The sequence below is a fragment of the Pseudomonas sp. JZ114 genome, assembly GCF_051027705.1.
GTDB classification, from domain to species: domain Bacteria; phylum Pseudomonadota; class Gammaproteobacteria; order Pseudomonadales; family Pseudomonadaceae; genus Chryseomonas; species Chryseomonas luteola.
In genome coordinates this window covers 113,775-170,853 of the sequence record NZ_CP069260.1, presented here as the reverse complement: position 1 = coordinate 170,853, position 57,079 = coordinate 113,775, and the positions used below count along the sequence as shown (strand labels likewise).

At 51.8% G+C, this 57,079-nt stretch carries 58 protein-coding genes and 3 pseudogenes (1 of these 61 running past the window's edge); 28 read left to right on the top strand and 33 right to left on the bottom strand.

The genetic code is table 11. The features are described 5' to 3' along the window. From JQR90_RS24835 to JQR90_RS24820, 4 genes and pseudogenes are all read left to right on the top strand, one after another. Window positions 1-884: the 3' portion of an alkene reductase gene (locus JQR90_RS24835; RefSeq protein ID WP_434136991.1), read on the top strand. Its footprint begins 214 nt before the window's first position; only the last 884 of its 1,098 coding nucleotides appear in the window; its start codon lies off the left edge, out of view; the stop codon is at window positions 882-884. A gap of 48 nt (window positions 885-932) precedes the next feature. Then, on the top strand, window positions 933-1,148 hold the full coding sequence (locus tag JQR90_RS24830) for a tautomerase family protein (RefSeq protein ID WP_434136992.1): 216 nt from the start codon (window positions 933-935) through the stop codon (window positions 1,146-1,148). 252 nt (window positions 1,149-1,400) lie between these two features. Continuing rightward, a pseudogene (locus JQR90_RS24825) lies at window positions 1,401-2,092 on the top strand (class II aldolase/adducin family protein); the annotation flags it as partial. 86 nt (window positions 2,093-2,178) lie between these two features. Continuing rightward, window positions 2,179-2,460, top strand: coding sequence for a hypothetical protein (locus JQR90_RS24820; RefSeq protein WP_434141304.1), 282 nt, complete (start codon window positions 2,179-2,181; stop codon window positions 2,458-2,460). Between the two features lie 28 nt (window positions 2,461-2,488). Here JQR90_RS24820 and JQR90_RS24815 read toward each other — a convergent pair whose 3' ends face one another. Continuing rightward, window positions 2,489-3,376: a LysR family transcriptional regulator gene (locus JQR90_RS24815; RefSeq protein ID WP_434136994.1), complete on the bottom strand. Its 888-nt coding sequence runs from the start codon at window positions 3,374-3,376 to the stop codon at window positions 2,489-2,491. A gap of 103 nt (window positions 3,377-3,479) precedes the next feature. Here JQR90_RS24815 and JQR90_RS24810 point away from each other — a divergent pair, with 103 nt between their 5' ends. Then, complete coding sequence (locus JQR90_RS24810; protein WP_434136995.1) at window positions 3,480-4,430, top strand: AEC family transporter; 951 nt, start codon at window positions 3,480-3,482, stop codon at window positions 4,428-4,430. 162 nt (window positions 4,431-4,592) lie between these two features. On the opposite strand, the gene JQR90_RS24805 is transcribed toward JQR90_RS24810, so the two are convergent. Beyond that, window positions 4,593-4,925: a hypothetical protein gene (locus tag JQR90_RS24805; RefSeq protein ID WP_434136996.1), complete on the bottom strand. Its 333-nt coding sequence runs from the start codon at window positions 4,923-4,925 to the stop codon at window positions 4,593-4,595. A gap of 92 nt (window positions 4,926-5,017) precedes the next feature. Here JQR90_RS24805 and JQR90_RS24800 point away from each other — a divergent pair, with 92 nt between their 5' ends. Continuing rightward, window positions 5,018-5,233, top strand: a complete 216-nt coding sequence (locus JQR90_RS24800) for a hypothetical protein (protein WP_434136997.1) — start codon at window positions 5,018-5,020, stop codon at window positions 5,231-5,233. 17 nt (window positions 5,234-5,250) lie between these two features. Here JQR90_RS24800 and JQR90_RS24795 read toward each other — a convergent pair. The 7 genes and pseudogenes from JQR90_RS24795 to JQR90_RS24765 all read right to left on the bottom strand — a co-directional run. Next, window positions 5,251-6,081 (bottom strand): annotated as a pseudogene (locus JQR90_RS24795) (IS630 family transposase); the annotation flags it as partial. 291 nt (window positions 6,082-6,372) lie between these two features. Continuing rightward, window positions 6,373-7,284 (bottom strand): DMT family transporter, encoded by a 912-nt coding sequence (locus JQR90_RS24790; protein WP_434141305.1) that lies wholly within the window; start codon window positions 7,282-7,284, stop codon window positions 6,373-6,375. Window positions 7,285-7,512: 228 nt separating this feature from the next. Further along, window positions 7,513-9,003: an aldehyde dehydrogenase gene (locus JQR90_RS24785; protein ID WP_434141307.1), complete on the bottom strand. Its 1,491-nt coding sequence runs from the start codon at window positions 9,001-9,003 to the stop codon at window positions 7,513-7,515. Between the two features lies 1 nt (window position 9,004). Beyond that, on the bottom strand, window positions 9,005-9,907 hold the full coding sequence (locus tag JQR90_RS24780) for a dihydrodipicolinate synthase family protein (RefSeq protein WP_434141308.1): 903 nt from the start codon (window positions 9,905-9,907) through the stop codon (window positions 9,005-9,007). 58 nt (window positions 9,908-9,965) lie between these two features. Continuing rightward, on the bottom strand, window positions 9,966-11,294 hold the full coding sequence (locus JQR90_RS24775; protein WP_434141310.1) for an MFS transporter: 1,329 nt from the start codon (window positions 11,292-11,294) through the stop codon (window positions 9,966-9,968). 181 nt (window positions 11,295-11,475) lie between these two features. Further along, on the bottom strand, window positions 11,476-12,795 hold the full coding sequence (locus JQR90_RS24770) for an NAD(P)/FAD-dependent oxidoreductase (RefSeq protein ID WP_434136981.1): 1,320 nt from the start codon (window positions 12,793-12,795) through the stop codon (window positions 11,476-11,478). 97 nt (window positions 12,796-12,892) lie between these two features. Continuing rightward, window positions 12,893-13,615, bottom strand: coding sequence for a GntR family transcriptional regulator (locus JQR90_RS24765; protein ID WP_434136980.1), 723 nt, complete (start codon window positions 13,613-13,615; stop codon window positions 12,893-12,895). Between the two features lie 233 nt (window positions 13,616-13,848). Here JQR90_RS24765 and JQR90_RS24760 point away from each other — a divergent pair, with 233 nt between their 5' ends. The 7 genes from JQR90_RS24760 (at window position 13,849) to JQR90_RS24730 (ending at window position 17,841) form a co-directional block, all read left to right on the top strand. Continuing rightward, window positions 13,849-14,883 (top strand): GlxA family transcriptional regulator, encoded by a 1,035-nt coding sequence (locus tag JQR90_RS24760; protein ID WP_434141312.1) that lies wholly within the window; start codon window positions 13,849-13,851, stop codon window positions 14,881-14,883. 168 nt (window positions 14,884-15,051) lie between these two features. Further along, window positions 15,052-15,432 (top strand): hypothetical protein, encoded by a 381-nt coding sequence (locus tag JQR90_RS24755; RefSeq protein ID WP_434141314.1) that lies wholly within the window; start codon window positions 15,052-15,054, stop codon window positions 15,430-15,432. Next, a complete protein-coding gene (locus tag JQR90_RS24750) occupies window positions 15,350-16,054 on the top strand; it encodes a PRTRC system protein B (RefSeq protein WP_434141316.1) in 705 nt (234 codons plus the stop codon). The genes JQR90_RS24755 and JQR90_RS24750 overlap by 83 nt, the downstream gene beginning before the upstream one ends. Continuing rightward, entirely contained in the window at window positions 16,051-16,806 is a 756-nt protein-coding gene (locus JQR90_RS24745; RefSeq protein WP_434141318.1) for a PRTRC system ThiF family protein, read from the top strand. The genes JQR90_RS24750 and JQR90_RS24745 overlap by 4 nt, the downstream gene beginning before the upstream one ends. A gap of 19 nt (window positions 16,807-16,825) precedes the next feature. Further along, a complete protein-coding gene (locus JQR90_RS24740) occupies window positions 16,826-17,152 on the top strand; it encodes a hypothetical protein (protein ID WP_073450571.1) in 327 nt (108 codons plus the stop codon). 211 nt (window positions 17,153-17,363) lie between these two features. Beyond that, the gene (locus JQR90_RS24735) at window positions 17,364-17,564 is read left to right on the top strand and encodes a hypothetical protein (RefSeq protein WP_434141320.1); all 201 of its coding nucleotides are present in this window, start codon (window positions 17,364-17,366) and stop codon (window positions 17,562-17,564) included. 13 nt (window positions 17,565-17,577) lie between these two features. Continuing rightward, window positions 17,578-17,841 carry a hypothetical protein gene (locus tag JQR90_RS24730; protein ID WP_434141322.1) on the top strand — a complete coding sequence of 88 codons (264 nt, stop codon included), beginning with the start codon at window positions 17,578-17,580 and terminating at the stop codon, window positions 17,839-17,841. A 234-nt stretch (window positions 17,842-18,075) separates the two neighbouring features. On the opposite strand, the gene tnpA is transcribed toward JQR90_RS24730, so the two are convergent. Beyond that, window positions 18,076-18,492, bottom strand: a complete 417-nt coding sequence (tnpA, locus tag JQR90_RS24725) for an IS200/IS605 family transposase (protein ID WP_122044397.1) — start codon at window positions 18,490-18,492, stop codon at window positions 18,076-18,078. A gap of 21 nt (window positions 18,493-18,513) precedes the next feature. Here tnpA and JQR90_RS24720 point away from each other — a divergent pair, with 21 nt between their 5' ends. Beyond that, the gene (locus JQR90_RS24720) at window positions 18,514-19,569 is read left to right on the top strand and encodes an RNA-guided endonuclease InsQ/TnpB family protein (RefSeq protein ID WP_434141432.1); all 1,056 of its coding nucleotides are present in this window, start codon (window positions 18,514-18,516) and stop codon (window positions 19,567-19,569) included. Between the two features lie 84 nt (window positions 19,570-19,653). Further along, on the top strand, window positions 19,654-19,977 hold the full coding sequence (locus JQR90_RS24715) for a hypothetical protein (protein WP_434141325.1): 324 nt from the start codon (window positions 19,654-19,656) through the stop codon (window positions 19,975-19,977). 144 nt (window positions 19,978-20,121) lie between these two features. Here the strand turns inward: JQR90_RS24715 and JQR90_RS24710 are convergent, their stop codons facing one another. Next, window positions 20,122-20,616, bottom strand: coding sequence for a hypothetical protein (locus JQR90_RS24710; RefSeq protein WP_434141327.1), 495 nt, complete (start codon window positions 20,614-20,616; stop codon window positions 20,122-20,124). Window positions 20,617-20,900: 284 nt separating this feature from the next. Between JQR90_RS24710 and JQR90_RS24705 the strand changes: the two genes are divergently transcribed. Together JQR90_RS24705 and umuC are read left to right on the top strand one after the other, a co-directional pair. Further along, complete coding sequence (locus tag JQR90_RS24705; RefSeq protein WP_125889996.1) at window positions 20,901-21,344, top strand: LexA family protein; 444 nt, start codon at window positions 20,901-20,903, stop codon at window positions 21,342-21,344. After that, window positions 21,337-22,611 (top strand): translesion error-prone DNA polymerase V subunit UmuC, encoded by a 1,275-nt coding sequence (gene umuC, locus JQR90_RS24700; protein ID WP_434141329.1) that lies wholly within the window; start codon window positions 21,337-21,339, stop codon window positions 22,609-22,611. Before JQR90_RS24705 ends, umuC begins: the two co-directional genes overlap by 8 nt. A 37-nt stretch (window positions 22,612-22,648) precedes the next feature. Here umuC and JQR90_RS24695 read toward each other — a convergent pair whose 3' ends face one another. From JQR90_RS24695 to JQR90_RS24655, 9 genes are all read right to left on the bottom strand, one after another. Further along, window positions 22,649-22,900 (bottom strand): DUF1654 domain-containing protein, encoded by a 252-nt coding sequence (locus tag JQR90_RS24695; RefSeq protein ID WP_434141331.1) that lies wholly within the window; start codon window positions 22,898-22,900, stop codon window positions 22,649-22,651. A gap of 323 nt (window positions 22,901-23,223) precedes the next feature. Next, complete coding sequence (locus JQR90_RS24690; protein WP_434141333.1) at window positions 23,224-23,763, bottom strand: hypothetical protein; 540 nt, start codon at window positions 23,761-23,763, stop codon at window positions 23,224-23,226. A 207-nt stretch (window positions 23,764-23,970) separates the two neighbouring features. Continuing rightward, complete coding sequence (locus JQR90_RS24685) at window positions 23,971-24,666, bottom strand: hypothetical protein (protein ID WP_434141335.1); 696 nt, start codon at window positions 24,664-24,666, stop codon at window positions 23,971-23,973. Continuing rightward, on the bottom strand, window positions 24,650-25,054 hold the full coding sequence (locus JQR90_RS24680; protein ID WP_434141337.1) for a hypothetical protein: 405 nt from the start codon (window positions 25,052-25,054) through the stop codon (window positions 24,650-24,652). The genes JQR90_RS24685 and JQR90_RS24680 overlap by 17 nt, the downstream gene beginning before the upstream one ends. Window positions 25,055-25,105: 51 nt before the next feature. Then, window positions 25,106-25,408 carry a hypothetical protein gene (locus tag JQR90_RS24675; RefSeq protein ID WP_434141339.1) on the bottom strand — a complete coding sequence of 101 codons (303 nt, stop codon included), beginning with the start codon at window positions 25,406-25,408 and terminating at the stop codon, window positions 25,106-25,108. 162 nt (window positions 25,409-25,570) lie between these two features. Next, entirely contained in the window at window positions 25,571-25,753 is a 183-nt protein-coding gene (locus JQR90_RS24670) for a hypothetical protein (RefSeq protein ID WP_125890207.1), read from the bottom strand. Window positions 25,754-25,800: 47 nt separating this feature from the next. Next, window positions 25,801-26,157: a hypothetical protein gene (locus JQR90_RS24665; protein ID WP_434141341.1), complete on the bottom strand. Its 357-nt coding sequence runs from the start codon at window positions 26,155-26,157 to the stop codon at window positions 25,801-25,803. A 135-nt stretch (window positions 26,158-26,292) separates the two neighbouring features. Next, window positions 26,293-26,574, bottom strand: a complete 282-nt coding sequence (locus tag JQR90_RS24660) for a DUF4326 domain-containing protein (protein ID WP_434141343.1) — start codon at window positions 26,572-26,574, stop codon at window positions 26,293-26,295. A gap of 64 nt (window positions 26,575-26,638) precedes the next feature. Further along, window positions 26,639-27,556: a LysR family transcriptional regulator gene (locus JQR90_RS24655; protein WP_434141345.1), complete on the bottom strand. Its 918-nt coding sequence runs from the start codon at window positions 27,554-27,556 to the stop codon at window positions 26,639-26,641. Window positions 27,557-27,645: 89 nt separating this feature from the next. Between JQR90_RS24655 and JQR90_RS24650 the strand changes: the two genes are divergently transcribed. Beyond that, the gene (locus JQR90_RS24650; RefSeq protein WP_434141347.1) at window positions 27,646-28,425 is read left to right on the top strand and encodes an NAD(P)H-dependent oxidoreductase; all 780 of its coding nucleotides are present in this window, start codon (window positions 27,646-27,648) and stop codon (window positions 28,423-28,425) included. A 251-nt stretch (window positions 28,426-28,676) separates the two neighbouring features. Here JQR90_RS24650 and JQR90_RS24645 read toward each other — a convergent pair whose 3' ends face one another. Continuing rightward, window positions 28,677-29,117, bottom strand: a complete 441-nt coding sequence (locus JQR90_RS24645; RefSeq protein ID WP_434141349.1) for a GNAT family N-acetyltransferase — start codon at window positions 29,115-29,117, stop codon at window positions 28,677-28,679. Between the two features lie 487 nt (window positions 29,118-29,604). Between JQR90_RS24645 and JQR90_RS24640 the strand changes: the two genes are divergently transcribed. The 4 genes from JQR90_RS24640 to JQR90_RS24625 all read left to right on the top strand — a co-directional run bounded on the left by JQR90_RS24640 (window position 29,605) and on the right by JQR90_RS24625 (window position 32,618). Beyond that, window positions 29,605-29,841: a hypothetical protein gene (locus tag JQR90_RS24640; RefSeq protein ID WP_434141351.1), complete on the top strand. Its 237-nt coding sequence runs from the start codon at window positions 29,605-29,607 to the stop codon at window positions 29,839-29,841. A gap of 138 nt (window positions 29,842-29,979) precedes the next feature. Beyond that, window positions 29,980-31,791, top strand: a complete 1,812-nt coding sequence (locus JQR90_RS24635) for a phosphoadenosine phosphosulfate reductase family protein (protein WP_434141353.1) — start codon at window positions 29,980-29,982, stop codon at window positions 31,789-31,791. Window positions 31,792-31,993: 202 nt separating this feature from the next. Then, window positions 31,994-32,293, top strand: coding sequence for a hypothetical protein (locus JQR90_RS24630; RefSeq protein WP_073450601.1), 300 nt, complete (start codon window positions 31,994-31,996; stop codon window positions 32,291-32,293). A 28-nt stretch (window positions 32,294-32,321) separates the two neighbouring features. Continuing rightward, a complete protein-coding gene (locus JQR90_RS24625) occupies window positions 32,322-32,618 on the top strand; it encodes a hypothetical protein (RefSeq protein WP_150345756.1) in 297 nt (98 codons plus the stop codon). Window positions 32,619-32,707: 89 nt separating this feature from the next. On the opposite strand, the gene JQR90_RS24620 is transcribed toward JQR90_RS24625, so the two are convergent. The 12 genes from JQR90_RS24620 to JQR90_RS24565 form a co-directional block, all read right to left on the bottom strand. After that, the gene (locus JQR90_RS24620; protein WP_434141356.1) at window positions 32,708-33,562 is read right to left on the bottom strand and encodes a DsbA family protein; all 855 of its coding nucleotides are present in this window, start codon (window positions 33,560-33,562) and stop codon (window positions 32,708-32,710) included. 458 nt (window positions 33,563-34,020) lie between these two features. Continuing rightward, window positions 34,021-34,497: a hypothetical protein gene (locus tag JQR90_RS24615; protein WP_434141358.1), complete on the bottom strand. Its 477-nt coding sequence runs from the start codon at window positions 34,495-34,497 to the stop codon at window positions 34,021-34,023. A 139-nt stretch (window positions 34,498-34,636) separates the two neighbouring features. Beyond that, window positions 34,637-35,068, bottom strand: a complete 432-nt coding sequence (locus JQR90_RS24610; protein WP_434141360.1) for a hypothetical protein — start codon at window positions 35,066-35,068, stop codon at window positions 34,637-34,639. Window positions 35,069-35,088: 20 nt separating this feature from the next. Continuing rightward, window positions 35,089-35,631, bottom strand: coding sequence for a conjugative transfer protein MobI(A/C) (mobI, locus tag JQR90_RS24605; RefSeq protein ID WP_073450636.1), 543 nt, complete (start codon window positions 35,629-35,631; stop codon window positions 35,089-35,091). Between the two features lie 680 nt (window positions 35,632-36,311). Then, the gene (locus JQR90_RS24600) at window positions 36,312-36,950 is read right to left on the bottom strand and encodes a FlhC family transcriptional regulator (protein WP_196122482.1); all 639 of its coding nucleotides are present in this window, start codon (window positions 36,948-36,950) and stop codon (window positions 36,312-36,314) included. Between the two features lie 582 nt (window positions 36,951-37,532). Next, a complete protein-coding gene (locus JQR90_RS24595; RefSeq protein WP_196122484.1) occupies window positions 37,533-38,078 on the bottom strand; it encodes a transglycosylase SLT domain-containing protein in 546 nt (181 codons plus the stop codon). A 1,145-nt stretch (window positions 38,079-39,223) separates the two neighbouring features. After that, window positions 39,224-42,922 (bottom strand): conjugal transfer protein TraG N-terminal domain-containing protein, encoded by a 3,699-nt coding sequence (locus JQR90_RS24590; RefSeq protein ID WP_434141363.1) that lies wholly within the window; start codon window positions 42,920-42,922, stop codon window positions 39,224-39,226. Continuing rightward, entirely contained in the window at window positions 42,922-44,367 is a 1,446-nt protein-coding gene (locus tag JQR90_RS24585) for a conjugal transfer protein TraH (RefSeq protein WP_073450610.1), read from the bottom strand. Before JQR90_RS24585 ends, JQR90_RS24590 begins: the two co-directional genes overlap by 1 nt. Then, complete coding sequence (traF, locus tag JQR90_RS24580; RefSeq protein ID WP_125890035.1) at window positions 44,364-45,365, bottom strand: conjugal transfer protein TraF; 1,002 nt, start codon at window positions 45,363-45,365, stop codon at window positions 44,364-44,366. Before traF ends, JQR90_RS24585 begins: the two co-directional genes overlap by 4 nt. A 343-nt stretch (window positions 45,366-45,708) precedes the next feature. Then, the gene (locus tag JQR90_RS24575) at window positions 45,709-46,023 is read right to left on the bottom strand and encodes a hypothetical protein (protein WP_434141366.1); all 315 of its coding nucleotides are present in this window, start codon (window positions 46,021-46,023) and stop codon (window positions 45,709-45,711) included. A 10-nt stretch (window positions 46,024-46,033) separates the two neighbouring features. Further along, a complete protein-coding gene (locus JQR90_RS24570) occupies window positions 46,034-47,536 on the bottom strand; it encodes a 3'-5' exonuclease (protein WP_434141368.1) in 1,503 nt (500 codons plus the stop codon). 89 nt (window positions 47,537-47,625) lie between these two features. Beyond that, entirely contained in the window at window positions 47,626-47,934 is a 309-nt protein-coding gene (locus JQR90_RS24565; protein ID WP_434141370.1) for a DUF5440 family protein, read from the bottom strand. A gap of 1,033 nt (window positions 47,935-48,967) precedes the next feature. Here JQR90_RS24565 and JQR90_RS24560 point away from each other — a divergent pair. From JQR90_RS24560 to JQR90_RS24535, 6 genes and pseudogenes are all read left to right on the top strand, one after another. After that, on the top strand, window positions 48,968-50,386 hold the full coding sequence (locus tag JQR90_RS24560) for a hypothetical protein (RefSeq protein WP_434141372.1): 1,419 nt from the start codon (window positions 48,968-48,970) through the stop codon (window positions 50,384-50,386). 9 nt (window positions 50,387-50,395) lie between these two features. Then, window positions 50,396-51,349, top strand: coding sequence for a phosphoribosyltransferase-like protein (locus JQR90_RS24555; protein WP_434141374.1), 954 nt, complete (start codon window positions 50,396-50,398; stop codon window positions 51,347-51,349). Window positions 51,350-51,364: 15 nt separating this feature from the next. Further along, window positions 51,365-53,386: an ORC-CDC6 family AAA ATPase gene (locus JQR90_RS24550; protein WP_434141376.1), complete on the top strand. Its 2,022-nt coding sequence runs from the start codon at window positions 51,365-51,367 to the stop codon at window positions 53,384-53,386. Continuing rightward, window positions 53,386-54,333 carry a hypothetical protein gene (locus JQR90_RS24545; protein ID WP_434141378.1) on the top strand — a complete coding sequence of 316 codons (948 nt, stop codon included), beginning with the start codon at window positions 53,386-53,388 and terminating at the stop codon, window positions 54,331-54,333. The genes JQR90_RS24550 and JQR90_RS24545 overlap by 1 nt, the downstream gene beginning before the upstream one ends. A 548-nt stretch (window positions 54,334-54,881) precedes the next feature. Then, window positions 54,882-56,223 (top strand): annotated as a pseudogene (locus JQR90_RS24540) (transposase). A gap of 488 nt (window positions 56,224-56,711) precedes the next feature. Then, window positions 56,712-57,038 (top strand): hypothetical protein, encoded by a 327-nt coding sequence (locus JQR90_RS24535; RefSeq protein WP_434141380.1) that lies wholly within the window; start codon window positions 56,712-56,714, stop codon window positions 57,036-57,038. Window positions 57,039-57,079 lie beyond the last annotated feature (41 nt).

The window sequence follows — 57,079 nt, the reverse complement described above, 5'->3', positions numbered from 1 at the left end:
ACACCGACGAGCAGACCCGCGCTTGGCGCGGAGTGACTGATGCTGTTCATGCCAAAGACGGCAAGATTTTCGCTCAGCTGTGGCATGTAGGTCGGATGTCACATGAATCGCTGCAGCCCGGCAACGCAGCACCTGTTTCGGCAAGTGCCGAGCCAGCTGTGGGTACCACCGTTTACGCCTGGACTGCACCCGGTGTGGCTGGCCCGGTCGCACCGAGTGTCCCGCGTGCTTTAACGGTGGATGAGATCCATCGCGTGACTGAAGACTTCGTTGCCGCTGCACTGCGGGCGGTGGATGCGGGCTTCGATGGCGTGGAGCTCATGGCGGCTAACGCATTCCTGTTCGACCAGTTCCTGAGCAGCCAAATCAACACGCGTACCGATGAGTATGGGGGCTCGATTCAAAACCGGCAGCGCTTCTTGCTGGAAACGGTCGATGCAATTGCTGATGCCATTGGCAGCTTCCGTGTCGGTGTTCGTATCTCGCCATTTGGGCGCCTGTATGACCTGCGCCCGTACCCGGAAGAGGAAGCAACCTGGAACAGTGTCGCTGCCGAATTGAACGAGCGCGAATTGGCCTTCGTCCATCTGAACTACCAGCCAACCCTGGACGCGGTTCCATTCCCGGATGGCTTCTACAAGCAGTTCCGCTCGCTCTACAAAGGCACGGTCATTGGCGCAGGTGGCTTCACCGCTGAGCTGGCAGAAGCGGAGCTGCAGAACGGCAATCACGATCTGATCGCCTTCGGCACCTCGTACATCGCCAACCCCGATCTGGTGGAGCGGATGCAAAACGGTTGGCCTCTGGCCCCCAGCGATCATTCCACGTTCTATGGTGTGATCGGGGCCAAAGGCTACACGGACTACGCGCCTTACCAGGCTTAATCAGGCGTGTTGTTCTTCGCAATATCCAATAATTGAAGGAGTGTGGTTATGCCATTAGTAATTGTGAAAGGCATCGAAGGTGTTTTCTCTGCCGAGCAGAAGGCAGAGATCATCGGGAAGATCACCGACGCTATGGTCTCGGTTGAAGGCGAGAAAATGCGTGGTGTGACCTGGGTCATCTTCGAAGAGGTTAAGAGCGGTGACTGGGGCATCGGTGGTGAGCTTATTACCACTGACAAAGTCAGAGCTATGCAAAACGCCTGACAGCCGTCCAACGCTGCATCGCAGCATCAGTGTAATATGCCCTGGCGTTTACTCGTTCCAGGGCATTTTGCATTTCAAAGGCTGAATTACGATCAGGCCCATCGAGAGTTTTTGTAACGCTGCCTTCATGGCGAAGATGCAAAGTAACTAAGGCTGAATTTTATTGAGCCTTGCTTGAAAAGGGATCGTTTGTCCCCCCGCGCCAGATCGAGACCATGACGTCATCTCAAACAATAATCAGAGGTGGTAATCGTGGAATCGGTACTTAAACTTGACCCAACCGCAGGCGGTAAGAAGCGCATTTCTATTTATCAGCCTGAACAGGAAGGGCTCATCTTCCCCGAGATCCCTGAGTTCAAGAGCTTCGAAGAAGAGCGTTAGTACCGCAAGAAGCACCTGATGGCTGCGTGCCGCGCATTCGCCGAGCACAGCCTCGATTACGGCTTTGCCGGTCACCTGACCGTCCGTGATCCAGAGTTTCCTGAGCTGTACAGGACGAACCCGATGGCCGTTCACTTCTCGCAGGTCAGATGTCCAACCTGATCCTGGCCAGCCACAAGGGCAAAGTGGTTCAGGGTGACTACGCCATCAACCGTGCCTGTTTCGTGTTGCACGCTGCCGTCCACGAAGCCCACCCGGACATCGTTGCGATGTGCCACGCTCACACCATCTACGGCGGCGCATGGGCTTCTACCGGGCGCCCGCTGCTGCCGATCACTCAGGATGCTGCCGTGTTCTTTGAAGACCATGTCGTTATAACTGCCGAGGCCGGTGCCGTTGCAGTGGAAACCAAGGCCGGTAATACCGTCTGCGATTATTTTAAAGACGTGCGCGCTGCTATTCACCAGAACCATGGCCTGCTGACCGCGAGCCGTCACAGCATCGACGAAGCCGCATTCTGGTTCATCGCCCTGGAGCGTTGCTGCCAGCAGCAGTTGCTGATGTACTAGAGCGTCGCTGGCATGCGGCGGTGCCTGCGGTGATCGGAGCCTTGGGGTTGGTGCTCGCCACTACTACGGAACAAAACCCCATGTTGACAGTGGCATTTCTCTCGGTGGGTGACATGGGCGTGATGACTGCTATGAGCCAGTTCTGGTGCTATCCGCCTGAATTCCTAGGCGGTGTGGCGGCGGCAGGGATCGCGATGATCAACTCCATCGGCAACTTGGCTGGGTTCATCAGCCCCTACTTGATCGGCTGGGTGAAAGAGACCACTGGCTCTACCAGCGTCGCGCTCTACTGCATCGCGGCTGCGCTGGTGTCTGCTGCGGTGGTTTGCCTAGCGATGCCCAAATCGGTGGTGAACCGTTAGCAATCCAGTATCGATGCTCGCCGAGCGATCATGGCTGATCGAGGCGGGCGCCGACCGATTGAATGAAGGCGGTGAGGCATGGGTTGGAGTTCTCCATATTCCAGACCATCCCCAGGGTGATCTCGGGTGCGTTGGCAATTGGAATGAACCGAACCGAGTCTGGATTTGATTTGGACATGGACGTCGGAATGATCGAGACGCCGAGACCTTCACCTACCAAATTGACTATCGTCCCTTGCAGCTGGGTGTACATCCGCACGCGAGGTTCGAATCCGCTGTCTCGGCATAGTTTGAAGATTATGTCGTGCAGGGCGGAGGCGGTGTCGCGAGGGCTTAAGATGAAGGGCTCATCAAGGAGGTCTTGGACTGTTACCGACTTTTTGCGTGCTAGCGGATGATCAGCCGGTACCGCGATACTGAGGGACTCACGTTGCAGTTCTCGATATTGATACGGTGACTGAACCGTGGCTTTGAAGGTAAGCCCAATGTCGCACTCTCCCGTCTCTACAGCTTTCATCAGTGCACTCGGTACCAGCTCGCTCAACTCCAGGTTCACACCAGGCGCGCTAGCGGCGTAGTCCTTGATTAACTTGGGGAGTCCTGACCAGGCAATCATGGAGGTGAATGCAATGCGTAGCTCACCTTTCTCACCTCGGGCGACAGCTTGGGTTGAGCGAATCGCCGAGTCCATCGCCTGCATGACCAGTTGAGCGGCCCGGTGAAGCTCTTGCCCAGCAGCGGTCAGTTTGACCGAGCGTGACGAGCGTACAAACAATTTACAGCCGAGCTGAGACTCAAGATCGGCGATTTGCCTACTCAACGAGGGTTGGGCAACGTTTACTCGGGCTGAGGCATTGCCGTAGTGCAAGAGGTCGGCCAGGGCGAGAAAGTAGCGGAGGTGGCGGTGCTCGATCATCTATGCTCCACAGGTATCAATCTTCTACTTAATAGTCATTGGACTGCATTGGTTAGCGATTTTAATCTATTCAAGCCTAAAATCCCTTCCAAACGTGGTAGTCATGTACACCGTCCTCGCAATCGTTTTGCCGATCTTTGCTCTTATCCTCGCAGGCTTCATCTGCCAAAAAACCAATCGACTAGGTGGCCAAGCCGCCTCCGAGATCAACAAAATGGTGGTATGGCTTTGCTTACCCGCCTTACTGTTCAAGGTGACCGCGACAGCGTCGTGGGCTGAGATCTGGCAGCCGGGCTTTATTATTTCCTTTGGCGGCGGCACGCTGGCTATATTTGTCGCCACACTGGTATGGCGACTGTGTACTGGATACAGCCTTGTCACCTCCAGTATCGATGGTCTGAGCGCCGGCTATGCCAACACTGGCTACATCGGTATTCCACTCTGTACGATTGTCTTCGGTCAACCTGGTTTACAACCGGCGCTCATCTCGACCATCATCATAGTCTGTATGTTGTTCGCCATTGCAGTGATCTGCATCGAAATCGGGCTTCAGGAAGAGCGGCAGGTTGGCAGAGCGATCGCAGTCGTTGTGAAGGCGCTCTCGAAAAATCCTTTGGTTATCGCGCCTATAGCAGGCGCGGCCTGGGCAACTACCGGTATTCCATTGGCCCATCCTGTCATGAGCTTCCTAGACATGTTGGCGATAGCAACCACGCCATGCGCACTCGTCTCGTTGGGCTTGTTCTTGGGCCAGAAGACTGTCAAATCGGTAGCAGGCAAGAGTCCTTGGCCTCTGGTAACTATCAAATTAGTGGGACAGCCGCTACTGACTTGGTTCCTTGCGTTCAAGGTGTTCGCGCTGCAGTCGATGTGGGCCAACTCTGCACTGTTGCTAAGCGCCTTGCCCACTGGTACTGGGCCGTTCATGTTGGCTGAATTCTATCGTCGGGAAGCAGGGCTGATTTCTCGCACCATCTTGATCTCTACCTTGGGTTCCTTGGCGACCCTGACCGGGCTGATGATATGGATGAGCGCAAGCATTGCGGATGCTTAAGGGTTAAACGCTATTGATGAAGATTGGACGAAAAAGGATAAGGCCTCGAGTATCTGGTTCCTAAGCCATTCCTTGAACTGCTCAATTTTTAAGTTCCTCTCATCGGGCTACGATAGCAGAAGAAATGCATCTCCCAGTGCAGGGAACTGATGTCCATTTAGCTCAACGAAAGAGCTTTGACGCAGCTGCTAGGCGGGTAGCTTCCAGGGCTATATCCAATCCATTTGCTGCGGCTGGCGGGGAGAGGAGCGGTGGCTGACGGCGGTGGTACTGGACGCTGTCGAGTGGTTTGCCAACACTGACGACAAGCGCACCCGCCGCGCTTACCGGAACGACCTGCAGAACTTCTCTTCTTTTATCAGGGCTACCAGCGCCGATGACTTTCGCCTTGCCACACGAGCGTACGTTCTTGCCTAGGGGGGCGATTTGGAACGGCGCAGTGTAGCTGGCGCCACCATTCACTGCAAATTGGCCACGCTGGCCTGCCGCTTCCATCTTCTACTGGAAAACAGTGCGGTCGCTGGTTGTAACGAGTGCACGGCATCACATGACCCAGGACTGAAACCAACGAAAGCAAGGTCCTGGCCTTGGGAGATCATCAGGTCAATGCACTGCTGGCAGCACCTGACCTCAACACGCTCAATTTGCCGCTACACGCCGTAGCGGCCGAGCGCATCCATGCTTATCTGGAGCGCTCAGCACGTCACTTAGCGAACCCTAAGGTGCCGCTGTTCATGCCTATGCGCGTTCGGCAGACCGGCGCCGGTGTGACAGCTAATATCATCTATACCCTAGTGTGGTGAATCACAAGTACGTTTAATTATTTTCTACGAAAAGCTCGTGCTGCTCTACCTACCGAAGCCAGGATTTCATCAGCGCTCCTACTCCAGCGGAAGGGCCTCGGGTTCTGGTTGTAAGTAGCCAGGTAATGGTTAATAGACTTCTCAAGATCGCTTACGCTGGTATGTGATTGCCGCTTGATCCATCTCTGGATAAGGGTCGAGAAGAAACGTTCTACCAGGTTTAGCCAGGAAGCCGAGGTTGGGGTGAAATGCACCTGATAACGAGGGTGTGCAGCCAGCCAGGCCTTTACCTGATCGGTTTTATGCACCGCATAGTTGTCCATGATCAAGTGAACCGGTAGGTCCGTACAGATCTCCTCATCAATAGCCTTCAAAAACTCCAAAAACTCAGCGCTACGATGACGACGCTTGAGACGCCCGATCACTTCGCCTGTGGCAACATCCAGCGCAGCAAACAATGACGTTGTGCCAAAGCGCTGATAATCATGTGTTCGAGTGACCGGATGGCCTGGTGCCAAAGGCAGACCTGGCTGGGTTCGATCCAGGGCCTGGATCTGGCTTTTCTCATCAATACACAGCACTAGGGCCTTATCCGGTGGGTTCAGGTATAGCCCAACGATGTCATGAACTTTATCGACGAAGGCCGGATCGGTTGAGAGTTTGAACGTCTGCTCAAGGTGAGGCTTAAGGCCAAAGGCTCACCAGATACGTTGCACACTGGCCATGGAAATATCGGTAGCCTTGCTCATGCGGCGCGAACTCCAGTGGCTGGCATCCTCAGGCTTGGTTTGCCGGACCCGATCAACAACCTCCTGAACCTTCTCGTCACTGATACTGCGGGGTCGCCTGGCAAGCTCTGAAGCTCCTAATCCTTTTTAAACCGTCCGTGGAAATGGGGTAGAACCCAAACGACCTTGCCCATCATGTTTTCTAGCTAAAACAAATGCATGATCAGGAGAGGATCAATCATGGGCCAATTTTTGATGCGATCATGGTGCTGGCGCTGGGAGTCGAAATCCACAGATCGAATAAAACGGCGGCAGATCTGGCAAATCGCGTTTTCAGGCACTGTCCCGATGTCACGGTTGGTCATTACTGAAACTGTCAAAAATAAAGCTGGCGCCTCAGCCCAGAGCTGATTATTGCGCTTCGTTTGCGGCCGATTTATTCCAGGTAGAAACGATGGTTGCGGCTACGATCAGCGCAGCTCCAAGCCCCATCCTCCACGTAGGCTGTTCACCAAACAACCACCACGCAAATGCGATGGCATATACCGGCTCGAGAGCGATGATCATACCGGCGCTATGAGCCTCCAGTCCTTCCAGGCTTTTAACAAACAGGTACTGAGAAAGCCCGGTACAAAATACGCCCAACAGTACCAGAAAAACCCAATCATCTGCAGCAAGGGCCTGTATCTCCATGTGCCGTAGGGCTATGGGAGCTAAAAGAACTGTAACAACTGCGTTCTGCCAGAAAGCTACCTGGAGTGCATCCATGCCACGAGTATGACGTCCATTTACAATTGTCAGAAGTGCAAACGACAGGCCTGAAGCAAGCCCCCACAGCAGTCCAACCGTGCTCTGATCCAGAGAATCATAGGCGGGCACCACCAACACCAGTCCCACCGTCACCAGCAGCAACAGAAGTGCATCGCCGGACCCTACGCGTTCGCGAAACAAGACCAGCTCAAGTAAGGCGATAAAGGCGGGAAAGCTGGCAAACCCCAATGTGGCCACTGCCACTCCGCCAACCTTGATAGCGATAAAGAAGCTGATCCAATGTGCTGCCAGCAGTGCTCCGGTAATCGCCATGATCAAAAACTTGCGAAGGGTAAGTTGGTGCAAGAGCTTTCGCCGCTGCAACTGAGCCACCAAGACGAGTGAGAGAAGTGCAAGTGCTGCGCGGCCAAAGGTTATGATGTCTGCCTCTGCATGGATAAGGGCACCAAAAATACCCGTCAAACCAAACAACACAGCAGCGATATGAGCAATGATCAGCGAACAACGATGGGTACTGGCATACCCCATCTCTGTATGGTCTTTAAAAAACATGGCAGTCTCAAAATGGCATGCAAGCACGCGTTGTCTTTCCGATAGTGACATGCACACGGGTTAATAAATTAGATTTGAAATATTGGCGCTGAACGGGCAGACACCACGAGCGCCGCAGCGTTGTTTTGCTTTTTGAGCTGTGCTGCTTATTTGCTGATGTTTTAGTTATAGTTGCAAATCAGGCGCCGTTATGGACGGCACCTGTTGGCTCTCAGAGCATACAACGTATTACGAGGCGTCAATCCAGATGGTCTTGAGTTCCGTATACTGATCGTGCGCCCAGATGGATTTGTCCCGTCCACCAAAACCGGACTCCTTGTATCCGCCAAACGGTGTAGAGGCGTCGCCCTCCCCAAAGCAGTTGATTGTCACAATACCGGCTCGGATTTCCCGTGACAATCTCAGGGCATTACGCAGATTACTGGTATAAGCAGAGGCAGCCAGTCCATACACCGTATCGTTAGCCAGGCGAATTGCTTCATCAATACTCTTGAAGGACGTTAGAGTAAGCACAGGACCAAAGATTTCTTCTTGAAAGAGTCGGTTGTCACGGCTGACGTCATCAACCACTGTGGGCTCAACAAAGATGCCCTTGTCAGTCTCACCCCCAAAAACCACGTTCATATTCTGGCTCACCGCATGCTCGATGTAAGAGCGCACCTTTTCGAAATGCGCCTTGCTTATCATGGCGCCAAGACGATTTTCAGGATCAAGCGGATCGCCCAGCTTCCAGCGCCGGATATGAATACCGATTCGCTTGAGCAAATCATCCTTGATATCGGCATGAACGATCAGGCGTGATGACGCCGAGCAGTTTTCACCCATATTCCAGAATGCACCGTTGACCACGTGCTCAGCAACCTGATCAAGGTCTTCCACATCGTCCATGACCACGGCCGGATTCTTGCCACCACATTCAAGTACGATGCGTTTCAGGTTCGACTCGGCGGCATATTTCAGAAACAAACGCCCCGTGTCGGTTGAGCCAGTAAAACTTACCATGGCCACGTCCGGATGACGACCAATAGGTTCACCCGTCTCCCGGCCGCCGCCTGGAACAATATTGAGCACCCCAGCTGGAATACCGGCCTGTTGGGCCAGTTCGGCAACACGCAATGCGCTGAGCGTAGTTTCTCTGGCGGGTTTGACTACGACTGAGCAGCCAGCAGCCAGCGAAGGACCCAGCTTCCAGGCAAGCATAAGCAGAGGGAAATTCCATGGCAGCACCAGACCAACAACACCAATAGCCTCGCGGACCACCATAGTCATTGCCGACGAGCCTACCGGAGCAGTGCTGTCATAAATCTTGTCGATGAGTTCAGCATGCCAGCGCAGCGTATGAATTGTTTCGGGTACATCGGTGTTCTGACATTCCCGGATTGGTTTGCCACTGTCCAGGCTTTCCAGCACAGCCAGCTCATGGGTATGCTCTTCGAGCAGCTGAGCAAAACGCAGCAGTACAGACTTGCGAGCACCCGGCGACAACAGGTGCCAGCGCCCGTCATCAAAGGCTGCCTTCGCGGCGGCAACAGCTTCGTTGACATCCTGCTCGTTACACGCTGCAATTTCCGCCAGCACTTTACCTGTAGCCGGATTTACCGTAGTAAAGGTCTTTCCAGATTGGGCATTTTGAAATTTGCCATCAATAAAGGCTTGAGTGCGAAACTCCAGTTTAGCCGCAATGGCCGCGTATTCATCTTTGGACAACAGCTCCGCCATCTCAGATCTCCCCGGTGATTTTGGCAATGTTTTGCTTGAGCGTAGCGACGATGTTCTCTAGCATCTGCTTTTCCTCGTCGGTCATGCCTCCTAACGGTGCCCGCACGCCACCACTGCGCAGCCCCGCTATCTCGCACCCGTATTTGATGGATTGGACAAACTTGCCACTCTCAAGGAAATCCATCAGCGGCATCATTTCTGCCATGATGCGTCGGCCCTTGAAAAAGTCTTTTTCCACTACACAGGCTTCGTATAGAGCAACATGCTCACGCGGTATGAAATTGGAACCTGCGCATACCCAGCTGCGGGCGCCCCAGGCAAAAAATTCCAGAGCCTGGTCGTCCCAGCCACACGAAAGCGCAACGTGCGGATAATGGCAGGCCAGTCGATGTACCCGAGCCATGTCGCCAGAGCTTTCCTTGATGGCTACGATATTTCTGCAATCAGCCACCGCATCAAAAAACTCATCCTCCATCGCAACGCCCATTCGCCCCGGGTAGTTGTAGAGCATGATAGGTAACCCAGCCGCCTTGTCTATGGCTCGGGTATGGGCCGCATTTTCCTGCTGTGTGGGCAAGGCATAAGGTGGAGAGCCAACCAAGATGGCATCGGCCTTGATGGCTTTTGCAGTCTGCGCATACAGGATTGAGTCCTCTGTTCGGATAGCTCCTGTGCCAATTACCAGTGGCAGTTTTCCCTGAATGACATCCTGAGCCCGGGCAGCCAGATCGATACGCTCCTCGGCAGTATGCGCGTAGTACTCACCAGTCGATCCGCCAATAATAATGCCATGCACCTTTTGCTCGATGAGGTACTCCAGCACCTGATCAAATGCAGGCAGATCGATCTTTCCATCTGCTGTCAGCGGCGTTATGGCTGGGGTATAGATACCTTCGAATATCATCTTGATTCTCCGTTGAGCAAATCGGTTAAACCGCTCCAGTGCAGAGCGGCTTTAGGCGTTAGTTAAGTGAGGCAGCCTGCTGCAGGTTGAGTGAGCGTGTTTCCGGAGCGAGCGCCCAGGCGCAGATCAAACCGATAAAGGTCACCAGTGCGGCGGCCAGCATGGTGTAGCCAATACCCATTGACTGAAGCGCCATGGGCACAAGATAGGTTCCAATGGCAGCGCCTACTCGTGAGAGCGATGTTCCAATCCCTACCGCAACTGCACGAATCTCGGTTGGAAACAGCTCGTTGGGGTAGACCAGCTGAAGGACCTGGGCACCGCCAATAAACAAGGCATAAGCACCAAACAAGACCAAGATGACAATCGATGAGCTGTCATGAAGCGAGCCCAAGGCCAGCAGCGCAAGTCCTGAAAACAGGAAACTATAGATAAGCATGCTGCGGCGGCCCATGGTATTGATCAGGCGAGTGGCGAGGATGCAACCCACTACAAACAGAAACGTGATCGCGACCGAGCCAAGCGATGCCCACTCGTCGTTAAGGTGTAATGCCTGCAATACCTTGGGGGCAAAAGCATAAACGGCGAAAACAGGAATGATGGAGCATGTCCAGAACACCGATACGAATAGCATCCGTTTGCCATAACCGGAGTGCAGCAGATTCCAGACCGAGAGTTTCAGAGTATCAGGCTGCTCGGGCAGGTTGGCCAGTGAAAAAGCTGGACCATACACCTGCTTGATCACCGTTTCAGCTTCCTTATGGCGACCCTTGCTAAGGAGCCAGCGTGGCGACTCGGGTGTACCGATACGCAAAACAAACAATATGGCACCGATTACGGCTGCACTGGCCAGAACCAGGCGCCAGGCATCCTCGCCACCTATGCCAAGAATGAAGTTGCCAGCCAGGTAGGCAAATGCAGCGCCTGCAAACCACATGATGGTGAGCATCGCCAGACGTGGCCCGCGATATTGCTTGGGTAGGAACTCCACCAGCAGTGACGTTGCAACGGGATACTCAATCCCTACGGCAATCCCTATGAGAAATCGTAAGAGGAACAGAAGCTCAGCAGAGTCCACCCAGTATTGAGCTACTGAGGAAAGAATAAACAAGGTAGGACCCACAAAAAAAACGCGTTTGCGGCCTAACCAGTCCGTTAGATAGCCTCCGAAAAACCCTCCAATAAAAATACCAATCAATGCTGAGGCGGCAATCATACCTTCCCAGAATTCATTCAAACTAAGCGCGCTGGACATATGGATCATCGCGACCCCGATGATACTCAGCACATATCCATCTACAAACGAGCCCCCAGCGGAACGCAAGGTAAGAAGTTTATGAAAACCATTAAGTGGAACATCTTCGACTGAGCGATTGTTAGTTGCCATGGTATCTCCAAGACTTCATTGAGCTGGTTCCAGGCCGAACGAGTCCACAGGACCGACAAGCAGGTCCTGGCAGGCTGACGATTGATTCGGTTCAGAACCAGTGATCGGTAGCAGCCGCAACCTTTGGGTAGCGGTTCAGGGCAGCGATCAAATGTTTTTGTTATTTACGTTCTTGTTTTGACTAGCATTCTTTACCTGCTCGATATTGCCCCCACGCTATGTTGAGGTTTACACCCATTGAAAGAAAGGGTTGCGGAGGATTGGCCAGCGGGGCTGGCGCATCGAGTAGAAAGTCGATCAACTCGCTGCGTTCGCCCGCCAGCCAATCAGCCAAAAGCTTGCCGGTCGAGGTCCCGCGGGTTATGCCCAGGCCGTTGCAGCACAACGCACCATAAACATTGGGTGCCAGCTGGCCGAAATGCCCTGAATGGTTACGTGAAATAGCAAGGGAACCGCCCCAGGTATATTCGAACCCTACATCAGGTAGCATGGGAAACCGCTGGGCAAACGATGCTTGATGGCGGCTAACAAAGCGTTTCACGTGTTTGGCGTTGCTGCCGCCATCAGGGTTGAAACTAAAGCTGTTGCGAATAAGCAACCGGTTGTCGGGCGTGCGGCGTACAGTGGTACCGAATGGGTCTGCAGGAATAACGCCCCAATAAGGCTTGCCACCCAACAGTTGCTGTTCAGCTTCGTTTAGTGGACGCGTGATACTGGCATAGGTAAAGATCGGCAGCATACGGCCCTTAAGAAAACCAAAGCTCATGCCGAACGCATTATTAGTCAGTACCAGCTTGTCAGTAATAAGGGTGCCGCCTGCGTGCCTAAGCGTTACCCTGTCGCCAAAATCCACTTCGGTTATAGGAGTGTTCTCATAAAGGGTAACATTCTTAGGAAGCGTATCGGCCAGTCCTTTGACCAGTGCCGAGGGCTGAATAAGCGCCGTTCCAGGCGTAAACAAGGCCTTACGGTAATAGTGAGTGCCAATGTGGTCTGGCAGATCGGGTGCCTCGATCATTTTATAAGGCTGCCCTAGCTTATCCAGGCCTCTACGGTACGCATTAAGTACCGCGATACCTCTCTCCTCAACAGCTGCCTGATACTTACCGCAGCATTTGAGTTGGCAGTCAATATCGAAGCGGCTGACCAGCTCCTTGAGATACAGCTGCCCAGTCAGATTGAGCTTGAGAACGGTCCGAGCGATATCGATATCGCCGATATAGTCCTCAGCGCCAATATCGTGAGGCAGATCAATGGCGAACCCGGCATTGCGGCCGGAAGTCCCAAAGCCTACCTCCTGTGCATCCACAAGCACGATTTCTTCATCTGGAAAGTGCATGGCCAGCTCACGAGCTGCGGCAAGGCCGGTAAATCCTGCGCCTACCACGGTCCAGCGAGCCTGGGTGCTGCCGGTATGACTGGGCCGTGGCTGCCGATGCCTGCTAAGGTGGTACCAGCCACAGGTAAGATCATTTACAGGCAAAGACGTAATTTTTGTCATTCTTGTAAGCCTTACTTCCGAACAAGTCTAAAAACGCCCCTGCCTGCAAGACACCGGCTGCGCCAGCCCTCGAACCAGAGGAATTACCTATCGCCATTTAGCAAGCGATATCTCCTTCAATACCTTGCGGTGCCGCGTATTCGGCCATACGCCGACGGGACAGCTCAAAGTGCTCTCGAATTAATCGTCCGGCCTGGTCAGGGTCTCGACGCTCAATGGCTTGAATAATTTCATCATGCTGTCTGCAAGCCTCTTCCAGATCCTGCTGCATGTCTGCCGTTGCCGGATGCTGGAAAAACATCTTTCCAAGCCGCGCGTGATCGATGAGCAGTCTCCGCAGGCTGGCCATCAGGTAGCTGTTGTGCGCCATTCTGCCGATTTCCAGATGAAACTCATCGTTATGAAGAACCCGACCTTCGACATCACCGCTTTCGATGGCCTGTCGGAAGGCACTCTGGATCTGCTTGAGTTTTAATATCTCGGCAGGCACGGCGCGACCTGCGGCCAGCTGGGTTGTCGCAACATAGATCAAGGGTGCGGCCAGAAAGAAGCTACGCAGTGACTCAAAATCCATCGCTGCGACACGTGGAGCACGGTTGGTTTCTAATTCGAGATAGCCTTCAGCAGCGATCTGCCTGAGCAGCTCCCGAACGGGTGGGCGTGACAACCCAAACTCCTCACATAGGGCCAGCTCATCCACAGGCGCACCGGGTGGCAGCTCCATACTTACGATACGCCGTCGGAGTGTCTCGGCCATATGCACCTTTCTATCGATAGGTATTTCAATCCTTGTTTGATTGGCTTTGGCGTTAGCCTTCATATCAGCCTTCTATATATCTAGGATTTATGTATACAGTCTGTATACTGATTGGCGGAAAAGCGACGTCTAATAACGACTCAATCTCGCCTCAATGCGACGTGCCGGGCTGCTAGCAGATCTCGATGTAACAGCAAGTTCCTATTTAAAATAATGTGTAGTTTGTCCAGACGTAGTCATGCTCACGTCTTTTACCTGCCTAGAAGTCAAAACAACAGCTTAAAACGAGGCATACCATGGTAAAAAAAAGAGAATTCAGCGAAGCCATGCAGGGAAGAAACCTTCGTTACATAGGCAGCGCAAGCCAAGCCTCCTTGACCTCTCGTGTCGGCTTTGTACTCCTTGAGCACTTTTCCCTTCCTGCCTTTACCCAGGCACTTGATACACTTGTGACGGGAAACCTGATCCTGGCAGATACCTTTTCCACCATAACCCTTAGCCTCGATGGCGAGTCGGTCATGAGTGACCTTGGGCTTGCAATCTGCCCTAACGCGGCGCTTTCTTCAGCGCAATGCAATAGTCTGGATCTGCTCGTCGTGTGTGGAGGGCTGCGTACAGTCCTGTATCCGATCCCCACGCTTAGCCGCAAGCTCAAGGTTGCTGCCGAAAAGGGAGTCGCCGTGGCAGGTCTGTGGAATGGCGCTTGGTTCCTCGCTCAGGCAGGTTTACTTGAAGGATACAAGTGTGCTGTCCATCCCGAGCACCGCGTGACCGTCGCTGAACTGGCGAAGGACAGCCAGGTGACCAGTGAGAGCTTTATTGTTGACCGTGACCGCCTAACCGCGGCCAGTCCTGCAGGTGCGCTTAATATGGTGCTTGGCTGGATTAGTAGACGTCATGGACATCAGCTGTCGGATGCCATCGTGGATATACTGGCCTTTGAGGAGTCGCGTTACCGTCGGGTACGCCCTACCATGCATGAGAAGATGAGCGAGCCCTTGCGCGAGGCTATCAATCTCATGAGCGCAAACATTGAGGAGCCACTGAGCCAGGAGCAAATATCCCAGTGTGTAGGCCGCTCCAAACGGCAGATCGAGCGACTCTTCCAACTGCAACTGGGAACCTCTCCGGTTCGCTATTACCTGGAGCTGCGGATTACGGAAAGCCGTAGGCTGATTCAGCATTCTGACCTTTCCCTGCTTGATGTCGCCATGGCTTGCGGATTTGTCTCTCCGAGCCACTTCAGTAAGTGCTACAAGTCGTTCTATGGATATGGACCATCCAGGGAAACGCGTTATGGCTGCGTTAAGGGTAAGCAGCGGGTCATGTAGTTACCTTGTGGCACAGTGGACATAGTGCCAAAACCTGATCCTTTATTGCCGACGATGTTTGTACGTTGCGGTAAGCAGTATGCCTCTTCAAATCATAAAGGTCTTTAATCGCTAGATTCATCGCTAGCGCCGGTACTGAATGTCCTTTCGGAAGCGCTGGAAGTCTGCATGGCTGGCGCAGACAGTCACCTCCCCATTCATGAGCATTTCTACAACGGGTCCGCCGAGGAAAGCGTGAGTTTTTTCGAAACCCTTTACGCCTCGGTAGCCGGTGTCCGGTTCTCCCTGCTGGAGGACGATGCCCGCGATCACTTCGACGGCTATGCCCAGAACTCCTGTGGGCTGTTTGTTGCATTCCCGCTTTCTCATGAGAGTCTGGAAATGCAGGTATTGCCCGTCCTGCGACGAACCCAGCAATGCCTCTCCCTGCTGGACAAACTCGACACCGTACTAGAGGAATTCAAGCATGTTTCACGAGCAGATCAGCTCCAAGGCGCTACTGGTTCACCATCACAAGGAAACCGGCAGACTCGACCTGACCACCCATGACGTGCTGGCGCTGGAAGGCGGCAAACAGTTCACGCTGGGGGCAGGCAGAGCATTCAGCGCATCGGACAAGGAGGCATTGCTGAATCTGTTGCAGGAGGAATCCAGCGAGGCCGAGTTCATAGACCCGAGCATCCTCATGCGTGGGCGCAACCTGATCGTCTGGTATACCCCACGGCAGGTGGTGGACATTCCCTTTCCCAACGAGATGATTCGCGCGCCCCTCCCCGGCCTGATCTATGTGGCACAGGCGGGAGTCGAGCTGCGCTGCTTTGCGTTCAAGGGCAGCAACCGCCCTACGCCGGATACTGAGCTGTTTTACCCGCCGCTGGGCAATGTGTATTCCGGTGGCACATTCTGTACCGGCAACGTCCATCTGCCGCGAGAGATTGAGCTTTCCAACATACCGCAGTGGCAGCGCTTTGTACTGGAAAGCACCAATACTCATCAGGGCGGTCTCTGTCCGATCAAGGGGCTTGATAGCTTTGCCAAGCTGATCCAGTTCTATCGTGACCTCTCATGCAAGAAGACCTTTCCTGCCGCCAAGCTGGTGCCGGTACTGCGCCGTCAGAACATGCAGGTGCTCACCTTGCGTGAGGCCATTGCTCAGGAGGCTACCCTATGAGCGCCGCCACGCCCCTGTATCCTGAACCTGCCGTGTTCAAGACACCCGATCACTGGCGCTCGAAGGCACCGCGCATCGTGGTCATCGGCGCGGGCGGCAATGGCAGTGAGGTCGTGGATACCCTTGCTGCATTCCATCACGCGCTGGTCTCGCTGGGTCATCCCGCAGGACTGCACGTCACGATCATTGATGACTCTATCGTGCGCGAACCAAATCTGGTGCGCCAGCGCTTCTGGCCCTGTGATCTAGGGCAAAACAAGGCCATAAGCCTTGCCAACCGCTACAACCTGATGCTGGGCCTGTCATGGAGCGGCCTTCCCTACCGTTTCCCCTGCAAACAGACCTATTCCGCCATTGAAGGGGCTGACCTCATCATCTCGGCGGTAGACCTGCCCTCGGCTCGCCGTGATATATCACGCATTCAGTACGGCAAGCGGCTATGCATGTGGCTGGACCTTGGCAATGGCCACCGACACGGACAGGCCGTATTTGGAGCGCTGCATGAGCAGAGTCGCCGCCGTTATCCGTGTGTGGTGGACGTATTTCCCGAGATCGCTACGCTTGAAGACGACTTGCGTAAATCCTGTTCAGCCGCTGAGTCGATTGCCACGCAGGACTGCCTGATTAACCGCGCCGTCACCACGGCAGGCATGAGTATTGTGTGGGAGCTGCTGCGCTACGGCCAGACCAGCAAGCACTGCGTGTCGGTTAATCTGGAAACGGGTGAGCACATGACAGCAGGGTTTCCTTAAACTCACATGGTGTTGAGCTATGAAAATTGAGCATACCTTACGGGGCTTTGATCTGGTCACGTTTGAAGACCGATACGGCGTCAAGTGCAGCCTGCAAAAGAGCAGCCTTGCCGAAGAAGATGCTATCTGGCTGGGTTGTGACGATAGCGACCCGAAGATCATGGCTTCACGGGCAATGGAGTACGGCATACACACACACCAAACAACTGGATGGGTTCCTTTCCCGTTACCGGATGATGTTGTCATTAACACGCGAATGCACTTAACACGTGAGCAGGTCGCTGAGTTACTACCCTATTTGCATCATTTTGTGGAAACCGGCGAGATCGTGAAGAATGCGCCTTAGCAGGTTAAAAAGACTCTTGTGTCCAACCAGCACCTAATTGGAGCCAGAAATGGCATTAGCATTTTTCTTGGCTGGAATGGGTATTTCCTCAGCTATGGCGTTTGGTTTCCTGTGCTATCTGGGCGTCCCTGAATGACGCCCTGAGCGAGAAAAAGCACAATACACATTGTTTGAAACATGAGCGGGATTAGAGGTGTTGCAAAGGAAGGTTTTGAAAGTCGAAGGTTCGAACTTTGTGGCCAGCGCAATCTGGGAGCAGGGGCCGGACGGCTGGACCTGCATCGAGGCAGACACAACACTGGCATGGCTTAAAGGCCGCAGTGATGTAGGTGTAGGCTGGTTCATGCAGCGCAAGGGCTGGCAGTACTCGTGGGTTATTGTCGATTCAAACCAAACTATCCTAGCTACATAGCAAGGAGAGAAACATGAGCGATCAGACTGAACTGGAGTTGAGCTTTGGCTCACCGGATCGGGAAACCGTCTGGAAGGCAAGATCGCTGCGTTTCAAGGTCCAGCATCGCTGGAATGTGCTGAGTGCCTTCATCACCGGCGACATCAGCGCCAGGTCACTCCTGTTCGGACTGAGATATCCGGCAGCGGTTGTTCACCTTGCATCGAAGCGGCCACAGCAAGGGATGATCTGCGTGTGTCCTGCAACCAGGGCTGATATTGAGCACCTATTAGGCTAATTTACTTACCAGGATGGTGCACCGCGTGAGCATCTACAGGCCCAGTCGATGAAAGCTATAAGGGGTATCAAGTAAGGCTACTGTTACAGCTGTTACAGCTAAATGTGCATTCAGCTATTCACGTATAACCTCCCCACCTAGTCAACAGAAACCAGTGTCTCAATATTATCAGTTATGCGCGAAAAACCCCGTACTTCTAGTGCGGGGATGAATAGCGCGGAAGGCGTAGCCTTCCTATAAGGGTCTCGTCTGCTGCTCAATGTATGCCTTTACTACCGAGAGCGGCGCACCTCCAACACTGCCTGCAAAATAGCTAGGACTCCACAAGGCATTGTGCTGATAGGCAGGGGCCGCCAGCTCAGGGTACATCTGCTTCATGCGCCTACTAGAAGCCCCCTTCAAGCTATTAACCAGCCTGGAAAGCGCGATCTTAGGTGGGTACGTTACTAGCAAGTGAACATGGTCAGCCTCTCCATTGAATTCTACAAGGTCTGCTTCAAAGTCATGACACACCTTGCAAAGTACCCTTTCTAGTGTCTTCAGGTGTGCATCTGAAAAAACACGCCCTCTATACTTAGTCACAAAGACCAAGTGTGCATGAATCTCGAAGACGCAGTGTCTACCGGCTCTAATGTCTGTATTTTTGCTCATAGACCAAATATATTTCTTTTCATGAAACAGACCAAGACTCTCAAAGTTCGAGTTCGAGACAAGCACGCTCCTTTGCTTCGGCAGATGGCGCGTAGCGTTAATTTTGTCTGGAACTACCTAAACGAGCTTAGCGCTCGCTCTATCCGTGAGCGCGGGGGATTCTTATCGGCCTATGACTTTCACCCTTACACAAAAGGGGCTGCAAAAGAACTAGGTTTGCATAGCCAGACCTTGCAGTGCATTGCCGCTGAATACGTCACGCGCCGCAAACAGTTTAAAAAGGTCCGTCTCAACTGGCGCAAGTCGGCTGGCGTCCGGCGCTCGCTTGGCTGGATTCCTGTAAATACCGGCGCTGCAAGCTGGAAAAATGGGCAGGTCTACCATAACGGCCACTATTTCAAAGTATGGGATAGCTACGGCCTGGCAGGGCATAAATTCCGCTCAGGCAGCTTTAGTGAAGACTCACGTGGGCGTTGGTACTTTAATATCGTGGTTGATGTTGAAGGGTCGGTATCAATGGGCCAGGGCGCGGTGGGTATTGACCTCGGCCTGAAAGACCTGGCGACATGCAGTGACGGCAGAACGCTGGAAAATGGCAGGTTCTATCGTGATCTGGAGCCAAAGCTTGCCATCGCTCAGCGCAGTCGAAACAAGGCCAGAACACGTGCTATTCATGCCAGGATCGCCAACCGGCGAAAGGATGCGCTGCACAAGTTTAGCCGCCAGCTGGTGAACGGCTACGGCACGATCATCGTGGGCAATATAAGCTCTTCAAAACTCGTTAAAACCAAAATGGCTAAGTCCGTCTATGACGCTGGCTGGTCCATGCTGAAAACAATGCTGGAATACAAGTGCGATCACGCAGGCATTGTTTTTAAGGAAGTAAACGAGGCGTACACCACCCGCGCCTGTTCGGCTTGCGGCTCCTTAACGGGGCCAAAAGGCGTCAATGGGCTGCGTATAAGAGAATGGGTCTGCTGTGAGTGCGGTGTCGCTCACGACCGCGATATCAACGCGGCCAGAAACATTCTCGCGCTCGGGCATGAGCGTCCATCAGTGGGAATCCCCGTCCTTTAGGGCGGGGAGGATGTCAACTATGCTGTTGCTCAGATCTATCGACACGTTGATTAACTTCAAAATAGATAATAGGGAGCAAACACATTGACCAAGCTAGATGGGACATATCTAAGCAAGAAAATGGCAGGCATTTTGGTTCTGGCAGTTGCTTTAACGGGCTGCTGGAAAGCGTCAGACAAATCTGTTTCTGAAGTTGATCAGAGCAAGATATGTATTGCTAACAGCGATACCGAGGCAAAGAAGTGTACGCCTGGACAGCTATTTTACTTACAGCCTCAAAGCTGGGGCAACGAGCAGCTACCACTAAATATCACTGCTGCGTATTGTGATTTCAATCATCCTGTCGTCTATAACAATGCTGGAGTTATCTGCGTCTTTACGGATAAGCGCCTACATCTTATGAATTAGACTTCAGCTAGAGGGCCTCCTTTGTTTTCTCAAGGGGGCTTTCTATTTAAATTCGTCTTAAGTTTGAGAAACGTTAGGACTTATCGCTCTAGAACGGCAGCACCTCCCACTGTCTGCTTCTAATTAAGGCTCGCGCTGGCATGATCATTTGGACGCCTGTTTCTCGGTAAGCCGATAAAACAGTACCAGTTGTGATCGATTTCTTAGGACACGGTTGCTAACGCCTACAAACTCAACGGTGCTCTTTCCATAAACTGTATCCAGATAGTCCTGCGGCGATAGCCCAGAACTGATTGGCTGATACTCGTAGTGAACGCCCCGCACACTAAAAAAGCCGTCGTTTACGCGCGTTTTGATCGCACAACCCTTCCTGTAGGCCACTATACGCTTCTCTTCCAAGCGCTCAGGGCAGATACGAAACTCGGGGCCTTCCTTGTAGAACTCGCTCACCTCAACAAATGCATCATTGCGCTGGGGTGGTAGAGGAATCTCACTTTGACGCTCCTCTCGATCTCGTTGCTGCCGTTGCATGGCTACAGTGGCGACAATAGTGCCCCCACTAGCCATGGCAGGCATTGATATCAGGCTGCAAAGGAGCAATGGTGAAAAAAGCTTGAGACAGAGGCTGCTTGTACTCATTAGGTTGTCCTTAATCTATTGTTGACACTTCAAATGTCTCACGGCTTTTGTAACATGCAAGGCAGCTAACTTGCAGCTCACTCACGATTTTGCAGCAAGCTTAAATGATGCCATTTGGATGGCATTTGTCTGGATACTTGCGTGTACCTCGTCTAAGTACACGCTTTCTCGCTTAACGAGGCATGCTCGCTGTGCTCTTTTGCATGGGTTGAAACATTGACGGGAACTGTATGCATGGCCATGCTGTATAAAAATACACACAACCATGTCGCTCGGATGTCGTCATGCAACCCAACCACATCACCCTTTTAGGCCCGCTTTCGGCCACGGATTTAACCCTCCCGCTTTACGGGTATCGCGTTCCGGCAGGCTTTCCCAGTCCTGCCCAGGACCACATCGAGGAACGCATATCGCTGGACCATCTGCTTGAGATCCAGGCACCCCATACCTACCTGGTGCGTGCCCATGGCGACAGCATGATTGGGAGTGGTATCCACGACGGTGACCTGCTGGTCGTTGATCGATCCGCTGATGCAGTACAGGGTGACGTGATCATTGCCGCCATCAATGGCGAGCCTGTAGTCAAGCGACTTGGAAAGGTTGGCGAAACGCTGGCGCTTCTTTCCGATAATCCTCTCTACCAGCCCCGGCTGATCCTTGAAGGCGACGACCTTGAGGTGTGGGGCGTTGTGCGGTGCAGTCTGCGGACTCATCGCGGTCATGTTTGATAAAATCTATTGTCTGGCAGATTGCAATAGCTTTTACGCATCGTGCGAGAGAGTATTCAGGCCTGATTTAAAACACACTCCGATTGTCGTCTTAAGCAACAACGATGGCTGCGTTATTGCCCGCTGCGCCTTGGCCAAGAAATTAGGGATCAAGATGGGTGCGCCCTATTTCCAGATCAGGGACGAGCTAAAACGCCTTGGAGTTCAAGTGTTTAGCTCAAATTATGCGCTTTATGCCGACCTTAGTGCTCGGGTCATGTCATGTATAGAATCTATTAGCCCTGCCTGTGAGATATATTCTATAGATGAAATATTCCTAGATCTATCAGGAATACAGGAATGTCCTGAAAAGCTTGGCAGGGAAATCAAGGCGCGGGTGTACAAATGTACCGGCATCCCTATAGGTGTTGGGATCAGTACTACCAAAACACTGGCCAAGCTGGCAAACCATGCAGCCAAACGCTGGTACAACTCCACCGGTGGGGTACTGGATTTGAGAGACCCCGACCGCCGCAACCGGGCGCTGCAGCACATCGATGCGGGTGACGTCTGGGGCGTTGGGCGACGGCTTGAGGAAAAGCTCAAGCTGTTGGGCATCGAGAAGGCATGGGACCTCGCCCAGTATGACGCCTGGTCGATCCGCAAGATGTTCAACGTGACACTTGAAAAAACGGTACGCGAGCTGCGCGGCATCTCCTGCATCGATCTGGAGGAAGTGGCACCCCCCAAGCAGATGATCTGCACGTCCCGAATGTTTGGTCAGCGCCAGTACACCTTTTCAGCGCTGGCCGAGTCAGTGGCCAGCTACACGGCTCGGGCGGCAGAAAAGCTCAGGGCGCAGCAGTCGCTCTGCCAGGTGATGCGTGTGGGCATCCAGACGGGTATGCACGGCCCGCCAGAGGAGCGCTACTCCAATGGGGTCATCCTGAACCTGCCCTACCCCACCGATGACACCCGTGTACTGGTCCAGTACGCCCTGCACGGCCTCAAACACATCTACCGCGAAGGCTATGGCTACGCCAAATCAGAGATCCTCCTGATGGACCTCAAGCAGCGCGGCGAGTATTCCATGGACCTGTTTCAGCCCGAGCAGTCAGCTGGGGCCGACCGGCTCATGAGCACCATGGACAGCATCAACCGCAAGTTCGGCAAAGGTATGCTCCGCCCTGCGCGTATTACGGCTCAACCCGGCTGGGCCATGCGGCGCGAGCTGATGAGCCAGAGCTACACCACCCGGCTGGATCAGCTTTGGACGGTACGTAGTTAAGAGAGTAGCTTCGACCAAAGATCGAGAGAATGTACGGTCAGCCTTCCTGCGGAACCGTCCAGAAGATCTGAACATTGCCATCATCGCGAAAGGCCAGGGTCACGTTATCCGTCTCACCCAATTCCTCCATGACCCGATCCCATGCGTCATCCGGATCGCTTTCCAGTCGCTCAAGCAGCGCTGTTTTAGAACGTTGAGCAGCTGGACTGTTAATCACGCGCTGAAGACGCATCGCCAGGACTTCATAGGGTTTGGGAGCAGGTGGAGCCGACGCAGTTTTCTTTGCCATATGTACAACCTAATACTGTATACATTTACAGTATTACATGCCTCGCCTCTAGATCAAGCTATTTCACGGGCAGCTCCTGAGTGCCAGGAGCCAAGCAACCAATGTTCACTCTGTACGCGGTTTTCCGCTCACCAACCGGTTCAACTCTGTACGAACCATATTGCGATATTGCTGGGGCCACAACGCTTGGATTTAATAAATAATACTATGGGTTAAGTTCTCTACTTATATACTTTTATTTATTTAAAAGTCACTCTATGTTTAATAGGTATATAACCTGTCATACAGCAGATTATATACCTAATGAAAGACCAGTTTATACTCTAGAAAGCTAGCTTATCCCCCCCGGCAGGAATAACTGCTTGTTCGAGTGACGTTCCCATACTTAATGGCTTTTTCACTAAACCAAGTGTTGACTTCTCAACTATTTTGTTTAGTTCGCCTTGCAAATGATTAACGGCAGCCTCCGTATTTGATATTTCTTGATAGTCAATGTATGCCCTGACCTGTGCTTGAGCAATTGGTACCGGAATAGTTATAGTCTTAACCTCGCCAGATCTACTTTTTCTAGCTCCATCGAGGCCGCCTTTAACATGGCATGATACTTGATTTGAAACTTGCTGCAAAATATTGGATTTATCAATATAAAAAGCTACAACAGAGGCAGCTCCAGTAACCTCTCCACCCCAGTTTTTAACACATTTTAGAGAAAAGCGAACGGCGCTGTTTGACCCCATTTCAAGGCCTTCATATTCAAGCGTTACTCCTCTATTGTCCCTTCCTTTAGAAAGTGTCCCTGCTAAAGTATTTCCTATAATAGACAGCGCGAACAAGCCAGATATAGCAATCATGGAATTTTTCACGTGGCTCTCCTTTGCTCTAGGTTGAAGACTGAGCACGTATTTGACAAATAATTAAAGAAAATTTTGGCTCTGAAATATTTCGATACATTAAATATTGAACTAGATTAAAGTTTATTCCTTGCTTGAAGGTTGGCTGCTAGCACCAGCGCCTTAACCGTTTTACTTATCTATACAATCTTTACCAATCAGATTTTTGCCATCATGAGCCTACACAGCATCAAGCGCACCACGTCGTCGATATTCACGCATCCGATCCAGATAGGCCCGATGTCGCTCGGGATCACGACGTATCTGGTCGCGGTAGCGCCTAGCATAGAGCCGCTGATAGGCACGGATACGAACCCGCCAATGGGCCAGTTGCTCAGGTGTCATCGCGTCCAGCCGGGCTCGCCGTCGCGCTTGAATCTCTACACGATTAGCAGCGTAATGCGCCGCCATGTACTGCCTGATGCTCTCTTTATTGGCGGGATCGTTGCGCCAGCGTTTACCGGATGCACGCTGTATCTGGCGAACCCGGTCGGCCAGCTCTGTGTCGCGTGCCATCCGATCAGCCAATCGCTGATAGCGTCTGCGGTTAAATTCGGGATCAGCAGCCCGTCGGTGATAGTGCTCCAGATTGGTCCTGCGACGTTGGGTAGAAGCACAGGCGTCAGAACACGCATTGCTGCGTGGTCTATCCGAGGGGACCTTGTTGCCACAGATCACGCATTCCGGGCGCTGACACCAGGAGCACTCGCGCCAGCCGCGCTGGGTGAGTAGGCTTTGGGCCAGCGTCTCCTGCCGACCACAATTACACACCACGAGCCACGCAGTCTGCTCACGTCCGAATTTCACTCGTCCATTCGCAGCCAGTACACGAAGACGACCAAAGCGCCTACCCGTTAGATCAAGCGGTGCCGGCATTGTCTTGATTCCGCCACCAGCGCTCAACCGCTTCGATTACACACACTTCCTGCAGATAGTTAAGCTCGGCAAGCTTGCGACTCAACCCTACAGGATCAACGTCCCATTTATCCGCCAGGCCATCCTCAATCGCGTCTTCCCATCCCATAGACAGGCTGCCACGGATCAGCGCAGCCGGTTCGCTGCAAACACCCCCCAGCAAATCCCTTAGAGCATTCCACTCAGCATCGTTAAATAGCTTCTCGATACGTTCACGGCGCAGGATTTCTGCATAGCGGTCGCCAATCACGTTGACGCGCCTGCTCGTCGTGATGCCCGCCTTGTCGCCTGTGACGCCAATAACGGCGTCCAGCTGGGGACCTATGTGAATTCCAGCTTTCTTGGACATGGTGCTGCCTTCTTACGAAAGAATTCTCGGCACTGTGGCCGGTGAAGGTGATTACAGTGCGGTGTTGGATTCGCAGAACTCTATCCAGGCAGATTCTCGGGTATTGCGCACGATGTCCTGGAGCTGCTCCTCAGCTTCAAGCTGATCAGCCCATACAGAATCAGTTGAATAGCCCGCAAGGCTGGAGTGGTAGGTTACAGAGATGTCGTCGGTAGCGAATCCTGCCTCGCCTGCCGACTGCTGCAATCTGGATTCGAGGAGGGAAGCATAGGCCTCGCCTGCGGCATCGATATCACTCCACTCAGAGCCGATTGAATCAGATAGAACGTTAAGACGAACAGTTGCTGCTTTCATGGTGTTGTCCTCTGTGCATGCCGTGCATGGGATGCCGGCTTCTTCAGGGCAGTACAGGTTATGCAGATCTTCGAAATGGATCTTAGGTGCACCAAGGTGCACCGTCAAATCACCTAGCTGTAATCGAGCGGGCCGCGCACGTCCAGCTCGATTCCTTAATCCCTACGCAGCGCTAGACTCCACGACGATTCTCGCCGCCTGCTCTGCATCCATGCCCATGCTCCATGCCTGCTGCAACCTGAACAGCTGAGCCTCTACGATGGCCGACGCATCAGAATGGCTTGCATCCAGTGCAGTTGCGACCTGCTCAACGACAGCTTCTTCCCACTCAAAATATTCACTCACCTTAATGTCCTCGCTGCGCATGAAAGGATTGGCAGAACTCGCTCGGATCATTCACCGCCGCCACCACCGCCACTGTCACCACAGGAACTACCTGAATCACTAACGCCTACGGTACAGGTAGGTCCCGTGTCGGTATTGCTCAGTATCGCCAGCGTAGCGAGGGTCGTGAGATCTGCTCCGCGGCTGTTTGAGGAGCTACCTGATTGAGAGGCATAGCTGCGAGAGGGATAACTGCTGGCGCGGTAGGCGCTCCTGTGCTGACCCGTTGCAGGGCGAGCTGAGACCTTTTGAGCCGCAGGCTCCTTTTCCTTGATCAGCTGCGTGACGAGACAACCCAGCGCCAGCAACAGGCTGACCATGAGGAGAACAACCACTGGACTGATAGATGCGTAGATACCCAGCATGTGGCCCAGGCACTAGGTCACGCTTAACGCGGCAATGTAGATAATCACGAGCTGCTTCGTATTCATGGGAAAGTCCTGAAAGTGGAAGACACTTTCACTCTCTCATGGGAATTGCGGGATGCAAGGGCTTGAGTGTCAGATATTGGCGTGTTTGATCAGGACATTTGCATAGCAGGGTTCGTCCAGGCGACACCAACAGGCCAGAGCCTTGCCACGCAGCTCCGTTATATCAAGGGCACCCGCCGCCAGCTGCTGATCAAGATACGCTGAAAACAGCGCTATGGCCCTTTCGCGGCCATGCTCGGCAACACTGAAGGGGGTTCCCCACTTGCCCGGCTTGGCAACACGTACAGAACCCTCCGGTAAGCGCCAGCCCTTGGTGCGGCGTAGCTGAATGCGCGCAGGCAAGTTAGTCATGATCACTCTCCAACAGCTATAAGCCAAAGCGCAGCCTGCAAGGCTATTTACCATTACGAAGCACCTATCGCCGTCCTGGCAGCTCCCCTGCACATGATGCAACAAATTGCTCACGTAACCACCGATGTGCCGGATCATGATGCAAACGCTCATGCCAAAGCATGCTTATCTCGTAGCCTGGAATATTCAGTGGCGGCTCTATAAACGAGAGCGCTGGATTATTATGAGCCAGCCTTAAAGGCACAACGGCGACCATATCAGTTGTTGCCAGTACAGAAAGAACGAACAGGAAGTGCGGGACGGAAAGCGCAACGCGACGAGTCATACCCTGTGTCGCAAGAGCCTGATCGGTAACCCCAGAGAACCCACCGCCGTCCGGAGAGACAACAACGTGCTCAAGCGTGCAGAACTGTTTCAAGGTAAGCTCTTGCGCCAGTGCTGGGTGATGAGCACGGCCAGCTAGTACGTAACGCTCCTTGAACAACGGATGACAGCGTAGCGTTGGTGGACTGTCATGAAGTGTATGGAAAGCCAGATCCATATCATCCTGTTCAAGTTGCTTAGCAATGCGTTTGGGGACCATTTCCAGCACTGCCAGCCGCGTCTTGGGCGCTTGTGTCGTCAATGTATTCAAGGTTGGCAGGATGATGGTTGATTCAGCGTAGTCCGTTGCTGCTACTCGCCAGGTATTTTGCGCGAGGGCGGGTTCAAAAACCCTGGTGCCCTGGATGGCTTCAGCAAGTGCTTCCAATGCCTGGTGCAAGGGCTCACGTAGTTCGTTAGCCCTGGTTGTTGGACGCATGCCACGTGGGCCAGGCAGCAGAAGCGGATCATCAAAGTAATCGCGTAGCTTCGCTAATTGCACGCTTACTGATGATTGCGCAAGGTTGAGGCGCTCGGCTGCTCGCGTGACGTTGTGTTCAACGAGCAATGTATCAAGTGTAACCAATAGATTCAGGTCAAGCTTACTGAAATCGTCCACCGCAATACCTGGTATTAGCGTTATATGTTTCAATAATACTATATTGCGCGGCATCCTCTGTTGACCGAAACGAGCCGAGGATACCGGACATGAATGTGTTATTGATCTACGCTCATCCAGAGCCCCATTCCCTTAACGGTGCTTTAAAGAATTTTTCCATACAGCACCTCCTGGAAGCGGGCCACAAGGTCAAGATCTCAGACCTTTATGCCATGCAGTGGAAAGCAACTCTCGACGCTGCTGACAGTCTCGATTTTTCATCTGAAAAGCCTTTCAACCCGTCGCTCGATTCCATGCAGGCCTATCAGAGTGGGCGACAGAGCCCTGATATTGCTGGCGAGCAGGCCAAGCTGCTATGGGCTGACGCGGTAATTCTTCAGTTCCCGCTCTGGTGGTTTAGCATGCCGGCGATTCTCAAGGGCTGGGTAGACCGTGTCTATGCTTACGGCTTTGCCTATGGCGTTGGCGAGCATTCGGATAGCCGGTGGGGAGATCGCTACGGTGAAGGTACTCTTGCCGGTAAGCGGGCAATGCTGATAGTAACGGCTGGCGGCTGGGTTTCTCATTACAGCGCGCGTGGTATCAATGGACCGATTGAGGATGTGCTTTTTCCAATTCAGCATGGCGTGCTGTATTACCCTGGCTTCGATGTATTACCACCCTTTGTAGTCTACCGGACCAGCCGAGTGGACGATGACCGATATGCCGCGATTTGCACTGGTCTTGGTGAGCGTCTTGATAACCTGTTCCATACAGCACCTATCCAGTTCCGCTCACAGAATGGCGGTGACTATGACATTCCTGCATTAACGCTCCGCACCGACATTGCGCCAGGTGTAACAGGCTTTAGGGCACACATAGCGGAATGACTTAAGGCTGTGTCCAGTCCTGTTAGGCCGGAAATACTTGACGAAAACTAATTCGAACCCTAAAGGCAGGCGCATCACATGGATGTTGGCGCCAAATATTAACCATCTTGAATTTGATACAGTTAGATGCGTACAGGAAGAGCATCATGGCTCATACCTATAGAGCCTCAAGCTGTCTAGCCACCTCGATCGCCGTGATGATGTGGCCTCGCTTGATGTGGTTTGCTCAAAAGGCATATGCACGATCAGCATTAGCTTTCCAAGGACTCTTGAAACACTTTAACGAAACGTAGGCGCTTCTCTTGATAGCCGTTTCGCTCATAGAACAAATGTGCTCGATTGCGAGCACTGTTGCTAGATAACTCAAGTTGCGAGCACCCCTGCTGCACTGCAAACTCCTCTGCAGCGGTCAGCAAGCGTGCTCCAAGACCCGAACTCCTGTGTTTGTCGTCTACAACCAGAGCAGAAAGTAGAGCCCACGAGGCTTTTACATGTAACGGGTTCATTATGTGTACTATCGCAACACCAACAATGTCACTATGGTGCTCCGCTACAAACGCCTGTCCAGTGGCTCTTTGACGTAGCTCATGCAGCTGCTGCGCTACTTGCTTAGGCTCAGTTGAATACCCGAGCTGTTCAAACAAGCAAACGATACGTTCCAGGTCCTCGGCTACAGCCTCGCGGATATTCATCTTGATTAGGGCTCAGACAGTATTCATCGATAAATGACTTCCGCATTTGGCCAACAGCGGACACCCAGCAAGTCTCAGTGTAGGGAGCTTGTCGCCCTCAAAGCAAACAAGGAATTTTCCAGAATAGGTTTTATCGAGGCGGGCCGTCATTGTAATCGTAACAGGATTGAAGCGTGCATCATCTCCTCTGCGTCGCTTCTCCTCGATCAGCTGGTAGGCCTGGGTATCAAGACCGTCACATAGATCGATCAGAAGGCCCTCGTCGCGGCAGAAACCGCATTCGCCTGTTTGACCCATTTCAGGTCAACTCCAAAGCACTCACTTGATTGTTCGATAGGCATGGGATAGCTCACAATTCGTTGATTCCTATCGACGCTAGCATCGAAAACCTCTGATGCAAGTGACTACCAGGCGGCAGCAGCATTAACGTTTAGGAGTCTATCCTGCACACAGACATAGCCGCATCTCTACGTCGTAAGGAAACATCATGCACAAGGACAGGGAAACGTTAATCGCCATGCTTGACGCCCAGGTACAGCACGAAACCCGCTGGCTCAGACGTATTACTCTCTTGATTGGAATACTGGCCGCTGTTGTTGCCTATTATGGCTACTTAATGTCGCATTGGACAGTCATGGTTGTGGCGCTTTTCATCCTTACCATTGGCGTCAGCGCACAGGCTGTACTCTGGTTTGGACTGTGGGATTTGAAGAAGCGTCAATAAATCTGGATGTACACCTTATACATTCTCAATCCGCGAAAATAGCTGCTTTTTCGTAGCCATATTTCTTGGCCTGAGTGGACTTGCATCAGCGGATTTGTAGGGCAAGGTGGAGTTATCGGACACGGCCAGGAGCCCGCGATGACTGCCTTCCAACCTACACAAGACGCCTTTGACTTCCCTCAAAGTGAGGTAGCAATCCAGCTGCCCGAGCGCTCGCTGGAGCAGAAGATCGAGGGGGCTGTGCAGGCCATCACCGTGCTGATCGAGCAGGGCTGGCATCCAGTCGTGGCATGGAGTGGCGGCAAGGACTCAAGCGTCACGCTGAACCTTACGCTGACCGCGTTGATCCGGCTCAAGGAGGCTGGCGCCACCCTCCCGACCTTGCATGTCTGCCACAGCGACACGCTGGTCGAGAACCCCGTGATCAAGACCTTCAACCGCTCACAGGTCTCGCAGATCCGCGCCTACGCCAAGGCCCAGCGCATCGCCGTCAAGGTATGGCTGGCCACGCCCAGCCTAAGCAATGACTATCTGGTCTCCGTAATTGGCGGTCGCACCATCCTGTCCGTCGGCAACAACACCAAGTGCCAGCAGATGATGAAAAGCAGCGTGCTGACCCGCGCCAAGGCGCACATCAAGCGCCAGATCCGGCAGGAAGGCATGGCTAGTCAGGGAATGCTGTCCATCATCGGAACCCGCCGTGAGGAAAGCGCCGAGCGCGCACGTAGAATGGCCGAGCGAAACGAAGACGCCATTGCTCCGGTAAACCTTGCGGCCAGCGAGGGCGGTGAAAACTGGGTGCTGTCCCCTATCGCCGACTTCACTACCGACGACATCTTTGCCTATCTGGGCCAGGTGCGCTCAGGGCAGATCCGCTGCTACGACAATTTTGATGCGCTGGTCGAGGTGTATAGGGATTTGAACGGCGGTGATTGCATGGTTCTTTCGTACTTGAGCGGAGCCGATGCACGCCGCCGTCCCGGTTGTGGCGCCAGAACGGGCTGCTGGACGTGCCTGCGTGTTACCAGCGATGCCTCAGCCGAAAACATGATTGCCAAGCAAGGCGGCCAGTACAGCTGGCTCAAGCCGCTCCATGACCTGCGCTCGTACATGAAGGCCCGCCACTTTGATCCCTCTGCCCGTTGCTGGCTGAGCCGGCAGGTAGACGAGCGTACCGGCCGCATCAAGATCAGTCCCAATGCCTACAGCCCTGCGTATACGCTTGAGCTCCTGCGCCTGATCCTAACCATCCAAATTCAGGAAGAGGAAAGCGCGCGCCAGCTGGGTATCAAACCACGCTTCACAGTTCTTTCCATGCGCCAGATCGTGGCTATCGACATGTTGTGGGGCCGCTATGGCTATCACGAGCCGTTTATGGCGTTGCGGACCTATCTGGAGATCTACGAGCAGGACGCGCGCTATCCGCTACCCGATATCTCGAACCTGCCCACATGGACCGAGAAGGATGTCGCCTTTCGCGCCGAGGCCGTCCTGTGCGACGAGTTCTACGGGTCTTGGTACGATGGGCTACGCAACCTTGACCATGCGGTGGCTGGCGCTGAATCGCTCACCGTGACGCGCCAGGGTAAGCCTGTGACTGATGTCGTGACTACCGACGAGTTCGCCATCGACGAGGAAGGCCTTGAGCTGTTCCTGTCCCTTGAGCTTGACCACGCCCTGAACCGCGTCTCGCTCGACGCTGCGCCCTCGTCAGCCGTTCACTATCTGTTAGGACTCGGCACCGTATCGTTAAGCAAGGGCGGGCATGCCGAATGGTCGCGCATGCTCAGGCTCAGCAACCAGATCTGGCGATTTGATCTGATAGCGGTCCTGCACGACCCGCTGGCGCTGATCGAGCGGCTTAATCTGTTGAGCCAGAAAAAAGGGGACGTACCGATGGCGGCTAAATGCGCTGACAAACATGGCCAGCTGGATCTGTTTACGTGTTGAGGGCATGAGGAAGGTGTGTGGGCCGTGGCGAAATTGCGACAGGAGGCAGACACAAAGCCCGCAAATGATGGCCTATTACCATTATTTCGTTGCGGGTACTTGCATAATGGAAAAGTCGTGGGAAAAAAGAAGGTGCGCCAATCAGAGATGCGCATCCTATACATCCTCGACATCAAGGATGTTAAGACCTAAAGGAGTCCACATGAGCGCCTCGAAATATCCGTTTGACGTCATATCGATCCCCGTTATCGACATACATCATCTCGACGAAGCTACCGCTGTCCGTTTGGAAAGCGAAGGCGACGACAATCCATGGTGCCGTTGTGCACTGTGCAAGGACGGAATTATTCTGGAGCTGGGTGACATGGAGCTGGATGACGAGAGCATCCCGCAATGTCTGCTGGATCTCAGGCGCTGGAGCCAGGACAAGCAGATCTCCATGTGGGTGATGCTTGAAGCATTGGGCGAACCACTGGACGATCTGCCCGTGTACAGTTGGTAAATCCATTAACTTGGGAGCGAGTACCCACATGGCCAGCCGTGAATTGCAGGAGCTTCGCGCCAAGTGGGCGGCTGATGCTGCTACAGCTGAAGAGGTGGCTCGCTGCCTTGAGCTTGAACGTCGGGCCGAGGTTGCAGGCAATATCCGTTTCATACTTGGCTTTGCGGCTGTGCTTGCTACAGCACTCGGCCTTATCGGCCTGGTGGTCTCCAATGTCTATCCTGTCGAAGGCTCTTTGGTGACCTGGCAGAACGCCGGGTTTACTGGCGGCCTGCTGGGTCTGATTGCAGGGACATATGTCGTGATCAGGGGCGCGCAGTCGTAACGGCGCTTCCCTCACCTTCCAAGCGTGCGGATACAAAAAAGCCGACTGCGTTGGATGCGGTCGGCTCGACGTCAGCTAATAGGGGCTTACTAGCTGGCGCCATTGGCTAGAGGTTGTGCGATTGCGCCGGTAGCCTTTGGATCCTTGCCCCCCTCCTCGTCCTGCATCTGCAGACGACGCATCACCGACAGGAAGGCTTCCATGGGCTGTGCGCCGCCCAACAGGATGCGCTGCCCAGTCTTGTTATCCACGACAAAGGTGGCTGGCGTGCCATTGGCGCCGTTGCTCTTGGCCAGTGCCACCGACTGCTGGAGCTTGTCCATGTGCCGGCGCTCGGTCATGCACTGCTTGAAGGCACCTGAATTAGCGCCCAGACGAGTCGCCAGGCCATTGAGGTCCACCTCCTGCCCGGGCTGCTTGTACAGCTGATCCAGCATCACCCAGAACGCCTGATTGCCCTTTACCTCGGAGACACACTCCAGGGCATGGGCCTGCACCTGTGAGGTGGATGAGAGGATGGGCATGTTCTTGTATTCCCAGTTCACCGTACCACCCGAGGCGTCCACGATCTGCTTGGGCGTTTCATGAAAGCGCTTGCAGTAGCCACACTGGGTATCGGCGAACTCTACCAGCGTAAAGCGAGCCTTGGTGCTGCCATAGATGTGCTGGCCTGCCTTGCGCCCTTCCAGGCTGTCAGACGCCGCCTGATAGCCTTCAAACATCTGCTGGCGCGCCTGATCGGCTTCACGGGTACGGATATCCGCCAGGGTGGTCTCGATCGACGCCTGCAAGCGCTCGGGCGAGGTGGCTGACTGTACGGTTTGCGCCAGTTCATCCATTCTCTTTTGCGTCTGATGAGACTGATAAAATATACCGCCCGCAACTGTTGCGCACGTTACAGCAAGCGCAATGACTACAAGTTTGTTCGAATTCTTGTCACTCATTTTAAAACTCCCGTTTTAATATATAGTGGCGCCTTGATGTAACTTTGCTACATATTAATAATTATAGTGGCACTTTGAGCTTTAATTGCCTTTAAGATCTAGCCTAACCATATTCTTACAATATGTAACAAAACGTGTCCGTTAATTAATGTTTGAGAAACGTATCGCAAATAGTGGGCAGTATGTCAGCGAGCAGAATTAAATAAAGTGCCATTACATAACCGGCCACTCCCGTCCCTAAAGCGCCTGTTATGGAAGTTGCAACGGCTTTTGTACAGCAGACCGGTAATGGCTCTCCAAATAACCTTCCCTGAAAGAAACCCCATCCTCCCATAACAAATGCGTTACTCAATAAACAGACAATGAATAATTTGCCCAGTGACTGATTAACGCCAAGACAATAAACCGTACCACAGGCAAATGCCGTTGAGGTAAACATTAGCAAGGTCATGGATAATCTATTGGGATATCGCATGGCTATCTCCCTTGAAAGAACAGCCAGAAGAGTCTGGAAAAGAAACAATATTGGTTTTGAATCCCTTGCGGACAGGAATAGCAACCAACCAGCCATTTGGCATGAGTTCGATCAGAGATTGGAAAACTGCTCCGTCCAGGTAGTCCACAGGATGGCCGGTCATGTCGGATAGAGGACGAGTCAATACATGCCTTGGCTTGAGTTCGATGATATCAGGGCAACGGCTGGCTAGATGGGATTGAACAAATGAGAACGGGGGAAACTTGCTTGAAAGATGTCCTGAGTAGACACACAGAAGTGCAATCCGGGCAGTATCATCTGCACCATACTTGTCATGACCGTTAAAGTAGGAAACCAACTCTCTTAACTCATCAATCGACATTGAAAGCAATAGCTGGTTTATGACCGATCTTTTACGAGTAGGTAATGCTTCAAGTAACTGAATGGCTGACATGTGCATACGAAATCCCCTATGAAAGAAAACCTACTTTCATAGTACAGGGAAATTTCAGGATGCAAGTCCAGCGAGCAGGCTGGAAAAATAATTGGCGTAAAACTGGACTAATCCGATGTTTGTCCTATTTCAGAAAAGAACGGTTTCAGATATTGATCTGCATTCTAGCCAGCCGACCATTTGTCATACTGTCCAAATCCCAAAAGTCGAGCCCAAAATCCGTATCTATTGCTTCGCCAATATAACGAAAGTCTGACTCGCGGTTTTTGGCAAAAACGCCATGCGGAACCTCTTCATCCTCAAATAACCACTTGCGTAGATTAAAGTCGATAACCAGTTGATCATTGGGGTGCTGAAGATAAGCACAGACGCCAGGCGAGAGTTCTATCCAGTAATGCGGAACAATAATATGACCTGCGCTAACTCTGATGCACTGCCCGCGCATAAGTCTATAAGACACACTGGCACGCTTAAGTAAATAAGCTGTGCAGGCAGAAAAGCCATCGCAGTCAAGATCTTTGATGTACTCAAGGTCGCACAGTTGTAATTCCAGTAGTTGAGCCTGATTGCTGTACATAGTATTCACCGAAAACAAAGCTACTCGTTATTTGAATAGGCATCCGTAATATTCTTGAATCGTGAGAGCCTGCTCCTTATTTCAGTAATGAGCGACTGTCTCTGTCTGAACTTTGCATAATCATTCTCGGTATCTTCCACATTTTCCTTCTCCCAGGGGTAGGCATTAGAAAGCGCAGCATTGCTGTATCGAAATTTATGCCGTGGCTTGGAAATATGTTTGGCGGTAAATACTCGCTTTCCTCCCGCCTTGGGTTTGAGCAGATAAGTACTGTGGTACCAGACAATTGCAAGCGTGTTCTTGATAAGCCGAACTCTACTACCAAGGCGCGGATACTGTTTGTTCTCTTCCTGCCCTTCTCTTGCTTTCTCCCAGAAATACTCACAGGTCTCCTTTGCTTGAAGCGCATTCAAGTAGGTCAAACGCTCCACATGGCGCTCCAGCACCGCAAGGGTCTGCTCAGTCAACTCAAGCAGCGTTGCAGCATCCATCCCTGAGGTGGCCAGAGACTCCTTGGCTTCAAGGAGCTGGCTCAGTTTCTCGTTTGTAATCTGATCTGTCATGTTTCTGGTCTCCAGCATCCACCCTTTCATGCTTGTAGAGGGCTAACCGATAAGGTCAATCCTGCGGCTAGAAAATCAGCACGCTCGTGTAATCGTATATCGCCTACTAACCAACGCCGCAAGTGAGAAAAAAAGCATAAGCATTTAACATGGTTTATTCATTTGGTAATTCAACGTCTAAAAATGAGGACTTCTATCCTTGGCACGATTTTCAGTTGTGAGTTGAATTACCAATACTATAAGGATGAATTGAGTAGTTTTACCAGTTCATCCGCGCTACAGATGTAAATTACCAATATGATATTGGCAATGGTCAGTCCATCTACAAAAATGCCATACACGCAATAGAGAACAGGGGTTTTACCAATACTATGGGTAGTTTATGGAGTGGTTACCATGTCTACTCCCGGTCTTGATCATGAGGAAAACACCAGCTTTTGGCGACAGGTAGTGACCAGGTTGATCGAACACGCCGAGCAATCTGAAGGGCGCAAATGGTGATGTGCGATTTGAAGCCCAGGAAAGGTTGTCCGAGAGGGGCTTTAAGCGCCTGCAGATGCCACAGGAGGGCTTTTCGGATGCAACCCGCTACCTACCTAGCGGAAATAGTGTGAGCAGGTCAAACGGCAAAAAAAAGGGGAGCTATCAAGGCTCCCCCTCATTTGCAAGGTAATCAGAACCTAGAAAGAGGCCTGCCCTGCCTCATGTTGCGAATAGATTGATCTCTTCATGCCTGACCACATAGGTGTTCGCTCATCCATGACGTTTCCATGCATCCCGACAAGGCTGATCGCGTTAGGGCAGCCACCGATAGTACCCTTGTAGAATTCGGCATGAGGTGTACCGCAACGTGAGCAAATCTCAAGAGAGATCTCTCGGCGCTGATAAGCTGATGCCAGCGAATATACCTCACTGATCGTGAGCGGCTTTATAGTTCTTTCAATAAATCTATTTTGCTGTTTAAGGTCCGCAAGGAAAATATAATAGGCCTGAATCAGCAGATCGATATCAACCACTCCATGTTCCTTACCACACATAACTACATATATATGTAAAAACAAGGAAGCTATCTTTCTTTGTGTTGTATTCTTGACAATCGTCGGAACACTACGGCCCAGGCGATCACGCCGCTCTTCTTTTTGCAATGTCATTTCTTTGCGTAGCTTACGCAATGTCTTGACACTTATTTGTGTCTCTAGCTCTATCACCTGAGTGTTGAAGTTGTGGCGTAGCATCTTCCTGGCAGTCTCAAGTCGATAACTAGCCTCAACACTCTGATAGATCACAACTACCTTTTTTCCCTTGTCTTTGTCGGTCATGTTAGAGTTCCACGGCTGAGTTTAAGCACTGAAGTTGAATTCGGCTCAACGCCTCAATAAAATAATCCGTAACACCAATCCCATTTACAATTTGTGGGTCGAACCTCAGTAATAACTTTCCTGAGGAGGTGTTGCACACTAAATATCTCAGCTGGGTTTCAGAGATATTTATTAGGAATTCGATCTCCTGAGTTGACAGGCCATAACGTAATCGTGCAACACCAGCTCCGTATTTGTGTGTACAGAGTTTAGCCTGCATAAAGTATCGATACGCGAATTCCTGAATTTGCGTTAGCTCACCATTGCCTTTAGTTGTCATTGACTTGAGACAAGATCGGGCTTCGTTTTGATTGATAGTTCCGCGGAAATGCAGAACTATGGAATCAGAAAGATTCATTATCGTTTGAAACGAAAGCTCGCTTAAACGAGAAATCTCACGACTATGAAATTTAAAGGCCCTTAGATTCTCTAGGCTGCCAGATGTAGCACTCTGATGTATATAAGACCAGATTTGCTGATTCAAATCCGCAACGTCTTTACAGCTTCCATCTCTGATGCTCAATTCGTTGGTATTGAAAGCGCTCATTCTTCGCAAACCCCACCTATAACGTATGAGATGTTCTTGCATATAGCCAGAACTCTTGCTCCGTAGTTTCTGGCTAATGCTTCTTCCTTAATATTGTGATATCGGCCAATACCTAGTTCCAGATCCCCAGGCGCAGACTTTATCCGCTCACTCAATATAGACGCACCCATTCTCAGCCCGTTTTCAGGACTTAATAATGCTTTTGGATCTTTAATACGGTCGGAATTCCAGTACAAATTAACCTGCATTATTCCAACATCAACTGACCGCGCACTTCTCAAAAGCTCAGTCAGAATGTTCTCCGCCTCAGCCAACGTTTTGGCGTAATAGGCCTTGGTTGCAGTGCGCAAGGTATAAGGCCATGGGCTTATACCTTTATCAGATGAATAAGCTGACTCAGCAAGTGCAACTGAATAAAGTAGGTTTACCGGCAACCCATGTTCTCTTGCTATTTCACCAAACAGCGAATTATCAAGGTCAGCATGGGCTTTATTTACGGATAGCGCTCCGAGGGCGAAAGCCAGTAATGCAATCTTTTTCATGTTTCCCCGCCTGCTAAGTCTTAGCTTGGTCTGAACTACCTATCCATTTTCCACAAAAATTCCATTATGCAAGTGTCACATTCAGAATGACGCTAAAATCTTTCGCAGCGGAGAATTACCGGCTTCTTGTCCGAATATTGCGCAGATTGGTTTCTTGTAATCAATACCTTTGGACAAACGGCCAAAGGCTGACTTGAGCAAGAAAAAAGAAGAACATGAGATATGCCCTTGAGCAACTCGATATAGCGGAGAGTTGAGCCAGGCAATCACAAGAATAGAAGGCAAACAGTCGTTAGAACATTTGCTTGAATCAAAAGCTGGTAGAGACTACGAGCTGGGTGTTGCTATAAATGTGTTTCTAAAGGGCTGCTTCTTTAAAGAGGCCAGCTACCTCGGAAATGAAATGTAGTCTATGTTTTGGGGTAAGGGCAACCGCCTTTGCATTTTTTTTCACAGGATCTTTCAACCACTGGATTTCGGTTCTTAACAGGTACCCACTATGGCCACATCACCTAGCGCTACACTTACCCCAAAGACGCCACGAGTGTTTAGGGGCGTCCTGTATGCAAACCTGGTGTATCTGTTGATACTCGCAGGAGCCCTCGCCCTACAAAGCGCAGTAGGTAAACCTGTAATAGCTGCTGGTCTGCTTCTCGCCGTATTCCTGATTTTTTTGCCAGCAAGCATCATGATAGGAGCCGGCGTTAGAGCTGCCTATGCGACCAGGTCGGGAAAGATCCTTTTTCTTACCATTACCGTGCTGTTGAGCGTTCTCCTTGCACAGGACATGATTCCTGATGAAGCGCTCCGGTTAATTGCGTGGTGCTGGATTGGGGTTGGCCAGCCTGTGATGCTGCTTGGCCTCATGGCGCGGGTTATGTCTGCGCGGAAGGCTGCCCGAAACTCTTTACTTTCTACTAGCACTCACATAGCTAGTAGCGCAATAGCTCTTAAAGCTACACCCACTGAACAAGGTGGCCATGCTTGTTACGCCTCTGAATGTTTACAAAAGCAGTTGGACGACGTTTATGACAAGCATGTGAAATTTGCTCATGACTGGGTTCTTTATGAGGCAGGTCACTCACATACACCGCCTACTCTTTGATGCATGAAAAAAGCCCGCTATTGCGGGCTTTTATTTTCCATTAATCTTTATCAACTATATCCTTGCCATCGATCACAGCGGCTATACGACTTCCATATTGAAGCTCACTGCGCTCGAGCTCAGGGTTTCGAGCGGCGAACTCAATATGCTCATACGCTTTTTCCATCCCCATACGCTTGCTCTGTTGTTCCTCTGCAGGCATGTCGGCAAAGCTCTTGTATCCTAGTCGCTGAGCTGTTTTCTCAAGGTCCTCATTGATAAACGCTTGCCGAGAGTCATCGATATGTACGGCGTCAGCTACATCAACGGCTAGTCCAGTAAAGAACGAGATTCCATTTGCTGGTATATCTGCAACCTGCTTGGCTACCGTCCGAACTTGGTTATCTGACGTGAATTGCGATCCATAAAACTTAGCCATCGCTTCGGTTTGACCGAGACGTAAACCCTCTTCCCGCTTACGTTCAGCCATCTGCTCGCCTGAGCGTGCAAGAGATTCTTGAGAGACTCTTTCGCTCTTGCCCTGCATTGCAGCAGACATTTGTCCAAAATAGACGGCCGATGCCTGCTCGTTGGTCATGTTTTCAGTCACCTCATCGCCCAGGAAACCTCCCACTACAGCTCCCATGACAGATCTGAGCGCACCAGAGACAGGTCCATCGCTTACTTCGAACCTTGAAAGATCCTCACCTCGCTCGCTGGCCGCTTTGAATTCAGCCAGTTTCTCGTCATCCCAGCCAGAAATCTTCCTCGTAAACTCGGCTGCTTTCTCGTATCCCCAGCTTTGGGCTCCAGCGACCGAAGCGCCTACACTCGTTGAAAGCAACGCGCCTTCAGCGGTCTGACCCAGCCCAGCATTGCTGAACGCATTAGATCCTTTGGGTGCATTTATGACGGAATCAAAGACGCTATTGATCTGATCGGTCTGGACTTTCGTGCCCCAGGCAGAACCTTGCGCCTCTGTTTTTTGACTTGCGCGCTCAAAAGCTTCACCTACTGGGCCATTACTCGACATGTTCTGCATAACAGGGGGAACATGTGCGGATGTCGAAGATCCACGCTGAACGTCATCTCTGTTTACCGCACGAGGTGCTTGGATGTTTTCCGCCTCGTCCCTGACGCCTTGAGCGATATTCGCAGACTTGTCTTCTAGATCGGAATTACGGCTGTATGACGCTTCTGGAGAACTCTGCATATTTCTTCCCAGCGCCTTACCAATCACGTCTCCTACTACACCAACAGAGTCGTAGTACTTGCCTTCATCCTTGAAGTTGTTTCTCTCCCCCATTACTGCAATGGCTGCGGCTACGAAAGCCTTTTTCTCATCCATACGATACGGGTTGTCCATATCGGTATAGCTGTTCTTGAGCTCATTGATGTGGCGCTTAACGTCCCTGTCCGCGTAGTCACGAACAAAACTATGCAGGGATCCGAAGGCATCCTTGTTGTTCGCAACCGTATTGGAAATATCGTTAAGCGTGAGGCCCGTTGTTGAGGCAAAGCTCTGTGAAAGAGAGGACGTCCTAGCGTAATCCCGACTGGCATCTATTGACTCCGACGCTAAGCTCTGTAACTGGCTGGCTCGCTCCTCGCCCAGGATATTGGAAAGCGTTTTGGTGTTCATGCTCCTGATATCATGAGCAAGGGAGTCGCTTAGTGTTGCGCCTTGCGTCTGCGAAAAACCTGCATTTTGCAGGTACTTCATGCCTTCAGCTTCGTTGTACTTAACCGAGTTGGAGTCAGTATCAATTTGCTGACCTGTTATTACAACATTGCCTCCAACATTGCCTCCCTCTGACTTTGTACGCTCATCCTCGTTACTTTGCTTATTAGGCCTCCCTCCTTTAGAAAAGGCCACATTCATGCCAGCTTGCCCACCAAGAGTCATAGTAATCGAGCCAGCAACGGCACTTAGATGTTCTGATCCCAGTCCGTGGTCCCTTATATAACTATTGGCAGCACTCATGATGGCCTGAGATGACTGATCCTCGCGGGTACTGATTTGCCGCCCGAACTGCTCGGCTAACGCGTAGGTTTGCTGTTGCGATACGTTGTCCGTTAGCGAGTTTGAAAGTGTCCGAGAGAACTGCTCGCGCTTGCCTTCTGCAAAGCGTTCAGACGATGAAGCGGCACTTACGAGTATTGAGTTGAAGCTGAAGTTCGGAAGCAGGCTGTCGGCGCCGGTTCCTGCGGTCCCACCTACGTTCGTGTTGCTGTTCATGGCCAGGTTATTCAGGGCCGGGCCATTGCTGACCGCATCCGGCGTCGTAATCTTCTCGTTGATATGGTCTGCACCATTCATGCGCTGCGCCAGTGATGCCCAGGCATAGGTCGACCCGGTAACCAGCATCAATGTCAGCACAGGTGTGGCTGCGGCCAGCATCCCTCCGGTGGCCAGCCAGTTGGCCAGGATCTCATCTGACCGGTAGAGCCCGTAAAAGGAATCAAGGGCAACTGCAACACCACTTGTAGCCCCTGCATCGGCGGCCAGCTCCGCACTTGCTGCCATATAGAGATACAGATTGATTATCGCCAGCACCGGCATCCACAGCTGTATCCAGATCAGCATCTGAATATATTTGCCTACCAGCTTGATGCCAAACGCACCCATGACGATCAAAAAGCCCATCAATGGGGTAACGGCGTAAACAAACCCTTCTATCAGCGCCAGCATGGGTCTGACTGTACTGAGGAACATCGTCTGCTCTGAGGCCCACTGGGTGTTTCGCTGCTGTATGGCCTGGCTGACCATGGCCGCACTGGAGAAGTCTCGCATATCCGTATAGCGACCTTGCGCGGCTTCGGCATACACCGTATCCAGCACAGAGGCCATCACATACTTCTGGGCTTCTACGGCCGCCGCACCTGCCGTAGAAAGTGCACTGACGCCCGTCTGAATACGGGTATAGAGATCATCATCTTCAAAGAGCTTTATGCCCGCGGACTCCGCAATGGCATTCTTGACAGTAGGCGTCGAAAAGGCCTCGCTGGTACGTGCAACCAGCAGCGTATAGGCATCCGAACAGGTCATATTGGTCCCATATGGATTGCTGGTGTCCATATAGAGCAGAGTACGGTGAATGGATGAACGAAACTGCAGGGCTTCGATCATCGAGTGATTCATCATCGTATCGAGTGATACCCGATGCAGGTCGATGTTCTTGAGGCTGCATTCCTTTATGTAGTTGTACCAGGAGCGACGGAAATCGATCGATCCCCCCGCTGTACCGTTTTGCAGGTTGCTCATCGATCCATCGCCCAGGGCCACATTGATGGCCTGAAACACCTTGGGCTCGCCCGCGCGCCGGCGAACATCATTGAGGATCTTCAGCGCATCGGCGAACTGGGTTTCAGTGATGCCGGGTACCACCGGTGCATAGCCCTGCTCAAACAGCCGTGTCAGCCCGTAGCCTACGCTCGATAGCATCGACCCCACCGCCGCAACACCAACAGGTACGTTATCCACGGGCCTGACGGCGCCGGTATAGGCATCCTCAATAACGACGGTCGCGCGGGGTACAAACATGCACATGTAAAGGATGAGACACACAACAATCTGCGAGATATCGACGCCCCCCTTGCCGCCTCCGGTCAGGAGCTGCCACGCCGTCAGTAACACGCCCAGTAACATGCCAATGGCTACTGCATCCCGAAAGCTGTCCTCACCGGTAATCATGGCAACGGCATTAAGCACCTGCTCCAGAAAGGCACTTTCCCCAATCGAATAGATATCGAATTCCATTACTTCATCCCCCCGCCAGTCTTGGTGAGCTGCGCTTCAAGCATGTAGCGATTCTTTTCCACGACTTCCTGATTGGCTGTTGCCTTGGCCACTATGTCGCTCAGGTTGCCGTACTGGCCGCGGAGGGACTGTGCCTCTGAGTCAAGTGTCCTGAGCGATTCGCTCAGCCGCTGGTGCGCAAGGTTGGCGTAGGAATTCTGGCTCGTCGCCAGGGCTGCCTGAGAGGCCGTGATCATCTGCCGGGCCGTTCTTTCCAGCATGCCAAGTGCCATGGCCCCGGATACATCACTCACAAAGCTACGCGCAGCTTCAGGGCTGCTGACCGCCATGCGGTTGATCAGGCCGCCAGTAATGCCAATGCTGGCCGACACTGCCTGCTCCTGCGTCGTAGCCGTTACCCCTTCACCGCCCAGGCCATATTTCTGGATCAAGCCGATAGAGGTTGAGTCATTACCCAGGAAAGCCTCATTGATCTTGGTTCTTAGTCCGGTCAGCGTTACCGTCTTGGTAGGGCTGTTACCATCCATGGCGCAATTATCGACGTCCGAGCCGCAGTCATAGACCTTGACGGTCCCACCTTCGATAAGGTCTTGCAGGGTGACCAGATTACCGGGCAGGGTCTTGGCAATATTGGAGTCGTCATCGCTTCCCTCCCCTACGATTACTGTGCCGGTCATGGACATGAAAGCTTCAAGCAGCGCCTGATCAAGCGATCCGCCACTCCCGCCACTGCCACTTGAGGCCGTGGAAAACCAGAGGTCGACCCGATTGTTCTTGAGTTCCTTCCAGACGATATTGCCCATCTTTTTACGGTACTCGTCCGGATTGGCTTGCTTGAGCGAGGCGCGTGCACTGGTGCCATCAGATTCACTAAGCGAAGCAAAGAAATCCGTCATTGTTCCGGTAATGGTGGCGCTGGTACGGACATCGTTATCCATCTTGTAGCCCATGGCCCCAACCGAGTCGTTGACCACGCCTTGTGCCAGCTGGCAGGAGTTGCCCATCATCTGGTTCAGGCTTTGTATGCGGGCCTGCAACTCTGACAGGAGTTCTGCACCGTCAGGGAACACATTTGAGAGCGCAAGCTGGAAGGCGTAGCCGGTGGCATTGGCCGCAACGCTGCGCAAGAGCTGCACGAACTGATCAGCATTGATAAAGGAGAACGATCCACCAAAGAGATCTACCCCACCACACCCTGCCTTCCAGCTCGGAATCTCAAGGTTGGCAAAGTTGACGTTCATCGTGGGGTTCTTGGAGATAAACCGCCCTCCTGCAATCGCACCCCGATTTTGCGTTTCAAACACGCCAGGATCCGTGGCATTGCTCATCGAATTGAAGAGATTGTCCATCTGGTCCTGCAGCCCGCCGGCTTGAGCTGCGCATGGCAGGAGAGAGGCAAGCGAGATCGACAGGGCCAGCGCTGCTGGTGAGAACCATTTATTCATGGGAGTTCTCCTTCGCCCGCATGGGCGCTACCGAGGGATTGATCAATGTGCTGAAGCAATTCAGCCGGTGGGATAAAGCCGTTCTCATCACCCTCGACGAGGCCCGCCGGAAGCAGCTCACTGAGGTTGTCATCAAGGTTGCGCAAGGGCCGAGTGCGGTTAAGAGCGCGCTGGTCGATCCATCCCTTACTCGCCGCTGCCAGCGTGATACGTTGCTCGATCTCGCCAAGTGCGAGCGCTCCTTGAGCAATGGGGGCAAACTGGCCGTTTGGGTGGGCCAGATAGATGGCAGGCAGACGCTGCACCCCTAGCAACTTGGCATGCCCCTTGTCTGGCTTGAAGGTTGGGAAGGGACTGCCAGGCAGATCCTTGCCATCCACAGAGATAGGCGTAACCGTGAATCGGCTTTCCAGCATGCGCACCACAGGGACCTGCGCCTGGCACAGGTCGCAGTCAGAGGCATAGAAGTAGAAGACGCCCACACTTTTTGCCAGCTCGCCGAGGACCTGCGCCTTGGCTTCTCCAGCCTGCTTGTCCAGTGCCTGAGCCGCGTAGGTCGCATTGGGCCTGCGAGCGGTCTCATCCAGAAAGGGATCGCCTTGCACCGCCAACTGAGTGACGTCCGCGAACTGCGAACTCCGGTCCATGGCGTAGCGCTGGAGCATCATGAAGGCTCGTACATTCTCAACCGTCGGGTTATCCCAGGCGGCGTCCTTGTACTTGGGCAGATTCTTTCTGAACCACTCAGCACTAAAGGCTTGTGGCGGTGCCGGGGTAGCCTGTGCTGGCGCCTCGGTTATGGTCTGTACCGTTTGAGATTGAGGTTCAGGGGGCGGAGGCGCTGGTGCTTCTTCTGGTGGCTCAGGAGGGTCTTCGTAAAAGAACCAGCCACGCTGCTTTTGTGACCAAAAAGAATGAGGATCGGTGGTGTCGGCCGGAGCGTTGGAAGCAACCACACTGGCCAGCAAAAGAACAGGAACAAAGGCGTGTCGTTTCATGGCGTGCGCATCGTAGTGGCGGTATGTCGATACTACGATGCAAGAGCACTACCCTATCGGCGTACTGCCTACCCGCGCGGGTAGGGAGTAGCAAGATTGGGTATAAATAATTGGGTTGACGGCCCCAAGACGCACGTTTCGAGATGTGCGCTATTATCCCAATGCTCAGATGCGCCTGAGCTTCTCGCCGTTAAGAAACAGGCAAAGGGCTTCGTCGTGCTTGCCCCATATGGCTATGGGTATCACGTCTGACCGCTGGGCCAGTTCACGCGCATAACTGTAAGCCTCTATCCAACCTGCAAAGGTAGGTCAGAAGGTTTGGCATTGAGATAGTGTCCTACTTTCAGCACGACTTACCTCCCTGCTGCCAGGTGCGATCAAAACTGAGCATGCGGGACAGCAGCATCACACCTGACATGGCCACGCCAGCAATAGCGTAGCCAATCCAGCTTCCTGAGGTCTCACTATCCAGATACAGCCCAAAGATCAGATAAGAAAACGTACAGCTAAAGAACACTGATGCCACTAACGCCGCTACCCGGCGTCCCGTCTGGGTAGCCGCCAGCTTCGCTAACACTACGCCTATCAGCACAGCACCTGTGATCAAGCTTAAGCAAAATGCAGCAAGGTACAAGTCTGCAACGGTGATATCAGGCATACCCACCTCATCAAGCGCTCAGTGATTTTGAACGGTACAGGTCTGTCAGGCGAAAACCGGTCTTGACCAGTTTTACCAGATTCAAAAGTGTAGGCGTGATCACCAGCAGCTTCTTGGCCCGCGTCAGCGCCACGTATTGCAGGTTCACCTCCCCTAGCATCTCCTGCATGGGAATCTCATCATCTGTGAGGTCAGGAAAGTCGTCGCACAGATAAACCTGATCCCACTCCAGGCCTTTGCTCTTGTGAGCCGTGGTTATGACCATTTGCGCCTGCTGTCCACCCTTCACGAGCTGGCTTTTGAGAATGGCAAGGTTGTCAGGAAGATTGGCGTAACTGTCCACGACCTTCACCGCTCGCAGCATCTCAACGTCACGGGCTTCCTGCGCCACTATCTGGTAAGCGGTGTAATCCGGATAGTCTTCAAGCAGGCGCTTGTTCTGGATGTTTTGCGGCTCGTCCTTTGAAAGCCAGTACACATCCAGGATGCCCTTGAAATCGTAGGCATCGTACCCGCCGACTAACTCAATGCTCATGCCACGAGAAGAGAAGAACAGTGCAGCTTCAATTACGCCCATTACCGTACGCGCAATAAAGGCAAAGGGCGGCTTGGAATCGCTTAGCTTGAACTCGGACGAGACCACAATGCGGTCCTCTCCTCCCAGACCTACCAGTGGAACATCCTCCCCCTTGTAGCGCAGGAGCACATTGGCCATGGCCGCGACATTGGGACCAAAGCGAAAGCTGTTGGTTAGCCGCAGCTGCTCGGCGGCGTGCAGCTGGGGATGGCTCAGGGCATCAATAGCGCCCCGGAACTGATAGATCTGCTGATGCTCATCGCCTACGGTAATGACACGCGCCTTGGTCTGGCTGAACACAATATCGGTGGTCAGCTCGTTGCTGTCCTGGCCTTCATCAAACAGGATCACGCTGTACTGGGCGGAAAGGTCAGGACGGGAGAGCTGGTACTGCTTCAGATACACATCGTGCACCGCAATCTGCTTGCTGTACGGGTCCTGCATCGCATCCCACAGCGCTTCGGCCACCTTGATTGCAGCGCTGGCCAGCCGCGGATCGTCCTTCTTTTTTGACTTTTTCGACTTCATCTCTTGTGCACGCCGGTAGTGCGCCTGCGTAATGAATTGATCAGCGCTGTTCATGAAACAGGAAACGGTAGCAATGGCGGCGGCAGCGACTTGATAGTTACACTCAAAGTCTCGGGCCACCTCGACGGGGCGCAGATTCCCCTTGAGCTTGTGCTGGAGTGTTTTCCCGTAGCCGGTAAAGGCCATCTGGTGCGTGGTCTTGCATGTGACGTTACGGGGAAACTTCTTGGTAGCTTCATCACGAATGGCCCTGTTATAGGCCAGATAAAGCATCTGCTCACTGGGATTGGCCCTGGCAAAGGCTACCAGTGTCGACGTCTTGCCAGTACCAGCATAGGCTCGGACCACCAATTTTTTGGCCTTGGAGGCAATGATGGGTTCCTGCTCGTGAGTGGGCGTGAAGGCCATGAGGAGTCCTTGAATAGTGATGCCAAGTGCTACCAGCGTCTCACAGGTCTTCCGGGATGCAAGTCAGAAGCCTCAAACAATGGCCAGTATCAGGAGTTTTTCTTGCGAGGCAGACTAAAACGAGAGGGAGGCGGCGCATCGCTGTAGAAGATACCTGTCTTTAAGTGCATGGCGACCAGTCGAGGCTCCAAGCTCACGATAATGCGTGGTCCGGATTCAGGGATATCCCCTTCCTTGATCTCCCTGTCTGCAAGCATGGAATGATCAAGTCGGTACTCCTTCCGCGAATCCAGATCGAGCAATATCCATTTCTTGTTTCCAGACACACCCTCAAAACTCAGCACCTCACAACTGGAGCGGATTCCCGAAGGAAGAGGAGGAAGGGATTGGTAGTTCATGGTTGTAGCACCCTGCTGTTGAGTTCACTGCCAGCTTAACCAACTTTTTGTAGGCAAACCTTGTGGTTGATACCCGCGCAGGTATCAACCACAGCGAATGATCTCAATTTTCTACGCGTAGCAGAGATAGAACACGCCAGACCGTAGAGGGCCAAATCTATCACTGTCGAACGGATCAAAGCGCTGAGACATCTAATAGAAAGGCGTACGGAAATGGTGAGTAATGTGATTCGAGCGAGCTAGGAGCGTTGGAACATTACCCCATGGGACTTAGACCAACATCTCTTAGAGCATTTGACACTCAGCAAAAAATTCGTCATGACGAAGTCTCTCTAGTAGCCGTAGCTGAGTGCATTTATGTTGGGAGCAAGAATTAGATAAACCACATGGGTTGGCTAATCACCTCACCACCGAGCAGACCCGACAGCCGCCACATGTTGCACTAGACGGCAGGCAGCCAAGGGCTCTATCTCAGATAGTGAGCTAGGGCCCTCGCCCGGCGGCTGCATACCAACATCCGCACAAAAGAAACGCAGAAGATGATCTGGATAATCGCTACCGATACAAAAGCGCAGATCATTAGAATTCGATGTCATAGACCATTTTTATCTCGTTGCTGATCAAAGGCTGACAGCTATCCCTAGATTCAGTACTTTTTCTTTGGCTAGGCATTTGGACTCAAACAAGATTGCCCCATCGCCTCACGTGCGTAAGGGTGCGGCCGAGCTGCTTTTTTCCATTTACATGAATGTCAGTAAGCGCTGAATCTGCTGCGTCTTCTAGGCTGGAACTCCTGTTTTCATGCCCAAGTTGAGGGTCTGATGCCCTGCCCACTGCCCGATGAAGATCTCTTTTGGTACATGTATAGGCAGAACCCCGCCGGAGGCGTCAGATCAGGTAGACTTAGCAGCATTGAGAGCTACGGCTTCTCGAGCTATGGAGGTGTGGCGGCACATCGTACCCTTCTTAGAAGCCGATGGGTATCGGATCTGATACCTAATGCTAGTGAACAAAATTTGCGGGGGCACGACGTGTGGGTACGTTTGAAACGACTATTAGGTCATTGAATGATGTATCTGCTGCGTCAGAAAAATCTGAAATGGCTGAAGTTGATACTTCATTAATATATAAGCATCTTAAAGACGAATTCCAAGCCAAAGAGCTACCCGTGGAGGTTGATTTCAGGCAACTGGTGGACTGGGTAAAGCTTGGAGATCAACAGACGCATCAAATTCATCCATATCCCGCTAAGCTTCTTCCAAACATTGCCAACTTTTTCGTTCGAGCAACGTCATTGATGCCGCATGAGAAAAAGGTACTGGATCCGTTTTGCGGGTCCGGAACAGTTGCTCTAGAGTCCTCTTTGGCTGGTGCAACATCCTATGTAGCAGACGCAAATCCGCTAGCGCTATTAATCACCAAAGTCAAAACCACCTCCTACGACCCGCTCGAACTTGTGGATGAGCTTAATCGAATCATCTCAAGGGCAAAAAGGTATAGAAAAGCCCCAGATATTGCCATTGTTAATGCGCGTCACTGGTATTCCGAAAGTCAAAAGAAGAAGTTAGATATCTTACTTCGCTCAGTTATGGAAGTGGAAGACGAAAGCCTAAGGGACTTTTTTAGAGTGTGTTTCTCTGTCGTAGCCAGAAGACTGAGCTATGCTGACCAAGCGATATCTGTGCCCGTTAAACTTAAAACTAAAGATAGATTTAGCGTACTAGTAAATCAACGAATTCAAGATCGTATAAGCTGGGTTGAAACCACATCAGCTTTAGAAGAATATAGGCGAGTCTGCGTTACAAACATTGAGAGAACGGCACTAGCAAATCAAACAAATCCGAAACGACAAAGCGCGATCGTTGTAAGTGATGATGCACGAAACCTCACTAACTCATGCTTAGCAAGTACAGAATCTACTGGCTCCAAAGGCGTGCCATTAATCATCACGTCGCCTCCCTATGGCAGCGCGCAGAAATACATAAGAGCTAGTAGTCTATCCCTAAACTGGCTAGGCTTTGTAAGCCCTACTCAACTTACTACTCTAGAGGATAAGTCAATAGGTAGGGAACACGCCCCGCAGCATAGGCGAATAAATCTAGAGGAAAGCGCGCTCCCTAAAGATTATGACGACGTATTGTTAGCGATCAGAAAAGTTAATGAAACGCGTTACATAATCACTAAGCAATACCTACTAGAGCTGAAGCACTCGCTTCGAGAAATGGCAAAAGTTACTTGCCAGGGCGGCCACGTAGTATTAGTTCTTGGGAATAATCAAGTCTGCAATCAAGTTTTAAGAAACGACCAATTTGCTATAGATGTAATGAGAGACGCCGGAATGAAGCTTGAGCTGAGCCTTATTGATCACATCAAATCTCGGGGACTTATGACTAAGCGAAACAGGACCGCCTCAGTCATTTCACGCGAAAGCGTATTAGTCTTTTCAAGGTAGAGTATTCATATGCATCGAGCAGCCTGTGAGGCAAAGTTAAGAACTCTGGTCAATCACGCTTGGGACAAGGAGGTCTCTTGGGAGGAAATCGAGGGTTGGCTAGCTAACTTGAACGGCTCCTTACTTGAGGCTGATGAAGAGCAGCTCTACGGGCTATTTGCGCTCTCACGATTTATGTACTTCGGTAAACGGCTAATGCGAGAGATGTTAAAGTCCCTCTATAGGGACCACTTTGAATCTCCCTTACGGCAACGGATACGTAGAAATTTTGGCGGCACCCTTGATGTATCTTTGATAGATAAGTCGTATGAGCAGGAGCTTAATGCAACTCGCTTCATTGGGGTGGGAAACCCGTCTGAGAGTGGAGCACATCTTCTCTACTACTTCCGACAAGTCAACTACCTTTCCAAAGATTTATTTATTGACTTAGCTGGTGCCTTCACTCCATTGACGGATAGAGATTCGGGCCGCCTAGTAATGCGCGCTAGAGATATGAAAGTTTCGCGAATAGTTTTCTTTGACGACATTGTTGGCTCAGGAACCCAGATAAGCCAGTATCTAGGCGGATATTTGCAAAGCATCCGAGAATCCAACCCAGGCATTGAAGTTAGATTTATGTCTTTATTCGCCACCGACCATGGCCTAGAAAAACTAAATGATGCGAGATTGTTCGATGGACATGCAATGAGCCTTTTTGAGCTTGATGAGACATATAAAGCATTTCACGATTCCTCCCGATATTTCTCAAACCCCCCGGACTGGTTTGATAAAGACCGAATGCGAGACATCACTGCTTGGTATGGTTCAAAGCTTTGGCCAAGACATCCTTTTGGTTATAAAGACGGACAGCTTCTAATTGGATTCTCTCATAACACGCCCGATAATGTACCACCAATTTTCTGGGCTGAGGGGAAAGACATTCAATGGTCGCCGGCCTTCATTCGCTATCACAAGAAATATTGACTGGATGATTTTGGAATGATACCAGAGAATCCCTTCGCCTTATTTAAAGCATCTGACTATACAGATGAGCAGATTAACTCTCTATGGGTTGAGTTAGGCTCTTCACAAATAATAAGTCAAATTATCGAGCCTAAATCCGGAAGCTCAAAATTCATTTTGGGTGGAAAAGGAACAGGTAAAACCCATCTTCTTAGATATTATTCATATCCCGTTGTGCGTCTAAGAACACCAAACGAAAGCGGTATTGATATTATTCGAAAGCATAACTTTCTAGCGGTGTTTCTTCGGGCAACTGCCTTCGATGCTGCTCGCTTTGAGGCTACAGCTGAAACAATCCCAATGTGGCAACAATTATTCGGAATATATTTTGAGCTACGCCTAGCGGAGAGCGTGCTAGATGCGCTGTGTGATATAAGAGAAACTTCTCCCAGAGAGACTTTTTTAGATAACGATTTCATAACTGAGCTCAAACGATCAATTACTGATGAATCAATCAATAGTTGTCTTTCTGTTGAGGACCTTCGCAGTTGGGTAATTTCGCAAAGACGAGCTATTGATGACGCCGTTAACAATGCTGCGTTTACTGGAAAACTGGATGTAAAGGCACCTTTCTCTATAGGCTCGCTATCGCTTCCCCTTGGGCGGGCGGCCCGAAAATGGCACGACTCCCTTAATAAAATACCACTCATATATCTAATCGATGAGGTAGAAAATTTTTCATTCAGTCAACAACAAGTGATTAATACACTAATTCGATATGGTGAGGGATTAGCTACCTTTCGAGTTACCGGCCGCCGATACGCAGTTAAAACACATACGACACTCGCAAATGGCGAAGAAAACAGGGAAAACTCTGAATTCAGAACTACATTTCTTGACGATATATTACTTAAGGAACACTCTAAATTCTCCGAGTTTGCTCACAACTTTGTGATCAAACGATTACAGTCCGCTGGTTTTAAATTAGAGCCAAACGATGCTAAGCGCGAAGTATTTAATCCGAAATTTTGTTTTGAAGATATATCGACCGGCGAGCTTTACAATTCAGCCATAGAAACTTTGAACCTAGCATCTGCAGAGCAAAATTTCAAAAAAAACTTTATTGATGCCGCAACTCCTTCGACCTCAAGCGAAGATGACTTGATCGCTGCCAGCGAGCTCTGGCGGATTCTAACCGATGACTTACCGCTAATAATAAAGAAGCTCAACATACTTCTCTTTCTCAAAAAGATGAAGAAAACCTATAACTCATTAGAGTTTGCTAAGAGTATCCGCGAAGACGCCGTAACTTTTATCCAAAACCGCGAAGCTGCCAAAGAGTATTACGCTACAGCTTATGGCCACTATGCGAATGACCTCTTCGCTCAATTATGTCGTGAATCAGAGACTCCAGGCGAAGTTCCATATTCAGGCTTTGATAACTTCGTCAAAATGGCCTCAGGCAATCCAAGAAGTTTATTGACAGTATTGGGTAAAGCTTATGAGATTGCGGCATTCAAAGGCTTGGACTTTATCAACGGCGCGCCACTTCCTGTTTCAATGCAGACGGAGGCAGCTCACGAAGCGGCAAGGTTCATGTACGAATCTGATACGAACTTCGGAAGCGAGTCTGATTTGGCTCGCACAGCCACAACAAGACTTGCAACTGTATTGCGGACGGCGCGTTACGCTTTAAATATTCCTGAGGTATCGCCGCTTGCTGTTAGCTTTTCAGATGCAGACTTAACAGCTCAGGCAAAAAAAGTTTTACAGAGCGCCTTAAACTATTCTTTTGTCTTTGAAATATCTGACGGACGCCCTGACCGAAATAGCCAGAAAGTAAATCGGAAGATCCAGCTTAACCCCTTGCTGTCCCCAAAGTGGGGACTGCCGTTAGGCAGACGTGGCGACCTGAGTCTGAACCGAGAGCTACTAAGCTGTATTCTAGATACTGATCATAAAAGTGATTTCGACTTACTTCTGCGGAGTTTAAATACCAAGTGGAACTCTTTTATCAAACCACGCGTTAACGACCAGCAACAAGGCGAGCTTTTTTGATGACTGACTATTCATTATTTTATCGACGCCCTATTCGGACTGACAGAATCTCGTACGAAGTCCCAGAGTTTGACATATTTATCTCGGCTTACAATAACAGCGATCGCGTTAATGAAGTATTTCGAGAAATACGTGCAGTTAAAAAGATTTGGTTGATCCATCCTGAATATGGATACACGCCTATTGAGCAGCCCGAAGGTGACCTCAAGGTCTGCCCTAACCAGACAGATGAGATCAGCCAGGTCAACTGTTTGCTTGCAGATCTTGGGAATCTACAAGGCAAAACAGTAGGTATAGACATTACCGGCTTTATGCGACATGTATTAGTTTTTTTAATCGCAAAATTTGCACACATAGGTGTGCGCAATTTTATCACCTTATATTCAGAACCCGTTTCTTATCTCAAGCAGGAAGATACTACATTTAGCACTTCCACCTCGGGTTTCCCGAGGCCTGTGCGTGGCATGGCTGGCAGTACTAACTCGCAGTCCCAGGATTGTTTAATTCTTGGCGTTGGCTATGATCATAAATTAATCAGCGAAGTTGTTGACCATAAAGAAAACTCAATTGTATTTCCTGTTTTCTCATTTCCATCCTTAAGCCCAGACATGTATCAGCAAAGTGCTGTCAGATCATCCGAAGGGGGAGCAGCAGCGCTCGGAAACACTTGGATATCTAACAGGCGATTCGCACCTGCTAATGATCCTTTTTCCACAGCTGGGATAATTAGCGAGTTAGTCTATGATATAGACCGCCAAGGCTCAAACGCTAACATTTATATTTCACCCCTTTCTACGAAAGTGCAAGCTCTAGGTTTCGCCTTGTACTGGCAATTAGAAGGGCGGCTCCGAGGAGCGGTAACCATGCTGCTGCCTGAGTGCAGAACGTATTCCAGAGAGACTACTCGTGGTCTTAAGCGACTCTGGATGTATACAGTAGAGCTGTGAGTGGCTTGGACTTAATATCAAAGGAATCTGATCTTACTATTTTACTACGTTCTGTCTGAAATATCGATCTGCTAGCTGTCCTTTCTTTTTCGTGTGGAGACCTGAGATGACGGGCCGTTATGAGTTGGATGATCGATCATGGACATTGATTTGCGATCTGCTTTCTCACAAGCAGCAGCGGGCACGGCGCCGTAAAGATGATCGCTTTAGGATAGAGCCCATCATTCCGCTACGTTAGATACATCGCCGCCCGAGGATAGGCATGGCCTGCCCAGACTATCTGACCGGCCTGCCTATCGTAAGCGCAATGTTATCGAGCGGCTCTTTAGTCGTTTTGAAGAGCATCGACGGATGGGGCCCCCGTTTCGAGAAGCTCACCAGCAGCTTTGAAGCTATGATTTCTCTAGCTCGCTTACGGATCTGCTTCAGAAAATCTTTTTCAAACAGCTCCTAGTGAGAGACCGCTTTTGGCCGATCCTTTTGAAAAAGTAGCCCCCTTGTCTGGCCGGCGGCAAAATTTCTGCATTGGCTAGCGGGAAGCACGCAGTATCATGGGACAGTTAACGGGAGGACAGCAGCGCCTGTTCTACTCATTCAATCTGAAAGATCACACTTCGGCCCAGCACCTCCTACGCAGCATAGACCAGTGCCTAGATCTCAGTGACCCGCGCGCCTACTTGGCGGATTTCTATAGCCCCATCGGACGTCATTTGATTGATCCGTCATTAATTGTGCGCATGCTGGTCGTCGGTTACTGCTATGGCATCCGTTCCGAGCGGCGATTGTGCGAAGAGGTGCATCTGAACTTGGCCTATCGCTAGTTCTGTCGGCTCGATTTGGAAGACGAATTACCCAATCATTCGACCTTCTCGAAGAATCGTCATGGCCGTTTCCAAGACAGCGATCTGTTTCGCTGGTTATTCAATGAAGTGCTGCGACGCTGCATGGCGGCCGGTCTGGTCAAGAGAGCAGGTTTCGCCGTCAACGGCGGCATCATCAAGATGGACGCCAGCCGATAACGTGGGTGGCCGGCATGGAGCAACAAAACTCAGCAGCCGTGCGCGAGTATCTCGAAGCCGTTGATGACGTGAAGGTCCTCCCTAGAAAGTCTCGCTCACTGATCTTCAGTCTCGTTGGACTGCTGCTCCAGGCGGCCCAGCCTACTTTGCCTACTCCACGAATTACCTGATCGATACTGAGTACGGCGTGATCATTGATGTGGAAGCGAGCCCGGCACACCGTACCGCCGAAGTTAATTCAACTAAAACAGTGGTCGAGCGTGTCGAGGCGCAGTTCGACCTCACGCCGGAACGTCTTATCGGCGATACCGCCTATAGCACTGCCCCGATGCTGGCTTGGATGGTTGAAGAAAAGGACATCGAGCCGCATGTGCCGGTATGGGACAAAACGGAGCGCAAGAACGACAGCTTCTCTAGCAACGACTTTCATTGGAGTCAGGAGGCCAACGAATACCGCTGCCCAACCGGCAAACCGCTACGCAGTGAATGGCGCGCCTTCACTGAGAAAAGATCGCGGGTGACCAAGGCTAACACCATCATCTACCGCTCTAGCCAAACCGACTGCGCCACATGTCCGCTGAAAGCGAAGTGCTGCCCTAACACACCGAACCGGAAAATCGTCCGCAGCATCCATGAGGCTGCCCGCGACATGGCCCGACGCATCGCCAAGATACCGGAGTACCTCGTCTCACGCTTCGAACGAAAGAAAGTGGAGATGCTTTTCGCCCACCTCAAACGGATCATGAGGCTCGACCGTTTGCGACTGCGTGGTCTGACGGGAGCGACTGACGAGTTCACCTTGGCTGCGACTGTGCAGAACCTGCGACGCATGGCCAAGCTTTCGCCTCAAGGGCCATCGATCACGGGATAGCTACGCCTGCTGCAAGCAGAAACCCTCCAATTAACCCTCAAACCTGAGCAAGGAAGCTCAGTGAAACGCCGAAAGGCAACTTGAAGTGGCTTGCTAGGCACTTCGACAGCAGGAACACCTGACCGGCAGGCTGCCGCTGAACCTACTTTTCAACAGAATCGGCCAGAAGCGGGCATTGGCAGTGAGGCAATTCCATCGCAGCTCTTCTCTTGCCTGTACGGGCATGAGCTCCCTCGCTCGGGGACTTGGTACCGGTGATGAAACATAGTTGAGGCGGCCCCTGAGGCCGTCGCTGTCATTTTTGGAGCAACCATTTCAACACTGACCTGTGAGAACGCTCATTGGCCCTGAACAACTAGGATTACCTGCCTAAAGCTCACTGCTAGGGTTGGGGTTTTCGGCCATTGAAAAAAGTTACCCTAGTTTCGATATGGCCTGACCCAGTACTTTCTACCTCGCGAATGTCGCAAAGAAACCAGAGGTGATTTATGAAAGAAAAGCTGAGTCGCGCCGCACGCGCATCGAAGTCCGTATACAACGCTGGAGGTGAGCACTATCACTTCAACATGGGGTGCCTAGTGGCAGGGGAAGCACGCATGCTCGCGGCAATGCAGGCAGAAATCATGGAGAGCAAGAAGCTTCCCTTTGAAGACGCAGCCGTAGCTGCCGCTGCGGAGTTCAAGATGATGAAGCGGCTTGAGTCTGGCGAAGAGCGTTTCAAGTCAATCCGTGAACAGGCAACAGCATCTGGGTCTGCATCTGCCGACCAGGCGCCGGATGCGTTAGTGTTCCCATCCCAAGGACTGCTGGCCTAACCCCGTCAACTGCCGCCCCAGGAGTGGTCGGGGCGGCAAAT

Coding starts and splice junctions, on each gene's coding strand:
- JQR90_RS24830 (WP_434136992.1), top strand. CDS start 933: ATGCCATTAGTAATTGTGAAAGGCATCGAAGGTGTTTTCTCTGCCGAG.
- JQR90_RS24820 (WP_434141304.1), top strand. CDS start 2,179: ATGTTGACAGTGGCATTTCTCTCGGTGGGTGACATGGGCGTGATGACT.
- JQR90_RS24815 (WP_434136994.1), bottom strand. CDS start 3,376: ATGATCGAGCACCGCCACCTCCGCTACTTTCTCGCCCTGGCCGACCTC.
- JQR90_RS24810 (WP_434136995.1), top strand. CDS start 3,480: ATGTACACCGTCCTCGCAATCGTTTTGCCGATCTTTGCTCTTATCCTC.
- JQR90_RS24805 (WP_434136996.1), bottom strand. CDS start 4,925: ATGGAAGCGGCAGGCCAGCGTGGCCAATTTGCAGTGAATGGTGGCGCC.
- JQR90_RS24790 (WP_434141305.1), bottom strand. CDS start 7,284: ATGTTTTTTAAAGACCATACAGAGATGGGGTATGCCAGTACCCATCGT.
- JQR90_RS24785 (WP_434141307.1), bottom strand. CDS start 9,003: ATGGCGGAGCTGTTGTCCAAAGATGAATACGCGGCCATTGCGGCTAAA.
- JQR90_RS24780 (WP_434141308.1), bottom strand. CDS start 9,907: ATGATATTCGAAGGTATCTATACCCCAGCCATAACGCCGCTGACAGCA.
- JQR90_RS24775 (WP_434141310.1), bottom strand. CDS start 11,294: ATGGCAACTAACAATCGCTCAGTCGAAGATGTTCCACTTAATGGTTTT.
- JQR90_RS24770 (WP_434136981.1), bottom strand. CDS start 12,795: ATGACAAAAATTACGTCTTTGCCTGTAAATGATCTTACCTGTGGCTGG.
- JQR90_RS24765 (WP_434136980.1), bottom strand. CDS start 13,615: ATGAAGGCTAACGCCAAAGCCAATCAAACAAGGATTGAAATACCTATC.
- JQR90_RS24760 (WP_434141312.1), top strand. CDS start 13,849: ATGGTAAAAAAAAGAGAATTCAGCGAAGCCATGCAGGGAAGAAACCTT.
- JQR90_RS24755 (WP_434141314.1), top strand. CDS start 15,052: ATGGCTGGCGCAGACAGTCACCTCCCCATTCATGAGCATTTCTACAAC.
- JQR90_RS24750 (WP_434141316.1), top strand. CDS start 15,350: ATGTTTCACGAGCAGATCAGCTCCAAGGCGCTACTGGTTCACCATCAC.
- JQR90_RS24745 (WP_434141318.1), top strand. CDS start 16,051: ATGAGCGCCGCCACGCCCCTGTATCCTGAACCTGCCGTGTTCAAGACA.
- JQR90_RS24740 (WP_073450571.1), top strand. CDS start 16,826: ATGAAAATTGAGCATACCTTACGGGGCTTTGATCTGGTCACGTTTGAA.
- JQR90_RS24730 (WP_434141322.1), top strand. CDS start 17,578: ATGAGCGATCAGACTGAACTGGAGTTGAGCTTTGGCTCACCGGATCGG.
- tnpA (WP_122044397.1), bottom strand. CDS start 18,492: ATGAGCAAAAATACAGACATTAGAGCCGGTAGACACTGCGTCTTCGAG.
- JQR90_RS24720 (WP_434141432.1), top strand. CDS start 18,514: ATGAAACAGACCAAGACTCTCAAAGTTCGAGTTCGAGACAAGCACGCT.
- JQR90_RS24710 (WP_434141327.1), bottom strand. CDS start 20,616: ATGAGTACAAGCAGCCTCTGTCTCAAGCTTTTTTCACCATTGCTCCTT.
- JQR90_RS24705 (WP_125889996.1), top strand. CDS start 20,901: ATGCAACCCAACCACATCACCCTTTTAGGCCCGCTTTCGGCCACGGAT.
- umuC (WP_434141329.1), top strand. CDS start 21,337: ATGTTTGATAAAATCTATTGTCTGGCAGATTGCAATAGCTTTTACGCA.
- JQR90_RS24695 (WP_434141331.1), bottom strand. CDS start 22,900: ATGGCAAAGAAAACTGCGTCGGCTCCACCTGCTCCCAAACCCTATGAA.
- JQR90_RS24685 (WP_434141335.1), bottom strand. CDS start 24,666: ATGCCGGCACCGCTTGATCTAACGGGTAGGCGCTTTGGTCGTCTTCGT.
- JQR90_RS24680 (WP_434141337.1), bottom strand. CDS start 25,054: ATGTCCAAGAAAGCTGGAATTCACATAGGTCCCCAGCTGGACGCCGTT.
- JQR90_RS24675 (WP_434141339.1), bottom strand. CDS start 25,408: ATGAAAGCAGCAACTGTTCGTCTTAACGTTCTATCTGATTCAATCGGC.
- JQR90_RS24665 (WP_434141341.1), bottom strand. CDS start 26,157: ATGCTGGGTATCTACGCATCTATCAGTCCAGTGGTTGTTCTCCTCATG.
- JQR90_RS24660 (WP_434141343.1), bottom strand. CDS start 26,574: ATGACTAACTTGCCTGCGCGCATTCAGCTACGCCGCACCAAGGGCTGG.
- JQR90_RS24650 (WP_434141347.1), top strand. CDS start 27,646: ATGAATGTGTTATTGATCTACGCTCATCCAGAGCCCCATTCCCTTAAC.
- JQR90_RS24645 (WP_434141349.1), bottom strand. CDS start 29,117: ATGAATATCCGCGAGGCTGTAGCCGAGGACCTGGAACGTATCGTTTGC.
- JQR90_RS24640 (WP_434141351.1), top strand. CDS start 29,605: ATGCACAAGGACAGGGAAACGTTAATCGCCATGCTTGACGCCCAGGTA.
- JQR90_RS24635 (WP_434141353.1), top strand. CDS start 29,980: ATGACTGCCTTCCAACCTACACAAGACGCCTTTGACTTCCCTCAAAGT.
- JQR90_RS24630 (WP_073450601.1), top strand. CDS start 31,994: ATGAGCGCCTCGAAATATCCGTTTGACGTCATATCGATCCCCGTTATC.
- JQR90_RS24625 (WP_150345756.1), top strand. CDS start 32,322: ATGGCCAGCCGTGAATTGCAGGAGCTTCGCGCCAAGTGGGCGGCTGAT.
- JQR90_RS24620 (WP_434141356.1), bottom strand. CDS start 33,562: ATGAGTGACAAGAATTCGAACAAACTTGTAGTCATTGCGCTTGCTGTA.
- JQR90_RS24615 (WP_434141358.1), bottom strand. CDS start 34,497: ATGCACATGTCAGCCATTCAGTTACTTGAAGCATTACCTACTCGTAAA.
- JQR90_RS24610 (WP_434141360.1), bottom strand. CDS start 35,068: ATGTACAGCAATCAGGCTCAACTACTGGAATTACAACTGTGCGACCTT.
- mobI (WP_073450636.1), bottom strand. CDS start 35,631: ATGACAGATCAGATTACAAACGAGAAACTGAGCCAGCTCCTTGAAGCC.
- JQR90_RS24600 (WP_196122482.1), bottom strand. CDS start 36,950: ATGACCGACAAAGACAAGGGAAAAAAGGTAGTTGTGATCTATCAGAGT.
- JQR90_RS24595 (WP_196122484.1), bottom strand. CDS start 38,078: ATGAAAAAGATTGCATTACTGGCTTTCGCCCTCGGAGCGCTATCCGTA.
- JQR90_RS24590 (WP_434141363.1), bottom strand. CDS start 42,922: ATGGAATTCGATATCTATTCGATTGGGGAAAGTGCCTTTCTGGAGCAG.
- JQR90_RS24585 (WP_073450610.1), bottom strand. CDS start 44,367: ATGAATAAATGGTTCTCACCAGCAGCGCTGGCCCTGTCGATCTCGCTT.
- traF (WP_125890035.1), bottom strand. CDS start 45,365: ATGAAACGACACGCCTTTGTTCCTGTTCTTTTGCTGGCCAGTGTGGTT.
- JQR90_RS24575 (WP_434141366.1), bottom strand. CDS start 46,023: ATGCCTGATATCACCGTTGCAGACTTGTACCTTGCTGCATTTTGCTTA.
- JQR90_RS24570 (WP_434141368.1), bottom strand. CDS start 47,536: ATGGCCTTCACGCCCACTCACGAGCAGGAACCCATCATTGCCTCCAAG.
- JQR90_RS24565 (WP_434141370.1), bottom strand. CDS start 47,934: ATGAACTACCAATCCCTTCCTCCTCTTCCTTCGGGAATCCGCTCCAGT.
- JQR90_RS24555 (WP_434141374.1), top strand. CDS start 50,396: ATGCATCGAGCAGCCTGTGAGGCAAAGTTAAGAACTCTGGTCAATCAC.
- JQR90_RS24550 (WP_434141376.1), top strand. CDS start 51,365: ATGATACCAGAGAATCCCTTCGCCTTATTTAAAGCATCTGACTATACA.
- JQR90_RS24545 (WP_434141378.1), top strand. CDS start 53,386: ATGACTGACTATTCATTATTTTATCGACGCCCTATTCGGACTGACAGA.
- JQR90_RS24535 (WP_434141380.1), top strand. CDS start 56,712: ATGAAAGAAAAGCTGAGTCGCGCCGCACGCGCATCGAAGTCCGTATAC.